This is a genomic window from Fructobacillus sp. EFB-N1 (assembly GCF_001038455.1).
GTDB lineage: Bacteria > Bacillota > Bacilli > Lactobacillales > Lactobacillaceae > Fructobacillus > Fructobacillus cardui.
On the sequence record NZ_LDUY01000012.1, the window covers coordinates 1 to 57,671 of the forward strand.

The following is a 57,671-nucleotide window of genomic DNA, read 5'->3' on the forward strand; positions in this document are numbered from 1 at the left end:
ACCAGACGCCACTAGAAGTTTTTCGGAGTTGTTCGAATTAAACTTGTAATCTGCCTAATGAAAATAATGTGATTTTTATCTTTTGGAAAGGCGGATGCAGCTATGTACCACCGTGATGGACGATATTTTGAATTAAGTTGGCGGCAGGTTTACTTTTATTTTTTGCTCTCACTAACGCTCGATGCCCTTGGAAATGGGCTTTCCGTGGCAACAAACCTCGGTTCTGCTCCGTGGACTGCCGGTGCAGCCAACTTGGCCCACGTTACCGGGGTACCGATTTCGATTTACCTGGCAGCAACGACCGTTTTGGTTGCCGTTGCAAATATCTTTTTGGCCAAAAAGTTTGTTTTCAAGCGTTTCCTCGGCAATATCACCTTCGGCCTTCTTTTTTCCTTTTTAGCCGGCTTTTTCAATACTATTTTTGTTCAGATGGGTGTTCAGACAGTTTCACTGTGGCTCCGCATCCCACTCGATCTTTTTGGTGTTGCCGTCGTTGGAGTCGCCATTTCGGTTTACCAGCGGGTTAACTTCATCCTTCATCCGATTGATGATATGACCAACATCCTACGCTTCTCCTACTTCCGTGGTTCCGCTCCCAAAGCACAAATTTCCAACTTTATTTTTGCCATTGGTATTTCACTAGCTTGTTGGGCCTATTCGGGTAGTATCGTTTCCATTAACATCGGAACGGCCGTTTCCTTCTTCTTGCAGGGACAAATTATCGCCTGGTCCGACAACCTAGTCTTCCCTCACCTTGTCCACGGCAATATGGATTTAACCCACAAGGATATCCCAGTCCAAAACAAGGATTAAAAATCAGTTTCAAACACAAAAAGGCACCCACGTTCGAAATCGAACGCGAGTGCCTTTTCAGTTTACTGGCAAAAAACATCATAAAAAGTTGCTTTACACCGTGAGCCAATCCCGCTTTCGAATTGGGATCAACCTGATTTTTTATGGTTTTGTTTGAATAGAATCAGCTTGCGCCGTTTGTTTCCTCTGTGACGGAAAGAATTGTTGACCAATTTGAGTTACAATGCGGTTATTCAAAACCAAATAAGTTAGAACCAACTGGATTGGGAAGAAAATCAATTGCTTTGGCAACCGTGCTGACAACATGGCCGAAAAGACCGACCATGAATGTTGTGGTGAATACATGACCATCAAGGCGAAGGTATTCACTAAAAAGTTAACCACAAAGGTAATCAGCAAAACGGCCACCAGGATTTTACCCCAGTGAACGGTCTTTGTCAGCGGCTGTTGGTAGAAGAACCCGCCATAAATAATTCCAGCTAACACAACGCCAAAGGCCATAATTGGCGACCAGGCGCCATGGGCAACAAAAAAGGTCACATTAACGAAGTCGAGTAAGACCATCACCAGCATCGTCCAGATTGGACCGAAGAACCGCCCCATCAGAGACGATGCCAAAAAGACAAAGGAAATCTTGATGGTTGGTGTCAGCATGACCGAAAACTTACCGATAACCAACGACAGGGCCATTAAGACCGCTAGCAAAACGAGCTGCTGGATCGACAAAGAAGACAGCCCCCATTTCTTGAAAACTGTGTGCTTGTTCATATTCTTGAACCTCCTAAAGGAGCGTTCACCGGGTTGGTGAATGCGAAACCCGTACCGCACATAAATGTTTCGTCAGTGGCTCACATTCCGTTTCCACTGCACTTAACGCACGGGTTCCTACCCCATATTTATTTTTTGCCAACTATCGTTTCGTTCAAAGATATTTAAATTTAAATAAAACGAACATTTGACGGTATCTATTATATCACGTTCGTTTATTTCAAGCCAAAGAAAAACGCCACCATCGCGATGGCGGCATTTTTACTTACATCTTTGCTTCTAATTGAACGTCTGGATACTTATCCTTAAACCAGTTCAATGCAAAATTATTTTCAAATAAGAAGACGGGACGGTCGTAGCGATCCTTGACTAGCAAGTTCCGCGATGAAGCCATCTTTTCGTCCACTTGGTCTGGGTTAATCCAGCGGGCAACCTTTGAACCAATCGGCTCAAATTGAATTTCAACGTTATATTCATTTTCCATTCGGAACTTGAATACTTCGAATTGCAACTGTCCAACAGCACCAAGAATATACTCGCTTGAGTTCCATGACTTGTACAGCTGAATGGTTCCTTCTTGGACCAGTTGGGTAATGCCCTTGTGATATGACTTTTGCTTCATCACATCCTTGGCAATGACCTTGTTAAAGTACTCAGGGGTAAAGGTTGGCAAATCAGGGAAACGCACAGCCTTCTTACCAGAGAAAATCGTATCACCGATTTGGAAGTTCCCGGTATCATAGACACCGATAATATCGCCTGGAACGGCTCCCTGAACGTTTTCACGCTCTTCCGCCATGAACTGGGTCACATTGGCCAAACGAAGCTTCTTGCCCATTCTTTCCAGCATAACGTCCATGCCTCGTTCAAAGACACCAGATACAATTCGCACAAAGGCAATCCGGTCACGGTGACGAGGATCCATGTTAGCCTGAATCTTAAAGACAAAACCAGTAAATTCAGGATTGTCTGGTTCAATCACCTGGTTATCAACTGTTGTTACCGGCGCGGGCATTGGCGCGTAAGTCAGGTATTCCCGCAAAAATTCGGTCACACCGAAGTTGGCTAAGGCGGAGCCAAAGAAGACCGGCGTTAACTTACCCGTAGCAACGGCCTCTTCGTCAAATTGGTTCCCAGCATCTTCCAACAATTCGACTTCATCCAATCCCTCTTGGCGAACTTCTGGATGGTCGGCTGCATTTTTAAAGGGAATCATTTCCTTTTGCTTCAAGTCATAGATTCCCTGCAAAATCTGTCCAGAGCCAATTGGCCAGTTCATTGGGTATGCTTGGATCCCAAGGATACTTTCCAATTCGTCCACCAAATCCAATGGCGACCGGGCATCACGATCAATCTTGTTAAAGAAGGTAAAGACGGGAATGCCACGTTTTGAAACGATTTCAAACAGCTTCTTAGTTTGCGGCTCAATTCCCTTGGCAGCATCAACAACCATGACAACCGAATCAACGGCCATCAGTGTTCGATAGGTGTCTTCCGAAAAATCTTCGTGCCCCGGCGTATCCAAAATGTTAATGCGCTTGCCTTCATAGTCAAACTGCAGGACAGAAGAGGTAACAGAAATACCACGCTGTTGCTCAATGGCCATCCAGTCCGATGAAGCCATCTTCTTGGCCCCACGACCCTTGACCGTTCCGGCTTCACGAATAACGCCACCATGGAGGAGTAATTGTTCCGTTAAGGTTGTTTTTCCCGCATCGGGATGGGAAATAATGGCGAATGTCCGCCGATTTTCTAATTCTTGTTCAAAGTTTTCCATAATAAACTTATTTTACATGAAAAAAGCGCTCAGGGCTAGGGCTGAGCGCAGAAACATCTGCTTTCAGTTCATCCTGAAACGCTTTTTTAATTTAAACTATTTAGGTTAGAAAATAGTAGGTACGTAAAGTGGTCTGATTTACTTTTGTTCTGCCTTGTATTGCTCAGCTTCCGCTGGTGTTGCCAAGACAAAGTGACCAGGTTCAACCTCAACCATCTTCCGTTCCTGTCCATCCTTTTCGAAGCTGGCATCGTATGGCTTAATCACACGCTGCTTTTCAACGATTGGGTCAGGTTCAGGCACAGCCGAAAGTAAGCTCTTGGTATATGGGTGCAATGGATGGTTATAAACTTCATCTGCAGTGCCCAATTCAACCAACTTTCCCCAGTGCATCACACCAATTCGGTCAGAGATGTACTTGACCATGGCCAAATCGTGGGCAATAAAGAGGTAAGTCAATTTGTTTTGCTTTTGCAAATCAGCCAACAAGTTGACAACCTGAGCCTGAACAGAAACGTCCAAAGCTGAGATGGGTTCATCGGCAATGATAAACTTTGGCTGAACAGCCAACGCACGGGCAATTCCGATTCGTTGCTTCTGTCCACCAGAGAATTCGTGTGGGTATCGTGAGGCGTGGTCCTTGTTCAAGCCAACCAGCTTCAACAATTCCAATACCTTCGCTTCGCGTTCGGCACGCTTCTTGCTGTAACCAACCTGGTCAAGACCTTCGCCAATGATATCTTCAACCCGCAAACGGCCGTTCAATGAGGCCTGTGGGTCCTGGAAAATCATTTGCGCTTGCTTACGAAAGTCCTTCATTCCCTGCTTTTTCAACTGGCCCAAATCTTGACCATCAAAAGTAATGGTTCCTGAATCTTGGTCATACAGCTTCAGAATCGTCCGACCAATGGTCGTCTTTCCTGAACCTGACTCCCCCACCAAACCAAAGGTTTCTCCTTCATAAATATCAAAGGAAATCTCATCAATTGCCTTAGTGGCGTTGCTCTTACCAGCGTTAAAAGTCAGGTTCAAGTCCTTAATTTCAACTAATTTCTTTGCATCTGGATTTTGCATTACTTGGCCCCCTCATTTTCTAAGGTCTGCCAAAATGCTTGGCGACGCTGAATCTCAAGTGGTGGTGTTACCTTTGGTGCCCGATCATCTAAGAGCCATGTGGCTGCAAAATGAGTTGGTGACACTTCAAAGAGTGGTGGCTGCTTTTCATGATCGATTGCCAAACCATAGACGTTTCGATCCGCAAAAGCATCACCCTTTGGTGGGTAAAGCAAGTCAGTTGGCGTACCAGGAATGGCTTGCAAGGTACCGGACTCTGTCTTTGTTGATGGCATTGACCCCAACAACCCCCATGTATATGGGTGTTGTGGATTATAGAAGACTTCGTTCACCAGACCGGTTTCAACAATCTTACCGGCATACATAACAGCCACTCGATCGGCGATTCCAGCTACGACACCCAAATCGTGGGTGATAAAGATAATCGCCGTGTTGTTCTTCTTTTGCAACTTCTTCAAGACCTGCAATATTTGGGCCTGAATCGTCACATCCAAAGCAGTCGTTGGTTCATCGGCAATCAAAACCTTTGGATCAGCGGCCAATGCAATGGCAATAACGGCACGCTGACGCATACCACCAGACCATTGGTGAGGATAATCATTGATATGTTCCTCAGCGTTTGGAATCCCAACATCCTTCATTAGTTGCAAGGCCTTCGCTAGTGCTTCGGCCTTTTCAACTTCGTGATGCTTCATGATTGGTTCCGCAATTTGGTTACCAATCTTCATCGTTGGGTCTAATGATGTCATCGGATCCTGGAAGACCATGGCGACTTCAGAGCCACGATAACCTTCCCATTCTTTTTCAGACAACTTGGCCAAATTCTTACCGTTGTAGAGAATTTGACTTTCTTCACCTAATTCAGCGTTTCCGGCATTTAGACCGAGGAGGGTCTTTGTCGTCACTGATTTACCAGAACCAGATTCCCCAACAATGGCCAGGGTTTCGCCAGCATTTAAGTCAAAATCAACGCCTCGAATCGCCTGGATTTTTCCAGCATAGGTGTTAAAGTCCACGCGGAGGTCTTTTACTTGTAAAATTGGTGCTACCATGAAGGCCTCCTTATTCATCCGCCATCTTTGGATCAAAGGCATCACGCAAGCCATCACCCAAGAGGATGAAGGCCAAGGATACCAAGACCAAGACGATTGATGGAATCAAAATTTGATATGGGTAGTATTGCAACATGTTCTGTCCATCAGTAATCAACGTTCCCAGTGAGGCAGTTGGTGCCTTGACACCCAAGTTGATGGCTGACAAAACAGCTTCGAACATAATAGCTGCTGGAATCGTCATCATGATTTGCACGATGATTGTTCCAGACATGTTTGGTACCAAGTGCTTCAAGGCAATCTTTGGACCCGATTCGCCCAAGGTCTTGGCAGCCAAGACGAAGTCACGTTCTTTGTAAGTCAGAGTTAAGTTACGAACCTGACGAGCCATTCCGGTCCAACTAGTCAAAGCGATGGCCAAAATAATTGACCAAATACTTGAACCAAAGAGCATCGCCAAGAGGGTCACAACAACTAAGTTTGGAATGGCTGAAATCACTTCAATGACACGTTGCATGGTAGTATCAACCCAACCACCAAGCCAACCAGATACCAGACCATAACTAACACCAATCAAAAGGTCAATGGCAGTCGCGACAATGGCAATAAAGAGCGAAATTCTCAAACCAACTGTCACACGCTTAGCTACTGAACGACCAAGGTTATCTGTTCCCAAAAGGTAGTTTTGATCAACACCATTCTTTTCATAAACATCCGTGGCATCAACTGACCCAGGGGTTGTCGTCTTCCCATCCCAGCCGGGAATTGGTAAACCAGATTTTGGTGGCAAGTTCTTATATTTAGAACCAGCATTAGTATTAAAGTCGTTAGCAGAATTTTGACTAACTACCGGCACTGAAATCAAAGCATAGAGCATGACCAAGACCAAGAAAATTAAACTAACAACTGCTAATTTATTCTTACGAAGACGGCACCAAACGCTTTGCCAAGTTGACAAGGCAGGCTTCACGATGTTTTCGCTGGCCGACTTATCTTCAATCCCAACGAGGGAAAATTCATTTTGTACTTCTTCCATGTTCTCCCCCTACTTCAACCGAACTCGTGGATCAACAATTGCCGTCAAAATATCGGTAATCAAGATACAAATCATCAACATCGCAGCATAAACGATAGTGGTTCCCATAATAACCGGATAATCCTTTGTTGGAATTGAAGAAACGAACTGTTGCCCAATTCCCGGAATTGAAAAGATGTTTTCAACCAAAGTTGACCCAGTCAATAGGTTGGCAACCATCGGACCGATTAACGTTAAAATCGGAATCATTGAATTTCGGTAAGCGTGCTTACGGATTAACTGTGTTCCAGTCAAACCCTTTGCCCGGGCTAGTTGGATATAATCCGAATGCAAAACATCAATCATTTCAGAACGGACAAATCGTGTAGTCGTTGCTGCGGGACCAACGGCCAAAGCCAACGTTGGCAGAATTGTTTCGGAGAAGCTATCGCCCCAACCAGAAACTGGCAACCATCCAAGGTCGTAGCCGAAGACGTAAAGCAAAACGATGGCCAAGATGAAGGAAGGAACCGAGATTCCCAAAGTGGAAATAATTCCCAAGAAACCATCCATCTTCTTATTTTGGTTTTTAGCGGAAACCGCCCCGAACCAAAGGCCAAGCAAGATTCCAACAACCAAGGCTTGTAAACCAAGTTGCGCGGAAACTGGTAACCGTTGACCAATCAACATTGAAACTGATTGGTTCTGGTACTGATAGGACGTTCCAAGATCACCATGCAACAAATTGATTAGGTAATCAAAGTACTGAACAACGACAGGCTTATCCAACCCATATGTTTCGTTCAATTGAGCAATTGCCGACGCCGACAAGTGCGGATTATTGTAGGGCGTTCCTGGCAAAATCTGCATTAAGAAGAAAGTGGCCGTGACCACAATCCATAATGTGACTACCAGGATTAACACTCGTTTTAAAATGTATTTGGCCATGAAAATGACTCTCCTAATGCTTTGAAAAGTGACTAATAAATGATGAAAACTAAATTCGAGGAGCTGTTTTAGAAAAACACCATTCACACCAAAGGCAGGCCACTCGGGAAACTATCCACGTAATCCTCGGACGCCTCTCTCTATGACCTGCCTAGTACTATTCACCACTGTGGTAAATAGAATAAAATTTTATTGAATTTTACTTCCGATAAGCGTTCGTCAAATCGAGCGTCAAACCGGCTGGGCTTGTAACAACACCCTTAACATTGGAACGGGTCAAGTATGCACCCTTCCATGAGTAAAGTGGGTTGATGTTAGCACTGTTCTTCAAAGCTGCTTCAGCTGCCTTCCAGTCAGCGTCACGTGCAGATGGATTGTTAGCATCTGTGCTTTCAGCCTTTGTCACAGCGTCGATGTAGTCTTGGTTCTTGAACTGACCATTGTTCATACCAGTATCAGTTGCCTTGAACATGTCGTAGAAGGTTGAACCGTCTTGGTAATCACCGTTCCAGTTTGAAACAACGATATCGAAGTTACCATTTTGTGAATCTTGCAAGCGTTGCTTGAATGGGACAATCTTTTCAGTAACAGAAATTTGGTCACCGAACGTTGATTCCCAAGCCTGCTTCAAGTAATCAACTGTATTCTTTGAAACTGGAACGTCAGCATCGGTTTCAAGAGTAACGTTCATCTTACCCTTGTTAACTTCCTTGATTCCTTCTGCAAAGAGTTGCTTTGCCTTGTCCTTGTCATAAGAATAACCAGGAGCAACATAAGTTGACAAATCTTCACCATTAGCAGCCTTAACCAAGTTATTTGAAACGAGACTCTTAGCAGCATCACGAGATCCACCAGTTGCTTGGGAAGCCAATTCCTTACGGTTGGTTGCCAAGTTCAAAGCTTCGCGAATCTTTTCATTTTGCAAGTAAGGGTTCTTTGCTTGGTTGTACTCCAAGTAAGTTGAAGCAGCAACAGAAACTGTCTTCATATCCTTATTGTTCTTGTTAGCAGCGTACATTTCAGGCGAACCGGTAATAGAAGCGCGGTCAAGCTTACCTTCCTTGTACAACTTAATGGCTGTTTCAGGATTCTTGATAACTTGCCAGTTAATCGTCTTTGTCTTGACGTTCTTGGCGTTCCAATAGTCATCGTTCTTAACAATCTTGAACTTATTGTTCGTTCCGTTCCAGCCTTCCAACTTGTAAGGACCAGAATAAATTTGGTTTGCAGCAGTTGTTCCATACTTAGAACCCTTTTCCTTCACGAAGGATTCCTTCTGCGGTGCAAACTGAGTAAAGCTCAAAAGATACTTAAATTGCGGCATTGGCTTTTCCAAAGTGAAAGTCAAAGTATTGCCATCTGCTTTAACACCTAAATCAGAAACTGGCTTCTTGCCAGCAACGATGTCATCAGCATTCTTCACACCTGATGTCAGATATGAATACTGTGAGGCAGTCTTTGGATCAGCGATTCGCTGCCAAGTATAAACAAAGTCCTTAGCAGTCAAAGCAGAACCATCAGACCATTTCAAACCTGAACGTAACTGAACGGTATAAGTCAAACCGTCTGATGAGACGCTGTATGACTTAGCCAAATCAGGAGCTGGATCCCCCTTTGAGTTCACACGCAACAAGTTTGATTCCGTGTTTCCCAAAATCGTGTTTGAATACTGATCAGTACTCTTTGAAATATCCAACGTTTGAATTTCAGCTCCTAAACCGTAATTCAATGCTGATTTATCGTCTGAGGGACTTGTGCCCCACCAGCCAGCAGCTCGAGATCCCCCAACTGCGGCCAAAACAACGACTGCCGCAACAGTCCATTTCTGCCATCGTTTCATGATGCTTCCTCCTCGGTACAACTTAATGTTTGTTTAATCTTATCAGACAAACACACCGTTTTCAAATAATTTTTTAATAAAAACGATAATTTCGTTGCTTCGAGGCTTAGTTTACCGCTCAAAATGCTCATTTTGACGGGATTTGTTATTTTTCCTAACATCAAAAAAGGATGATTTTGTTAACAAAATCATCCTTTTGGTCTTTATTATTCACTTTTAACCGACTTATTCCGGATTTTCCTTGTAAGACAAAGCAGCCACGTTTAATGTTTGATCCGCTAAATCCTTCGTAAAGGAAACCTCGTGGGAAACAATAATGGCATTACCTGGGAACGCCTTAATCGCCTTATACAAAGCTTGTTTCGTTTCTTCATCCAAGTGGTTCGTTGGTTCATCAAGAATCAAGAAGTTCGAAGGCTTCATTTCCATAATAGCGAGCTTAACCTTCGTCTGTTCCCCTCCGGAAAGCTGGAACAACGGCTTTTGCGCATTTTCAGCATTAATGCCGGCTCCTGCTAATCGTTGTCGCAATTCCTTTGGCAAAATCGTTGGGAATAAGTCCTGCATCGCCTGTAATGGCGTTTGCTGGTCGTTATCCCAGTCCAAGTCCTGGTCAAAGTAATTAACTACGGCTGATGGTGAAAATTCCACCTGACCGCCAAGAGAGGGAATTTCGCCCAAAATTGACTTAATCAACGTCGACTTTCCTGCCCCGTTGAAACCAGCAAAGACAATCTTCTTTTCCGTTGTCAACGAGAATGACACGGGTTCCAAAATTGCCTGTTCATACCCAACTGACAAATCAGTCACCGTCAAAGCGGCCGCCGACTGGGAATTGACGTATGGGAAGTTAAACTTAGCCTTCAGGTTTTCTGAAGGTGGATCAACCTTATCCATCCGGGCCAGCATCTTTTCACGAGACTTCGCCTGCTTTGAAGTTGAAGCTCGGGCCTTGTTCTTGGCGATAAACTTCTCAGCCTTGGCAATCTCAACTTGTTGCTTTTCGTACTGACGCATCTGCTGCTCAGAACGTTCTTCCTTTTGGCGCATCGCCTTTTGGAAAGAACCACGATACTTAGTAATCTTACCAAAAGAAACATCAGCAATCGCGTTCGTCACCTTATCCAAGAAATCAAAATCGTGCGAAATAATCATGGCTGCGCCTTCAAAGCCCTGCAAAAAGCCTTCCAACCATTCGATATGCGAAACATCCAAATAGTTGGTGGGCTCATCAAGGATAATGACATCGTCATTTTCTAAGAGCAACTTGGCCAAGATAACCTTAGCACGCTGACCACCAGACATATGTTCCAGTTCGCGGTCACGACCGATGGCTTCCAAGCCCAAACCGGAAATAACTCGTTCGATTTCCGTATCAACGTCGTAAAAACCAGCAGCATCCAGTTCCTCTTGCAAGCGTCCTGCTCGCTCAAGTAGCTTATCATCGGCAGTAGCGGCGTACTTTTCGTACAATTCCGTTGCGCGATCCTGCTTATCATAGAGGTCCTTGTAAGCTGTATGCAAGAAATCAACCAGAGTCATCCCCTCTGGAATTTCTGCGTACTGGTCCAAGTAGCCAATTTTCAGGTTTTTCGCCCAATCAATTCGACCTGATAGCGGCAAGACTTGCCCCGTCAAAATTCGAATCAAAGTTGACTTACCAGCCCCGTTTTGACCGACAATCCCCATGTGTTCACCGGCTTGCAATTCCAAGTCAGCATCGTCATATAATGTTTTTTCTGCGTAGGCCATCGAGAGCCCACTTACTTCTAATAATGCCATAGGATTTAGTTTACCACACTTTGTCATTGCGAGCATGGCCAAGGCCCCCTCTTTGGGCTATACTGGATAAAAGAACGTGACAAATCATTGTTCCTTGTTATTATAACGCGAACCTATTTCTTGGAGAATCAAAGTAGATGAAAGCTCGTAAACTTAACCATAAAGAAATCCCCGCACAAGACCCCAACCGTGCCTTTCGTTTTTGGCGCGACGTCTTCGACCTCCCTCAAAGTGGCGCTCAAACTGACCGTATCTTAGTTGTTGATCACGACGACCTTACTTTTGTTCAGGGCCAACCGCGAGCTGATTTTGAACTCTTAGTACGTGATCACCTCCCTGAATTAAAAAAACACTTAGCCAATAATTTCGTTGCCATCGAAAAGGAAAAAGAACGTTTTAACAATAAAGTCGCAGTCACAGTCAAGGACTCCGAGGGTAATACCGTGGTGATTGAAGCCAACGCCTGATGTCACATCAACGAACTCACTAAAAAAATTATTGACCATATCCATTTATTTTTGCCAAAAAGCTTGCTCAACTGCCACAACCGTGATATACTATTTTTTGTTGTTTAAGACAACTCCATGGTTAGTTAGCTCAGTTGGTAGAGCAACGGACTCTTAATCCGTGGGTCCAGGGTTCGAGCCCCTGACTGACCACTACAGTAATCCTTGAGGAATTCCTCAAGGATTTTTTTGTGTTTTAAAGATTGTTTACTTAGCCTGATTGTTTAAATCAAGCATCAAAAAAAGCTAATGACGCCATCTCTGGTTTCATTAGCTTTTTAACTGCTTATACCTGTCGGTAAACATAGTATGCCAGGCTACCGCCATTGGCGTTTGCTGTGTAATTATAGGCTGCGTCATAATTCCATTCTTGAACAGCCGTACCCGTTTGACCACCCGTTACGTAGTTAACGGAAATAGCGCGGGCATTTGGATCGTTTGAGACAATAATTTGAACATGACCAGCAGATCCACCTGAGGCACCTTGCTGACCCCAAATAACGATATCACCACGTTGTGCATCCCATGGTGTGTTTGTTGAAATCAGTTGATAACCATTCTGTTCCAAATAACCGTGCAAAGAGTCCGTATTGTACAAGTAAGCGGGCTTTGATGCACCAGCCTCATACAAGGCTTCTGTAATCGCACCAGAACAATCCGCCGTGCCATCGGCACCATTACGCGATCCCGTCATGGAATAAGTCAACTTTCCCTGATGGTCATAGAACCAATTAATCACCTGATCCGTGTTGACCTTATTCGTAGTAGCAGTCGGCTGCACTGCTACACTTGTTGAAGCTGGGGCCTGTGACGTTACTTCTTGAGAAACCGGTGCCTCTGAAACGACAGCCTGTGAGGCAGGTGCTTGGGATGCCACTGCTTGTGAAGCGGGCTCTTGAGAAGCAGCAGCCTGCGATGTAGCTACTTCAGAATTAGTAGCCTGTGAAGTGGCCGCCTGAGAGGTAACTGCTTCTGAATTGGCTGCTTGCGAAGTACCGGCCTGTGAACTAGGTGACTGTGAAGATGTAGCTTGCGCCTGACTCAAAGACTGCGTCTGTGAGTACAAATCGGCTGACTGTGAACCAGCTACTTGAGTGGCATTTTGCTCCATCGCATAGGTCTTATCAGTATTTGCCTGTTGTGCACCAGCACTCGAACCAGAAAGGGACGGTACTTGACTAGCTTGACTTTGGTTGACATTTGCCGTCATTGACTGAGCTGTGGCCTGCGAACTAGTCACCGACAAAGATTGACTCTGAGCAACCGATTGGGCAGCGGCCGTCGTTGCTGCCTGGCTACCCGTTTGACTTCCCTGGCTAATCGCTTGTGAAATGGCCTGTGAATCGGCTGCCACCTGAACAGAATCAGTCGTTGGTGCGCCCTTTTGCATCAACACCAAATTCGGCTGACTCGTTTGACTCTGACTTACCTGCACAGCTCCAGCAGACAGCAAGACACCAGTATTTTTAAGTTTTTGAATCACTTGAGCCTGGTCACCCAAGCGATATCCTGAAATCAACAGCCCTTGGTCATCCAAGCCCAACTGCTGGGCTGCTTGTTCCGTGCTAAGACCATAAGCCTGGGCAATCACACCCAAGGTGTCCCCCCACTGTGTCGCATAGCCATGAATATTTTGTCCTTGACCTTGCTTGGCAATGGCAGCCTTTACCTGGTCAAGCGAATTTGCTTGCCATTGACTGTGTTGGTCAACTTGGGATTGTGCCTGCCCCTGAACTTGATCAGCACTAGCTGTTTGATTTTGATTCAACACGGTCGCCCCAAAAACAGCCCCCGTTGCTGCTAATGTCGTCGCACCGGCTGTAAACATTAATCGGTGCCTAGGGTGATTATCTTGATTATTGTGCATCATGGTTGGTTACCTCCGCTTTCTTAATTGCAATATTTTGAACGTAGCAAACTAAACCGAACGTAATCATTTCGTCCATCTTTTCGATAGTTTTAAAATCAGACTGGATAGCTGACTCCAAAAAATTTAGTTATCCCCAAAGAAAAAAATTAACCCGACTACGTCATAAACCCTCTCCGCTTCTATTTTACAGCATTAGCCTCGAAATTGTTACAGTAGCAGGTCAAAAAAGGCAACCTTGTCAAAATCAAGCAAAAAATTTTGTTTTTGATAACCAAATCGGCAACAGACAAAAAAGCTTCCGCCTCTGTCTTAGTAGCGAAAACTTTCCTTTACAAATTCATTGAAGATGAATGACCAGGACCACCTCGGTCGGGGTCAATGGCAGCAATCGCTGCGTTCACCGCCGCCGGTGCTTGACCAAAGCCAGTGGCAATTAAATCAACATGATTCGGATAAGATGAAGCATCTCCAATGGCAAAGAGAGCCGGTTGCTTCGTTTCCATCTGGTCAGTCACAACGATGCCAGCTGAATCCCAATCAAGGTCAACTTGCCAACCGGTATCGGCTTGTCCCTTTGTTAAGAACCCATACTGAACGAGCAGGTTATCCACAACTAACTCTTCTTGCTGATTTTTATCCTTAACGTGTTGCAGAGCCAATTCTAATCGGCCATCGGCCGTTTTTTGAGCGCTTTTAACCTTTTTGGGTGTTTTTTTAATTACCTTAGTTTTCTCTAAAGCCAATACAGCCTGCTCCAAAGCTCGGAATTGGTCCCGGCGATGAATCAAATAAGTCCTCTTAGCAATCGAATCTAGTTGCTCCGCTAAATCAACTGCCGAGTCACCACCACCAAGAACTGCGACCTCCTGATTTTGATATAGTGAGAGGTCTGGGGCAAAATAAGACAGGCCATGCCCTTCCAGTTCAGCCTCGTTGTCAATTTGCAACCGGCGGGGCTCAAAAGCACCTTTCCCAGTGGCTAAAATCACTGAACGGCCAGTCACGCCTGTTTGCCCGTCATTAATAGCGATTTGCCAGTTATCACCAACACGGACAATATCTGTTACTTTGGCTTCCGTCTGGACATCGACCGGAAACTTAGCCAACTGTTTTTTGAGGCGGTCAATCAATTCGCGACCAGAAACCCCTGGTAACCCCGCAACGTCCCAAATTTTTTTATCGGGATAAAGCGTTTGCACCTGGCCGCCAAGGTCCGTCAACGCTTCTAATAAAAGCACCTTGGTATTGCGCAAGCCAGCATAGAAGGCAGCAAAGAGGCCTACCGGACCACCACCAACAATAATAATATCGTACGTTTTTTCCATTTTGACTCGCTTTCTTCGTGTTTTACCTAACAATTTTGCTATAATAAAGTGTACCCAAACTAAAGGAGAATGCGCAATGTCTCGCAAAAAAATGATTTTAGATCTCGACACTGGTATCGATGATGCCTTGGCCCTGGCTTACGCCATCGGTCATGATGACATAGACTTGATTGGGATTATTGCCACCTATGGCAATGCCCTGACCAATGTCACGGCCAAGAATTCACTTGACCTCTTAGACCTCTTAGGCGCCCATGACGTTCCCGTTTTCATTGGTGAATCACATTCATCAACCACCTCTGATTTCACCGTTATGCCAATCTCACAGGCCATTCACGGCCAAAACGGTATCGGCGATGTTGAAGTGGCGGCCTCAACGCGGTCCGTTGACAGCCAAAATGGTATCGACTTCTTGATTGAAGCCGCTCACCAGTACAAAGACGAACTGATTTACCTGCCAACTGGTCCCTTAACGAACCTGGCCAAGGCCCTTGAAAAGGACCCAAGCATCGCTAAGTTAATCGGTCAAACGACTTTAATGGGTGGTGCCTTGACGGTTCCTGGAAACGTGACGCCATTTACGGAAGCCAACATTCACCAAGACCCCGAAGCCGCCGACTATGTGTTTAAAAATCAGGAAAACCTGACCATGGTTGGCCTCGATGTTACCCTGCGGACGCTTTTGACAAAGAAGCATACGCAAGAATGGCGTGACCTTGGCACAACCGCCGGTCAAAACTATGCCGACATCATGGACTACTACATTGATGCTTATTATAACTTAGATATCGACAAAAAAGGAGCTGCTCTCCACGACCCATTGGCCGTTGCAGTTGCCGTCGACCCAAGCTATGTCACCACTTTGGACTTAAACATGCAGGTCACTTACGACCAAGAATCAGGCGACTACGGCCGCACAATTGGCGACAAGGCCAAGCTTTTGGAACCAACGATTTCAAAGGCTGCCGTCCTAGTTGATCAAGACCGTTTTGTCTCCGATTTTCAGCAGATGATGCTCAAGGTGCTTGCCTAACATTCTCTTACTAAACAAAAAGACTTAACCAGTGACAAGCTTAGCAGCTACTTGGTTAAGTCTTTTTTGCTGTGATTTTAACTGGTTCAGGTTTTTTGGGGCATGAGCCGCGCTTAGTCTAGCCACCTCACCTGATTTTTTAATCCTTGTCAGCAGCCAATTCTGCTAATTTCTGGTCAACTAAGGCCAAAACCTTTTCCTGAGCCGCAGCATCCTCAACAAAGTTCAGTTCATCACCGTTAATCTGGAGCTTTGGTGAGCGGTCGTACTGATCAAACCAAGCATCGTAGCGGGCGTTCAAGTCCGCATAGTATTGGTACAAGTCCGGGTCCTGCTCTATTTGCTCATATGGACGGCCACGCTTCTTAATGCGAGCCAACATGGTGTCCAAAGAAACACGAACATGGATTAGTAAGTCCGGTGTCTTGGTCTTGTTTTCCTCTGAAACTTCTTCTAAAACGTTGTTGACCAAATCCTTATAAATGTCGACTTCGGTCTGTGTTGCCCGGCCCAAATCAGCATTGAGCTGGAAAAGTAAGGCATCTTCAAAAATTGACCGATCCAAGACCGCATTCTTTTCTTTTTGCGCTTCGTGAATCTGGTCCAAACGGGTATTCAAAAAGTAAATTTGGAGCAAGAAACTGTATTTCTTGGGGTCCTGGTAAAAGAGTGGCAAAATTGGGTTATTATCCACACTCTCATAGTAGGCCTGACCACCCAAATGCTTTGCTAAAATCTCTGTTAAACTGGTCTTTCCAGCACCAATTGTCCCGGCTAATACAATCATATGTTCATTGTTCTCCTCATTTATCGCTTTTTTAAGTATAGCAAAATCCCAACGGCAATTCTGCCTTCGTCGTCAACTTTTAACATAAAAAAATCGATAAACGCCAGACATCTTAAGACTGCAAAGTCTGATTTAACTTAAGGGTAACTGTCTTCTTCTCAGTACCACGGTAGTAAGTCAGCGTTGTCTTATCGCCGACCTTATGCGTGTACAATTGTTCACGCAAATCAGCCTGGTTGGCAACTGTCTTACCATCAATACCAACAATCACGTCATACTTCTTCAGACCCGCCTTATCTGCTGGTGAACCGCTGTTGACCTTGTAGAGGACCACACCACCGTTAACGGTGTTTGGAATCTTCAGCGTTGACTGCTGCTCGTTAACGGGCACCTGCGACAGGTTAATCATCTGAATTCCCAGTGCCGGCCTTGTCACCTTACCGTCCTTTACCAGCTTATTGACGACATCAACAACCTGGTCCGAAGGAATCGCAAAACCAATTCCTTCAACCGCTGTGCCGTTTGATGACGATGACAGCTTCATCGAGTTAATTCCAACAACCTGTCCCGCTAAGTTAATCAAAGGGCCACCGGAGTTTCCGGGATTAATAGCGGCATCGGTTTGAATAACCGTTGAACCACCATAATTTTGGCCGGTATCATCATCCGCTTGAACCAAACGCTTCGTGGCCGAAATAATCCCTTCCGTTACAGAGGAAGCATATTGTGATCCCAATGGTGACCCAATCGCCAATACCTGTTGACCAACGGAAATTTTAGCAGAATCGCCAAAGGAAGCCGTTGAAATCATCGAAGAGTCAGTAATCTTCAAAACGGCCAAATCAGTTAAGGAGTCCTTACCGACCAACTCCGCCGTCACCGTCTTATTATCGTTGGTGATCACCTGAAGCTTATCAGCACCGTCAATCACGTGGTTATTGGTCACGATAAAGGCAGAACCTTCAGCCTTTTTATAGACAAAGCCAGACCCTTCCGATGATTCATTATAAGTGTTACCGCTCTTTTTAAAGTTAATTACTGAAACAACAGAGTTAGCTACCTTGTTGTAAGCAGTGGTGGCCGTATTCTTAGAAGTCATCGTTTTTGTTGTTGTCGCCTTAGTCCGAACCGGACTATGCGTCACTTGGTAATTTTGATAAATCTCTTGTCCAGCTAAAACAGCTCCACCACCAATTACACCGGCTAAGGCTCCAGCCAAAATTAAATTCGTTAGGTTCTTTTGCATGGTCGTCTCCAAAATTTGTTAACACCACTATACTTGAGTGAAATTAAGCAGAAATTAAGGTCACGAAAGACTTAATCTTCATCCCACTGTTTTCCAGTCGATAACAAGTCATCTTGAACGTAGTTAAGGGTCATCTTAAAGGTTGACCCTTCATTTTCTTTTGATTCGACCCAGATGTGACCACCAAACTTTTCAACCACTTCCTTAGAAATCGCCAATCCCAGTCCAGTCCCTCCTTGGGCTCGCGACCGTGATTTATCAACACGGAAGAAACGGTTAAAGACCTTTTTTTGGTCAACAGCAGGGATTCCCAGGCCTTGATCTTGAATACTAATCAGCACCTTATCTCTTGATTTTTCCAATGAGACCGTAATGGTGCCACCATCGGGTGAGTACTTAATCGCATTATTCATCAGATTATCAATGACTTGGGTCATCTTATCATGGTCAATATCAACCCAGAATTCTTGATCGGTTGGGATATGACGAACAATCTTAATCTTTCGATCCGAATTTAAGTCCTTTGACGGTGACAACAGAATCATATCAAAACGGTCCAAAATAAAGTTCAACATGGTATTTAGTTGAACCAACTCGGTCTTAACTTCCATCGTCCCCTGGTCCATCCGTGACAACTCAAGCAAATCAGATACCATCCGCGACATCCGGTCCGTTTCGTTTTGAATCACCGTCAAAAATTCGCCAAGAATTTTAGGATCTTCCTTAGCGCCTTCCTGCAAAGACTCGACGTAGGACGCTACAGTGGTCAACGGTGTTCGCAGTTCGTGAGAAACGTTGGAAACAAAGTCACGGCGGTCCTGATCAATCTTCTTCTGTTCCGTGATATCATGCAAAATCAGAACCATGGCATTAATCAAGCCAGAAGGATTTTTAATCAAAGAGACCCGAACTTCAATAATCCGTTGACCGACATCAACCGTCATCGCTCGTTGTTGCTTAATCAAGTCTCGAACACTTTGGTATTCAGGGAGGTCCAACAGGTCAAAGACCTGCTGACCCAGTGCTGCTTGTTCGCTGACACCAAGCAACTTGGTTGCTGCCCGATTAATAATCGTCAGTTGGCCATTCGCATTCGTCAGCAAAACCCCATCAGCCATATGATGAAGAATAGAATGGAGGCGGTTACGTTCATTGCTAATGATTTCGGTTGATTCCGCAATCCGGTTTGATAACGTATTGACCGAATGGGCCAATTGCGAAATCTCATCCGAACCAGAAATCGTGTTAACCATCGAATAATCACCAGCCGCAATCCGGGCTGTCTGCTTATTGATGATTTCAATTGGGCGCGTCAACGTCCGAGATAGAATAAAGGCCAAATAAACTGAAGCCACAAGTGTTAGCAAGCCGGCCAATAAAAACAAGAACAAGATTTGGCGAGCATTGGCGTAAACCTTCTCTAGGCTAGCATAAACTACCACAATCCCAACAGGCTTCTCGCCTGCTTTACTTGGAGTATTAGTACCGTTAGCATACAGCTGACGAGTTACCACCGCCTGTTGGCCGTTGCCTTGGTCGCGGTCCTGGGTACGAATTTTAAGGTATGAATTCCCACCAGCTAAGGCACTTTCACTATTAGAATCAATTTTTTTGGGCAATAGCGACTTCTTTGTCGACTGGCTGGAAACTAAATTGCCGGATTTATCATAGACTAAGACGTTTTCGACAAGGTTTGAATCAAAGTCCCTGACCGATGTATCCACTTTAGCCTGGTTAACCTTACCAGTTTCAGTGTCCAGTCCTTCAACAATTTTCTTGGTCACATAGGTTGGCATTGTCAACTCTGCTTCACTGGCAATGAGGTCATGCTGCTCGATTTGATGGACAAAGAAAACTCCAAACGACTCTAAAATAACAATTAAAAAAAGGACAAAGACAAACGTTATCCGGAATCGAATCGATTGTAAGAGTTTAACAATGACTTTCATAATTCCTGACAACGAGTGCCCGTCCTTTCATAGTTTTTATTTATTTGGGTTCTTACCTGATGAGAGGTAATAACCAACACCACGACGCGTTCCTAACCAAACAGGATGTGATGGTACATCTTCAATTTTCTCACGCAAACGACGAACTGTCACATCGACCGCACGAACATCGCCGAAATAATCGTAACCCCAAACCTGACGAAGTAGGTTTTCACGGTTCATGACTTGGCCGATATGTTGGGCCATGTATGAGAGCAATTCAAACTCACGGTGCGTCAATTCAAGGTCAACACCGTCTTTGGTGACCATATAGGTCTTTGTATGGATAATCAAGTTACCAAGTTGAATGTCTTCTTGGTTAACCGCTGGGTCATCTGACCGACTTGGCGTGTGACGATTACGCAAGTTCGCCTTCACTCGGGCAACTAATTCACGGTTCGAGAATGGCTTAGTGATGTAGTCATCAGCCCCCATTTCCAAACCAATAACCTTATCAATTTCAGAGTCCTTAGCCGTCACCATAATAACTGGTGTCTTATCCTTAGCCCGAATTTGACGCAAAACTTCAATTCCTTCAACTTCAGGAAGCATTTGATCTAACAATACCAAATCAGGATTTTCTGACTTGTACAATTCCAATGCCTCGGCTCCGTCACCAGCCGTTACGACCTCGTAACCTTCTTTTACCAAGTTAAACTTGATGATATCCGAAATTGGCTTTTCATCATCAACCACTAAAATTTTATACATACGCGTCTCCAATTAAAACATTTTTCATTCGTTATTGTAACATAAAAAATTGGCCTTTCAGCCAATTTACGAATAATCCTCACAAAAAAGACTATTTTTAGCACTCTGGCCAAAAACAGTCTCTCAATAGTTACTTTATCTTTCCTGTAAACGCCTTAGTCTTCTTGTGAACTACGACGGCGGAAGCGGTGCTTAAACATTGGACTAATCGCTTCGTTCAATGAAACACGGCGAATAGCTTCACCAATCAACTCACCAACAGAAACAATTTCCAGCTTGTCAAACTTCTTTGAGTCTGGCAAGTTAATGGAATCGGTCACAATCACCTTAGTGAAAACGGAATTTTGCAAACGTTCCAAAGCTGGTCCTGAGAAGACAGCGTGTGATGCGGCCACGTAAACTTCCGTAGCACCGTGCTCCAACACTAATTGAGCACCCTGCGTAATCGTTCCGGCTGTATCAATCATGTCATCGACCATGATGGCCGTTTTACCAGCAACATCACCAACAATTGAGCCAACCTCTGCCACGTTTGGCTTCGGACGACGCTTGTCAATCACGGCAACCGGCGCTTCCAAACCAAGCATGTTGTTCAAATTGCGGGCACGTGTCATTCCACCGTGATCAGGTGAAACAACAACGGCGTTTTCCTTGTCGGCAATACCAGTTTCAATCAAGTAATCGGCCAACAATGGAGCTCCCTGCAAGTGATCCATTGGTAGGTCAAAAAACCCTTGAATTTGAGCAGCGTGCAAGTCCAGAGCCATCACGCGAGTGGCTCCTGCTCGTTCAATCATATTAGCAACCAACTTGGCTGTAATTGGTTCACGTGAGCGAGCCTTCCGGTCCTGACGAGCATAACCGTAATAAGGCAAAACCACGTTGATTTGGTCGGCTGATGCCCGCTTCAAGGCATCAATCATAATCAACAATTCCATCAGGTTATCGTTAACCGGTTGGGATGTTGATTGAATCACAAAGACATCTGCGCCACGGACAGATTCTTCAATGTTAATTTGCACTTCACCATCAGCAAAGCGCTTCACCGAGATGTCACTTAATGGCACACCGACTTCAGCAGCAATTTTTTCTGCTAAGGGGTGGTTCGATGAGAGAGAAAAGAGTTTTAGGTTTGACTTAGTCATTTTTGCTACTCCAGATTAAAGAACAACGATTTCTTATATATTATAACAATAAAATCAGGACAACTGGGCAAAAAAAGCGACTGATTTTATCATCGTCGCTTGTAATCTTAAGTTACTAATCTATTGCTACCAATTAATCGGCTAAAATAAAGCGCTCGATGGCTTTTGCGACACCATCATGGTTGTTATCAGTCGTCTCCTGGTTAGCAATAGCCTTAATTGATGGCACCGCATTTCCCATGGCGACTCCAATTCCGGCAGCTTCAATCATCGTATGATCGTTTTCCTGGTCACCAATCGCCATTGTTTCTGACTGGTCGATGCCCAATTCCTTGGCCAAGGCCAACAGCGCCTGGCCCTTAGAAGCAGCCGTATTCATAAATTCAAGGTTATTTGGGGTTGAACGAACCACATTGGCCTCTTGCTTCAGCTCTGCCGGTACCTTTGCCTGAATGCTATCCATAAAGGCCTCGTCACCAATAGCAATTGCCTTGACAAAGGAGGTTTCCTTCAACTCTGAAACTTCGTCCTTAATGGTCAATGGGAGACTGACCACAAAGTTCTCCTGACTAGCAAAGACATTCACATTCGTCATCACCGTATAAGCGTCAGAGTCTGACTCAACCTGAATATAGGTGTTATTATCCGCTGCAAATTGCTGTGCCTTCAAAAAAGTGGTCCATGGCAAGGCAGCACGGTGGAGAGTCTTTTGACCATCCGTTGTTTGGACCAAGCCGCCATTGTGGGTAATCACATAATGGTCTTCGCCCAAGAGATCTAATTCATTCAAAATCTTCTTAACGCCTGTCTCTGGTCGCCCAGTGGTAATCACCACATGAACACCCTGTGCCGTCGCTTTTTGGATAGCACTTTTTACCGCCGGTGTAATCTCGCGATTATCGTTATAAAGCGTGCCGTCAATATCAATCGAAACAAGTTTAATTGCTTGCATAAAATTAGCCCCTTTTCAAGATTATGTCAATTATAGCAAAGTTTAGTTAGGCTTTGCCGATAAATGAGTATAAAAAAAGAACCGCCGAGGCGATTCTTTCAAGTGTTAATAGCTTACTTCAAAGCAGACCATTGCCACTTAGTGAATTCTTCGATATCGCGACCTTCTTCACGGGTCACCTTCATGTGCTTTGCCAAGATGTCATCCATCTTAGTGATGAATGTATCGGCAGCAGCTTGATCAACTGCACCACGGTCTGCAAGGACAGCAACAGCTTCCTTAGCTTGGTGGAAACGATCAAGGTGTGAGTAAACACGCATGTCGTAAGTAGTTGTGATGTCACCATCTTCACGGTATCCGTGAACAAAGACGTCACCGCGGAACTTACGCTCGAAGAAGAATGATTCAACCAAGTCTTCGTATCCGTGGAATCCGAAGATAACTGGTGTATCAGCTTGGAAGAACTTGTTGAATTCGTCATCTGACAATTCACGTTCGTCGTTTCCAGCTGATTCTGACTTTTTCTGCAAACGAAGCAATTCAACAACGTTTACATAGCGGAACTTAACTTCAGGGAATTCCTGGTTAACCAACCACAATGCGGCCAAAGTTTCGATTGTTGGTTCTGTACCAGCAGAAGCAAATGTGATGTCCACATCAGCTGATGGTGCAGTAGATGCCCAATCGATAACCTTCAAACCTTCAGTAGCCAACACTTCAGCTTCAGCAGCTGAGAACCACTGTTGACGTGGTTGCTTTGAGATAACCATGTGGTTAACCTTTGAGTGTTCGCTGAAGGCACGTTCCATCACTGCCAAAGTTGAGTTACCATCGGCTGGCAAGTATTGACGGATGAAGTTTGACTTCTTTTCGGCCAAGTGAGTCAACATACCAGGATCCTGGTGAGTGTAACCGTTGTGGTCCTGCTGGAAAGCAGTTGAAGTAGAAATCAAGTTCAATGATGGGTAGTCATTACGCCATGCTTGTTCTGAAGCGTGACGCAACCACTTGAAGTGCTGAGTAATCATTGAGTCAACAACGCGCAAGAATGATTCGTATGAAGCGAAGATTCCAACACGACCAGTCAAAGTATAACCTTCAAGCCAACCTTCAGCTTGGTGCTCTGACAATTGAGCATCCAAGATACGGCCTTCTGGAGCTTCGTATTGGTCGTTAGGGTTCTTAACTTCTTCCATCCATTGACGGTTAGTAGTATCAAACAATGACCACAAACGGTTTGACATCGTTTCATCAGGACCAAAGACACGGAATGACTTAGGGTTCATTTGCATTACCTTTTCAAGGTAGTTTGACAAAGTGAACATGTCCATGTTGCGGTTACCATCTGGCAAGATAGTTCCACGGTTGTCTGCGTTGATGTCGTTTACGTAATCGCGCCAGTCTGGCAAGTCAAGATCCTTAAGATCTTCACCGCGCTTACGACCACCGTTAGCGATTGGGTTAGCTGACATACGCTTGTCGCCCTTAGGAGCGATAGCCTTCAATTCATCCTTCAATGAACCATCAGCGTTAAACAATTCTTCAGGCTTGTATGAGTTCATCCATTCTTCGAATTGTGGCAATGTGTCCAACTTTCCTTGTGCCAAAGGCAATGGAACTTGGTGGGCACGGAATGAATCTTCGATTGGCATTCCAGCTTGGTCGTGGGTAGGTCCACCCCAACCCTTTGGCAAGCGAGCAATAATCACTGGCCATGCAGGAATTGTACCATCTTCATACTTACCGTTTTCACGAGCATCCTTTTGGATAGCTTGGATGTCTTCAATAGCAGTATCGAAGATATCAGCAGCCTTTTCATGGTAAGCCATGTAGTCATGGATGTCATCGTTTTCGATGAAACGAGCTGAGTAACCAAGACCTGCAAAGAAGTCCTTGATTTCTTCATCTGACATACGTGAAAAGACAGTTGGGTTTGAGATCTTAAATCCGTTCAAATCCAAGATTGGCAAAACAGCACCATCGTTCTTGGCATTCAAGAACTTGATTGAGTGCCATGAAGTCATTGATGGGCCAGTTTCGGCTTCACCATCACCAACAACGGCAAAAGCGATTTGGTCAGGGTTGTCCAGAACAGCACCGAATGCATGTGACAATGAGTAACCCAATTCTCCACCTTCATGCAATGAACCTGGAGTTTGGGCAGTCATGTGTGAACCAATTCCACCTGGGAATGAGAAGCGCTTGAACAAAGTTGACATACCCTTCAAGTCTTGAGTAACTTCTGGGTAATCAGCAGTATATTCACCATCAAGGTAAGCGTTCGTAACCATGACTTGGCCACCGTGACCAGGGCCACCGATGTAGAACATGTTCAAGTCATACTTGTTGATCAAACGGTTAGCATGAGCATACAAGAATGTTTGACCTGAGATAGTTCCCCAGTGTCCGATTGGCTTAACCTTAACATCTTCAGCTTGAATAGGCGTCTTAGTTACTGAGAACAATGGGTTTGACTTCAAAAAAATCATCCCAGCTGACAAATAGTTGGTTGCACGCCACCACTTATCAACAAGTTCCAAGTACTCTTTTGAGTTGTAATCAACCATGTAAATAGTACTCCTTTTTCTTTCAACGAAGCCCGCTTCTGCAAACTCCGGATATATATTTACAAGTCCTATTATATCGAGAGTATTCCATTCATTCAAGAAAAAAAGCCCTTTGGGCCTAACTTTTTCGTTTTTGGTTGCATTTCTTTATTAATTGGGCCGGCCCAATTAAGCTTTATTAAACACATTCCATAAAATTGTTTACTAAATCAGTTTCCTTATTCCGAACCAAGCGAGACGAAAGCATTATAACGTAGGTATTTGTAGTGCAAGCGCATATTAGAATATTCCAACGGTGTCCCATCATCCATGAAGAAAATCCCTTCCATGATACCCACAGGTTCAGTTGCTTTGAGCTTTAACAGCTTCTGTTCTTCGGCATTGGATGGCTCGGTCATGATGGTCATAAATGACCTTGTCACTGTCTTGGACTTGCGTTTTTCAACATATTCGTAAATGGATTTGGTCACCGTTTCCCGATTAAGCCCCGGCAATAAAGAAATCGGCACGTAACCATACTCAATCATGAATGGCACGCCATCCAATTTACGGAGGCGTTTAATTTCATAAACGAAATCCCCATCGTTTAAAAATAATGCTGATTGCTGCTCTGGCGTCGCCTGAATCACCCGGAAGTCCAGGAGCTCAATGCTGGGTGCCTGACCATTAATCCGAAAAGAATCCGAAACGCCCAAGTTTGATCCCTCATGTTGAAAGATTGCCTGATTTTTCAGGTATAAGGGGTTCACAAAAGTTCCAGACCCACGCTTCTTAAAGATAATCCCCTGCTGGACCAAGACATTGAGGGCCCGTTTGATGGAAGAACGTGAAACCTGGTAATCTGCCGCTAATGTTCGCTCATCTGGTAATTTGAGGTCTTCGTACTGACCCTGATAAATTTTTTGTTTGATATCGGCTTGCACCGTTACATAAATTGCTTCTGACATAATATCTATTGTAGCATAATTGGTCCGACCACTTTTTAAAATTGGTTCTAACTGCTTTTTCTCTGATTTTTTTCTTGTGCTAAAATAGAGTCATGGCAAAGAAGAAAAAAGATAAAAAAACATTACCCGAACAAGTCCTCGACAAGCACGGCGTGTCCTATGAGCCACTTGAACTAAACGCATTGGACTTAAGTGAAGAAGAGATTGCGACTAAGATGAATGAATTGGGCATTCAACAATCCGACATCTTTAAGACGCTGGCCGTCAAAGGTGACAAAACCGGTCCTTTGATTGCGGTTGTTCCCCTCACCAAACGCCTAGATATGAAGAAATTGGCTGCGGTTTCTGGGAACAAAAAGACCCATATGTTGCCACTCAAGGAACTAGTGGCTACCACCGGCTATGTTCACGGTGCCAACAACCCCGTTGGTATTTGGCAGAACCACGGCTTTCCCATCTACTTCGCCAAGGAAGCAGAGACAGCTGATTACTTCCTGGTTTCGGCCGGTGAACTCGGTCGCTCCGATAAGTTAAATCCCAAAGAGTTGGCGGCGATGATTAACGCCCCCTTCGCCGATTTAACCGAAACGGAATCATAAAACAATTTTCAACAACAAGCAAAAGGCAGCACATCTATTTTGAATGTGCTGCCTTTTGCTTTTATTTGATTATTTACCAGCCTTGCGACATATCAGGAATTGGGCCAAAGCCCGATTGCTCCTGACGATAAGTACCGGCCATGTTCGAGAATTTAAAAGTTGGCTTGTTAAACATCAACTCCGCCTTCCCTCTAGCCCCGGCACGGTTCTTTTCAACAAGGACTTCAATTGGGACAACCGTTTCCTCTTCGACTTGGTTGCCACCCTCATCATCGTCCTCACCTGCTCGGTTGGGATGGTAGTCATCCCGGTACAAAAAGGCCACGATATCAGCATCCTGCTCAATCGAACCGGATTCACGCAAATCCGAAAGAATTGGCCGTTGGTCTTGACGCTGCTCAACGCCACGCGAAAGCTGAGCCAAGGCAATAATCGGCGTATGCAATTCCTTCGCCAACTTTTTAATCGAACGAGAAACTTCAGAAACGGCCTGCTGGCGACTTTCACTATTGGCAGACTCAATCAAACCCAAGTAGTCAATCATCACCAACCCTAGTGGATGGGGATTTTCATCCCGTTCTTCTTCTGGCATGCGCCCCACAACCTCGCGCTCTAATTTACGCAACTTGGCCGAAATTTGCGCCATCCGAATTCCTGGCGTGTCATCCATATAAATCTGCATGTTCGCCAACGATTGAACGGCTAAGGTTAATGCAGCCCAATCCTCTTCTTGCATATCACCAGTGGTCAATTTATTAGAATCAATTCCACCTTCTGCAGCGACTAATCGAGTTACCAAATCAACAGCACCCATTTCCAAAGAGAAAATCACAACAGGCTTCTTCTCAGTTTTGGCTGCGTTTTTGGCAATGTTCAAGACGAAAGCCGTCTTTCCAACGGCCGGACGGGCACCAATGACAATCATTTGGTCTTCACGAAAACCGTGTGTTAACTCATCTAATTGGTCATAGCCCGAGGCGATGCCGATGACCTTACTATCGCTTTCGCTGGCTGCCTGCAAATTTTCTTGGAATTCATTCAAAACGTCCTTAATCCGGCGCAAATCATCATCGCCCTGAATTTGGGCCAAACGGTCGAGCTGACGGCCGAGGTCCTCGAGTAATTCACTCGATGGTTCGGACCCGTCATAGGCCAACGTCATCGATTCTGTTAACGTTTGAATCAATCGCCGCAAAATCGCTTTTTCATGGACGATTTGTGCATAAAATTTTAAGTTTGAAGCAGATGCTGAAGCCTGTGAAATTTCAACCAAGTAGTTGACCCCGCCAACATTTTCCAACTGGCCCATGGCATTCAACTTGTCTTGCAGGGTCAACATATCAACAGGTCGTTCTTCTTCAACCAGCAGTTGCATGGCTTTAAAAATTTCTTGGTGCTTTTGCCGATAAAAATCGCTTGGGTCAAGGACGGCTTCCGCCGCGACAACGGCTGCCTCTGATTGAACATCAAAGAAAATAGCACCCAAAACGGCACGTTCTGCCGCTTCATCATTGGGTGCTTGTCGATATTCATTGCCCATTACTGAAACATCAGCCATTTTAGCCCTCGCTAACGTGCACTCGGAGGTCGGCCATCACATCGCGGTGCAACTTAACAGGAACTGTGGTGAAGCCCATTGCGTGAATTGGCTGATTTAAGAGTAGCTTCCGCTTATCGATTTTGACCTTGTATTGGTCAGACAAAGCAGCCACGATTTGCTTCGTTGAAACAGCTCCAAAGAGACGACCATCCGTACCGGCCTTTCCCTTGATTTCGATCACTGTCTTTTCGTTTTCTAGCTTTTCCTTCAACTGCTTGGCTTCAGCCAATTCTTCAGCCGCCAACTTCTCTTCGGCCTTCTGCCGACCCTTGACTGCCCCGAGGTTTTTCCCAGTTGCTGGTTCTGCTTTTTTATTCTTGATTAAGAAGTTGTTGGCGTAACCATCCGGAACGTCCTTCACTTCGCCCTTCTTACCACGACCCTTAACATCTTCCAAAAATACAACTTTCATCTTTGCCTCCTTTTGGGCTTGTTCATCACGAGCCAAATACTTTGTTTTATCTTACTGATTTTATGACAACATTGTCAAAAGTTTTATTCAGCTTCTTCCGCTTCTTGACTGGCAATTGCTTGCAAAAGCTGGTCAGCAGCCTCGTCTGTCGTCACGTCAGACATTTGCGTGGCCGCATTGGACAAATGGCCGCCACCACCAAGGTCTTCCATAATTGTTTGCACGTTGAAATCGCCGTTTGACCGGGCTGAAATCCCAACCCGACCGTCATCACGCTTTGTGAGCACAAAGGAAGCCTTGACGCCCTCAACCTGAAGCAGTTCATCGGCTGCCTGGGCCGCAATCACGCTTTGGTAGACGGTATCGTTATCGCCAACCGCAATCGCTGAATGATTGTTAATCTCAGCTAAGTGAATCAATTCTGCTCGGGCCTTAAAGTCCGAGAACTTTTCCTTTAAGAAGGACTGGAGTAACTCATTATCGGCGCCATTGGCCCGCAAATACGAAGCCGCATCAAAGGTTCTTGATCCCGTCCGCAAAACAAAGTTTTTCGTATCAACTTGAATCCCGCCAAGCATGGCAGTGGCTTCGAGTCCGGTAATTGGTGCACCCTTTTGGTTCTGGTACTGCAACAATTCCGTTACCAACTCTGACGTTGATGAAGCATATGGTTCGATATAAGTCAGCATTGGCTTATCCGGCAGGCCATTTTCAGCCAAACGGTGGTGATCAATAACCACAACCCGATCCTTCAAGTCCTTCAACAAATCAGGTGCGCCATCCAAGGCCTCCTTGGCATGGTCAACCAAAATCAGCAATGACTTCTCCGTTGCTAAATCAAGCGCCTCTTTTTCGCTAATAATCGAAGCACCGAGGTCAACACCAGGCTCCCCCTCGCCCATCTGATCTGCTCGGACGGTCGCCAAGAGCGATTGGATATCTGAAAAAATTTCGTCCTCATTAACAACCACAAAGGCCTTCTTGCCCCGTGTTTGGCTAAAGCGCCATAGACCCATTGCCGAACCAACGGCATCCATATCTGGCCTCTGATGGCCGACCACAAAGACTTGGTCGGATTGATCCATCAATTCGGCAATGGTTTGTGAAATCACCCGGGCCCGGACACGCGTCCGCTTTTCCATCGGATTCGTTGTTCCACCATAGAAGCGGGCTGGCATGTCTTCTGCCTTCACAACCACTTGATCACCACCACGACCCAATGCCAAGTCCAAGTTTGTTTGCGCTAATTGAACCAAAGAATTGATGTCTTGTTCCCCATAGGCGATTCCCATCGAAAGCGTCAGGGGTGAATTCTGCTGGGCCGTTGCTTCACGGACAGTCTTAACCACCGAGAATTTCTCGTCTTCGGCCTTAGCCAAGTCACGTTGGTAACCCATCAAGAGGTAAGTTACTGGTGACAAACGGCGGACGTACAAATGGTACTTTTTAGCCCAATCCGTCAACTGTCCAGTCACATAAGTCCGCAACTTCGACGTCTCAGAATCAGGCATTCCTTCTGTCACTTCTTCATAGTTATCAACCGAAACCAATCCGGTGACCAGCCTGTGATCAGCTAAGTCGCGGTTTAAGGCTTCATTTTGGCTCACATCTAAGAGGTAAATAACGCCCAACTGTTCCTGATAAGCCATGTCAAAGGATCGGTCAAGCCAGGAGAAACGGTTAACCTTATCATCAGCATAATTTTTCACAGCAAAGGCTAGATCCCCATCTGCCTCCGACAGGCTTTCGCCAATTAAATCTTGGTCAGCCAATAAGTTTTGGAGGTAGGGATTCACCCAGACAATCCGGTCCCCTTTACCCAAAAGAATAATCCCCATCGGCATTTCTAAAATGGCCTCTTGTTGGCCTAATTTAACGCGGTAGGTCAACTCCTCTAAGTAGGACTCATTTGATTGACCTGCCTGGATTAATCCTTTGAGCATGGTAGCAAAAAAAGCCACCAAGAGCACAAACCAAACTAACCCTAAGATCCAACTAGTCAAAAGTGCCAAAATCAAAGAAACAAAGGCCACAATAAACATGCCAATCGTTCCTGTCATAAAGGTTTTATTTTGTTGAAAGCGGGACAACACCCGCAGCTTCGAAAATGTTTTCATGAAGGCCTCAACTATTCTTTGCTTACATACTTACCTAACATTTTACCATACGAACAAAAGACTGTTGAAAAGTAAGCTAACCAGCTAACCAAAAGAAAAAAGTCAGACCGACTCTGGCATATACCGCAAAAGTGATAATCCTTTTTGAGCATACGACCATCAAAGGGCTGACTTTTAGAACAAAAAAACCAAGACAATTGTCTTGGTTTTCCTTGCACATTAGTCTTCAGTGACGAATGGCAACAAGGCCATGATACGAGCACGCTTGATAGCGGCCGTAACCTTGCGTTGGTTCTTTGCTGAAGTTCCAGTCACACGACGTGGCAAAATCTTACCGCGTTCTGAGATGAAACGTTCCAACAATTCTGTATCCTTGTAATCCACGTATTCGATGTGGTTGGCTGCAATAAAGTCAACCTTACGACGACGGCGTGGTCCACCTTGTGGGCGACGACGTTGTGGACGTGCGTTTTGTTCAGGCATAATCTGTCTCCTTTCAAATGAGATGTAAAGTTAAAATGGTAGGTCATCATCAGAAATATCAATTTCTGAATTATTGTTGGCCGCAAAGGGATTTGCCCCCTGCTGGTTACCACTTTGTTGGTTGTTATTTTGATTTGCGGATGCAAATGGATCAGCGTTACCAAAGTCCTGGCTATTGCCAGAGAAGTCTTGGCCTTGACCAGACCCATTTTGGGCCCGACGGCGTTCACTTTCAGCCTTTGATTCAAGTAGTGAGAAGTTATCAACGACAACTTCTGTTACATAAACACGTTGCCCGGCATTATTTTCATAATTACGCGTTTGCAACCGACCTTCGATTGCCACCAAAGCCCCTTTACCAGTAAAGTTGGCAAAGTTTTCAGCTGATTTTCGCCAGATAACGGCGTTGATAAAATCAGCTTCACGGTCTCCATTGGCATTGGTAAAGTTCCGATTCACGGCAAGTGAAAAGGAGCCAACCGCTACACCAGATTGGGTATAGCGCAATTCCACGTCACGGGTTAACCGTCCAATTAAAACAACTCGATTAATCATCTTTTAGGTCCTTTCCCGGTGGAATTGTGTCTTATTCAGCGTCGCGCTTGACGATCATTTGACGCAAGATGTCAGATGAAATCTTAGCCAAACGGTCAAATTCAGTTACTGCTTCGTCTGATGCAGCGTTGAAGTTGACGACATGGTAAGTACCTTCACGGTAACCAGCGATTTCGTAAGCGAAACGACGGTTAGACCAGTCAGCTGACTTGATAATTTCCGCACCGTTGTCAGCCAAGATCTTGTCAAAGCGTTCAACGAGCGCCTTTTTTGCATCTGCTTCCATGTCAGGGCGAATAATGTATGTTAATTCGTATGCTGTAGCCATGTATTTTTCCTCCTTTTGGTCTCTGGCAGCCAAACGGCTGCAAGGAGTGCGTGCATTCTTTGCACTCACATCCATTTACTATACTAAATCAGGTGCCTTTTTGCAAGCACAACATCGTTTTCCACCGTTAGCTAATTAGACGAAAGGAGTCGGCCATTTCTGACCGACTCCTGATTTTTATATCGAGTAAATAACTTATTTGGCTACTTCGTCTTGGGAAGCCTGACGCAATCCGATTCCGGTCAAAGCCGAAAGCAATGAAAAGACAGGTGAGAACAAGGCTAAGAAGGTAAAGGGCACGAAGGACAAGACTGGCACGTGAAGCGTCTGGCTTGCAAAGGCCCCGGCAACACCCCATGGGACCAGGTAGTTAGCAATCGCTCCCGAATCTTCCATAGCCCGCGACAACGCTAATGGTGACAAACCAAAGCGCTTATAGTCTTCCTTAAAAATTTGTCCAGGCAACATCACTGAAAGATACTGTTCACCCACTAAGAAGTTCGTAGCAATCCCCGTCAACAAGGTTGCAAAGACGATGGACTTCTGACTCTTCAGGTACGAAACAATTGGGTTCATCACTGCTCGTAAAATACCAAGGTTTGATAAGAGACCACCCAAGGCCAAAGCCAACATGATCAACATGATGGTTTCCATCATTGCCGTCATCCCGCCACGGTCCAACAAGGCGACCAGCGTCGCATTCGTTGATGACGTCTTGTAACCGTTAACCACCAAGTTCGCCCAGGCCTTCAAAGAGTGTCCGGACAACAAGTAATAAGCCGTGTTGACTACCACATTAATCAACAATGATGGAATGGCCGGAATCTTAGCCAAGGCCGAAATTAGAATCAAGGCAATTGGCACGATCGCCCACCAGGTTGGCTGAATCAACTGCGTGACCGCTGCCGTCTTGACGCTAACCCCACCTGTATGGTGGGCCGAAAAGCCAAAGACAAAGGCTAAAATCAGCGTAACTACCATGGCCGGCAAGGTTGTCCACATCAAATTTTTCAAGTGAGCAAAGAGATCAGTACCAGAAACGGCGGCCGCCAAGTTAGTCGAGTCTGCCAATGGTGAGCTCTTATCCCCGAAGATAGCACCGGAAATAATCATCCCCGCTACCAAGGCTGGGTTAAAGCCAAGGGTTGTTCCAACACCCATCAAGGCCACCCCGACCGTTGACATCGTCGTAAAGGCAGAACCAATCATCGTTCCAACCAACGCAGAGGTTAACAGCGCCGTTGGCAAGAACCAAGCTGGGTTAATCAGCTTAAAGCCCAACCAAATCATGGTTGGAATCACACCCGTCCCCAACCAAAGGGCAATCATTGAGCCAATCAGCAAGAACAAGAACAAAGGCGCAATCCCGGCCTCAATTCCCTTAATCAAGGCCGCCTGCGCGTCCTGAAAAGTGACACCCGCGAGACGCATCACCAAGATAATCCAAGCAATGGCGACCAACAAGGGTGCAATTGGCGCAAGACCAAGGCCAATAATGCCCCCAGCCAAAATAAAAATGACACCGGCCAGAAGGCCAACTGCCAATTTACGGTTTACTTCACGTTGCATAAAAAACTATTCCTTCTTTTTTCGGGCCACAATCAACAGACCCACATTTGCCACAATCATGGCGATAAATACGGAGAAGAACAGCGGGTTAAACCAACCATGGTCCAACATAATACCTCCATAAAGAGGCCCAACCATTCGTCCAAGTGAAATCATAATGCTGACAAAGCCTTGTGCCTGACCGGAAACTTCCTTCGGCGTTAACTGGGCAACCCAGGCTGGCACCTGTGGTGAAGCTAGCATTTCACCCAAAGTCAGTAGCTCAAAGACCAAAACGATTTGCCAGAATTGGTTCACGAACAGCATTAAAATAAATGATGAGGCAAAGACAAAGCCACCCATAATTACTGAGAGGCGATACGGATGCTTGTTTGCCCAAGTTGAAATTATCTTTTGAAAAAGGATAATTGTCAAGCCATTTAAGACCCAGAGGTCTGCATAATGACGTGTTGAAATCCCAATCGAGCGCAGATGCGGGGCCATAACGGTCTCCCACAACATATAAGAAAGATAAATAACAAAGAGGAAGGCTGCCAAAAACCAGAGTAACGGTGACATCTCAAACTTGGCGGGTTCCTTAACCGCTTGCTGATTACGCGTTAAGATTGGTTCTGCATGATCTTCGTGACTGATTTCTTCAGCCTGATCATCATCCATGACTGGCGCAATGTCCGTATTGACATTAAAAATGCTGACCGCAATCCCTGTCAAAATCAGAAAAAGCGTCGCTGCCAAAAGCATTAACCACTGGAAACCGTAGTCAAAAAGATAACCAACGGCTAAGGTCCCAATTACCACCCCAACATTGAGGACGATGTACATATTATTAAAAATAATTCGTGTGTTCTTGCCGGTGACAGTCGTTGCATAAGCATTAAGCAACGTGTTAACCGAACCAATCCCAAAGGAAGCTGTCATCATCAAAAAGGCAAAGACCGGCCAGCCATTATAGAAGAACAAGGTCACCAAGGAGAAGAAGGCAATTAAGCTGGCCCCAATCAATGTTGGATACGGTCGCCAACGGTCAAATAGCTTACCAGCAATGTAGGCTCCTAAAATATTCATCAGGGAAGAAAACAAAATGACAACACCCGCCATCGTCAAATCTTGTCCCAAAGAAACGGTCATGTGGAGGGTTGTGACGGGCCAAATCATGGCATTACCAGTATTGGCGAATAAATTGGCTGTTAAGAGCCAGCGTTCTGATAATTTTTTGCTTTGAATGACTTGCATAATCCCTCCTTATTATTACATTAGTATAACATGAATGTCCTTTCATACCCGCCTATTTGCCTTTTTTCCCTCAAAAATGTAAGTGCTTACTTTTTTATTTAGAAAAAATATGTAAGTGCTTACTTCTTTTTGGCTCTAAGGGTGAGAGTTTTTTCAATTCTGACCTTTTTGTGATTTTTTTGCTCATTTCCGTTATAATAATAGCGAACGCAAAATAGATAAAGGGGACTCTTATGGTTGCAGAACTTAATACTTTAGTAACTTTCTTCGGCGCAACTGGTGATTTAGCCAAGCGCTTGCTTTACCCATCAGTCTTTAACTTATATAAAAAGGGCTACTTGGCAGAACACTTCGCCGTGGTTGGGACCGCTCGTCAGGACTTGACAGACGCTGAATTCCAAGACATGGTCAAGGAATCAATCTCAGCTGGTCAAGACGAAAAGCAGGTTGCTGATTTTATCGCCCACTTTTCTTACCGTGCATCTGACGTAACCGACGCTGCTGGCTACGTTGGTCTCAAGAAGGAAATCGAAAACGCCTCTAAAAAGTTTGGTGTTGTCGGCAACCGCATCTTCTACATGTCTGTTGCCCCTCGTTTCTTCGGAACAATTGCAAAGTTCTTGAAGTCTGAAGGTCTTTTGGCCGACAAGGGCTACAACCGCATTATGATTGAAAAGCCTTTCGGTACTTCTTATGCGACAGCCGAGCAACTCCAAAACGAATTAACAGAAGCCTTCAATGAAGAGCAGGTTTACCGCATCGACCACTTCTTAGGCAAGGAAATGGTCTTGAACATTGCGCCATTGCGCTTTGGTAACCCCCTGATTAACAATGCTTGGAACAAGGACTACATCAAGAACGTTCAAGTTACTTTGGCCGAAACATTGGGCGTTGAAGAACGCGCTGGTTACTACGATACTGCCGGTGCCCTTTTGGACATGATCCAAAACCACACAATGCAAATTATCGGTTGGTTGGCCATGGAAGAACCAAAGGACTTCTCCGACGTTGCCATCCGTGACGCCAAGAACGCCGCCTTCTCTGCCCTTGAAATTTATGACGAAGCCGGGGTCAACCGCTACTTCGTTCGCGGACAATATGGTGCCGGCAAGACTGCTGGTCATATCGCCTACAACCAAGAACCAGACGTTCCAGCAGATTCAAAGACAAACACTTATATCGCTGGTGAATTGCACTTCAACACCCCTCGTTGGGAAGGTGTGCCATTCTACGTCCGTTCAGGAAAGCGTATGACTAAGAAGACAACTCGCATTGACGTTGTCTTCAAGGCTGGCGCCTTCTCATTTGGCTCTGCTCAAGAACCACAAGAAACTGTGCTTTCAATCGTGGTTTCACCAGACGAACAAATTACTTGGTCATTGAACGCCAAGGAAGTTTCTGATAACTTCAACACTCAAATGATTAAGTTGAACTGGGCACCAACAGCCGAACAAAAGGCTGTTACGCCAGCACCTTACGAACGGATGCTCCACGATGCCATGGACGGCAACGGATCAAACTTTGCTGACTGGCACGGTGTTGCCACTGCCTGGAAGTTTACCGACGCCATCTCAGATGTCTACGCTGCCGACAAGGCACCGCTTGAAATCTATGAATCTGACACCATGGGTCCACAAGCCGCTGATGACCTTTTGGCCAAGAACGGCGATGCCTGGGTTTTCCGTGGCGAATAAGCTTTTCAAATTAAGAAGGTCCACTTCAGTGGGCTTTTTTTCTTTCACAAAAATTTGTTCACAAAAAAGCACTGACCTAAAGGCCAGTGCTTTTTGCTAACTCAAAACTTTTTCCATTAAAATGTCACGCTGGGCATCCGTTCCCAGCTGGAACACATGGTCGGAAAAGGGCGTAAAGCCAATTTTTTGGTAAAAAGCGAGTGCGTTTTGATTGTGTTCCCAAACGCCCAACCACACCCGACTCTTGCCAAGAACATTCGCCTGGTCAAAGGCCTGGTTCAGCAACTGCCGGCCCAAGCCAAGACGTTGAAAGGCAGCCAAGAGATAAATCCGTTCGACTTCAAGTGAACCGTCGCCCTCCTCTTCTGATTGGGCTGAGCCCCAATTGACCTTTAGATAGCCTGCCAGTTCATCATCATGAAAGACAAAATAGAACTGACTGTTTGGATTCTCCACTTCGGCCAATAGTTTATCGGTAGCATAAGCGGTATCCAAGTATTCGTTTAAATCAGCCGCTGAATTATCATCAGCAAAAGTCTCCGCAAACGTCCGACGGCTAATGTCCTGCAAAGCGGCAATATCAGCCGCCGTCACTTCTTTCATCTTTGCCATAGGCCCATTTCCCTCTTGCTGCACCCGAAAGGCTGGGTCCGATAATGCTTCTGTTTCGCGTTGGAATTCAGCCAAAAAGTTTTCCATAAAGGCAGACCGCCGCTGACCTTCTTCTTGTCCGGCCGGCGTATTCAATTGATCCGCTAATTTCAATAACTTTTCATAAAAATGGTTAACAGAAGTAGTTTGGTGGTGACGGTATTGGTCCTTCGTTTGCAGTTGCACTGGTTTAATCGCTGGGTCGTACAGTGGATGGCCCTTTTGTCCACCATAAGCAAATGTCCGAGCAATCCCAATTGCGCCCAACGCTTCCAAGCGGTCAGCATCTTGGACATACTGCCCTAATAAGGGAAGATCATAATGTTTTTTCAAGTTAGCGGAATAGGAAAGATGGGTAATTGTTTCGGCCACCAGCGCCTGGCCAATCGGTGCAATCCCCGACTGACGAAGCAAATCGTCAACTAAAATTTGCTGAGCGGCAACGTCAGCCACCACCTTATCGTCGATGGTGTCGTGAAGCAAGGCCGCTGCCTCCAGGATTACCTGGTCCTGTTTACTGATCTGACCATGATCTTCCTCATAAAGCGAGACTGCCAACCGGGCCACTTGCTTGGCGTGCAAAAAATCATGCCCAGAAGTGTCGCCCTTCAATGTTTCTCTTGCAAAGTTTCGAATCCCCGTTAAATCAATCGCCACTAGATATCCCTTCTATTCAAAAACGCCCCTTCGTTCGAATATTTAATCGGAGCAAAAACTCTTCAAATGTCCAACCGTAGAGGTAGCAAAAAGACAATAAGAGGGTCAAATCAGGACTGACCTTCCCCGCCTCATACTTAGAAACCGCACTTTGACAAATGTTCAACGCATCCGCCACCTGAACCTGTGTCAAATGGGCTTCCTTGCGTCCAACTTTGAGTTCGTGCGCAACCTTCTTTTGGAGCCAATAGCGAAAAGAAAGGTCTCTTAAAACCTTTTTCAGATCACCAGACGGTCCCCAGTTGAAATTTGTGACCATATTACGTCCTCCAATGAATGAAGAGCGTAATCAAAAAATTCCTATACTAAATTCTTGCCTCTATTGTAACGAAAAACGACCGAATTTGCACCATAGATTATCGCGCCAAGAAAACGCCGGTTCTTTGCTAATTAAAAGGCCCCGAATACTGATTTTTCAGCAATTCGGAGCACTTTTTAATAAGATTAATTTTTATAGGTAAATACCAGAAATGGGTAATCCAAGAGCCACCAAGTAAACGGCCCAACCAAAGATTAAATAACCAACCATTTCGACCGCTAATTCGTAAACAGAACGATGCCAGAAAAACGGAATCGTCTTAAAAGCTGGTAAAAAAAGAATATCAACCACGATCCAAAGAACGAAGCCAAACATCGTGCCCAGCCCATAGGTCAACCGACCATCAAAGTTAGCAGCCAAAACAAAGAAGATGGCCACCAACATCGAATAAACATAATAAACACTTAAGGAAATGACCGGGATCCTCTGATTACCAGCAACGATCAAGCTTTTTTGTGCCTCTTTTTTAGTCAAACCGAGTTGCTGTAAGAAAATCTCAATCGGCCCATTTTGGGTGGCCATTTGGCTGCGAGGAGGCAGGGTTTTCGTCCAACCGAATCGGACCATGCCGCCAAACAAACCGGCCAGGGCACCAACCCAAGCTGCATTAAAAATGGTGTTGAACATAGAACTGTTTCTCCTCAAATAATTCTTTTTAATCATAACACTTTGCCCTTAGAAAAAGCAGTGTTATAATGCAGAAAAAGACGATAGGAGTCACATTTATGCAGATTCAAGTGACAACAGAAGATGGCTACTTGCCAGACGCTTATAGCAAGTTTGCCAACGATAGCGAAAAATCAGGTCGCTACCCCATTCAATCATTTCCCTTTGAGGTGACAGACCTCCCCGCTGGCACCAAGTACCTGTCCTGGGCTTTCATTGATTTTGATTCAATTCCCGTGATGGGTTTTCCCTGGATTCATTGGCTAGCTGCCAACTACCCGGTGACTCAAGACACGGTCTCAATACCAGCGAACTTAGCCCAACTCGCTGCTAATCATGAAACAGACGTTATCAATGACGGCTTCGTCCAGGGGGAAAATTCCTCTTATTCTCGCTATATTCAAGAAAAAGATTCCAAACTCAAACAGACTTATATCGGTCCCGTACCACCAGACCATGACCACCGTTACACCCTGATGGTGATTGCTTGCAAAGAGAAATTACCCGTGAAAGCCGGATTTTTCTTAAACGAACTTCATCACTTAAAGCAAGACAATCCAGCCATCATTTTGGCTGATACAAGCGTTGATATCTTGGCCAAAGCCTAGTAGTTTTCACCAATAAGCCAACGACTGACCGAAAACGACGCTTGTTGATATCTTGGCCACAGCTTAACGAGCATCACCGTAAAAACACTTTTTAAAAGTTTAAGTTTCACATTTTTTGTCTAAGAAATGCTTAAGCTTGTCCTGGTCATTTTTTTCTTTGGTATACTTAACCCTTGGATGACACTTGCAAATCCTGATTTTTTCAGGAGTACTCGGTAAAACTTTTTCTCATAAAGCTGTCAATCAACTACTGCGTTTTTTGACAACCCGGAAACAAGTTCTATATCCTGGTATTTAAGATACAAACGGAGGATTGTCTGTTGAAAATTAAACGCGAAAATATGAAAGATTACTATACTTTCTCCTCGACTGCCGAACTAACACTGTTCTTGGGCATCGAGCGTGAAACGCTCTTTCAACGAGCTAAGATGCGCGGGATTGATTTAAACGGCACGTATACCGAAGAAGAATTAACGGCGTTAAAGCCCGCCAAAAAGTCTGCTCTTGCTGATTTAAGCATCGATAGCGAAGCTGAAATCGAAATCTTAAAAATGCGTCTGGAAATGTTGGAGTCTCAGCTTGGCTATAAGGACCGACAACTCGATGATCGCAAACAGCACATCGATACCTTAAAGTCGACCTTGGAAAAGGCTGAACAGAACCTGGAAAAAACGCAAACAACCGTTGACCAACAACAACATATTCAAATGGCAACCCTGTCACAGTTAGACAAGGTTACCTCTCGTGTCCAACGAATTGAAATGGAAGACGAGCAAAAAAAGCACTGGTGGTCTCGTAGCAAAAAAGACAAGAACAACCAGAGCAAGTAAAAATCTAGACCTAAAAGGCCAGTCGCCGATATGCTATCGGTGACTGGCCTTTTTTGCTTGATTTGTACTTCTTGTATTAAAATGGATAACTTTTCCACTGACTAAAAATCTTTTATTTTCTAAGGCTTTCTAAAAGATACTAATAATCGCTCTATAAACAATATCGATTAAAATAAAGAACAATAACAAGCCGGACGTATCGAACAAATAATTGGTCCAATTATACTGATGTGAATGAATAAAATCAATCAAACCGACTATTAAAAACTTATAAAAGACAATGATCAAAAAAATCGATACATATTGTTTCAATTTAGTTTTCAATACGTACTCCACTTTACTTTATTTTATTCCACCCTGTCCAGGTACTTTTTCGCCAGCTTCGTCATTGCTTTTTCCCAATCGCCGTTTGCCTCATCAAAATAGCGGTCCAAAAGGCGCTTTTGCTCTAGGTTAATTTGATCATTAAGGGCAAGCCCTGCTGGGGTTAACTGCAAATATTTGACGCGCTTATCCACCGTCGACCGGTGTTCCGTCACCAGGCCTTTATCCATTAAATCGCGGATGGCAACATTGGCAGCTTGCTTGGAGATGCCAATGAGGACCAAAATTTTCTTGATACTGACGTCCTCTAATGAAGAAATAATAAAGAGCATCCGGTGTTGGTTCTTGGTTAAATCGTATTGCGCAAGGTCAACCAGTGAAGCAAATTCCTGATAAGCAAAGAAGATTGTTGGTAATTTTTGATCGATTTCCAAAGGAAACCCTCCTTTTTAGGTCAATTAGGTTGACATAATTAAAAATAGGGTCTATAGTTCTTGTTATAGGTAAACTTAATTGACCTAAAAGAAAGGAAGAACTTTTATGACTGAATATACTATATCAGATTATCTCTTGGATGTAATCAAAACCATGGGTGGCGACGAGATTCTCGGTGTCCCCGGTGATTACAACCTCCAATTCCTGGACCATATCACCCATCGTAACGATATGAAATGGGTCGGCAATGCCAACGAATTGAATGCCTCTTACATGGCTGACGGCTATGCTCGTGAAAAGGGATTTGCGACCTTTGTGACAACCTTCGGTGTTGGTGAATTAAGCGCCATCAACGGTTTGTCCGGAAGCATTGCTGAACACGTTCCTGTTTTGGAAATTGTTGGTGCTCCAACAAACGGTGTACAACGCGCTGGTAAATTAGTTCATCACACCTTTGGTGACAGCAACTTCGACCGCTTCATCAAGGCTCACGAAACATTGGGTATCAAGACAACCGTCTTGGATGAAGACAATGCCATTGACCAAATCAACGAAACGTTGACTTACATTGCTAATGAAAAGAAACCTGCTTACCTTGTTTTGCCAAGTGACTTGGTCAACGCTCCCGTTAACCCTGCCGTAAAGGAAGGTATTAGCGCTTTGTTCACCACCACAAAGCAAGAAGCTCCTGCTTCAATCGCAGCAATCAAGCAGGCCACAGCCAAGGCTAGTCACCCTGTGATTGTTGTTGGACACGAAATCGATCGCTTTAACTTGGGCCAAGCTGTTCAAGACTTCTCATTAAATAACAACATCCCCATTGTTGATCTTGGCCTTGGTAAGGCAGCCGTTGATGAAAGCTTTACCAACTTCGTTGGTACTTATAACGGAACAATTTCTAACGAATCGATTAACCATTTCGTTGCCGATGCAGATGTTGTCTTTGTCTTGGGTGCTAAGTTGACCGACTCTGTTACTGGTGGCTTCACGCAGGAATTCGATGAGAGCCAAACGATCACGCTCTCCACACGCCGTGGCACAATCTTTGGTCAATCTTTGCCAGCAGACTTTGACTTTGTTGCCACTATCCAAGGCTTGGCCACAACTGATTTGAACTTGTCCTTGCCTGCCGTACAAAAGCCAGCAGAACCCGCTGCCTTGCAAGCTAGCGACCAACCTTTGACTCAAGCCTTCTATGACCGGGCCTTGCAAGACTTCATCACTGGCAACAAGACTTTGATTGCTGAACAAGGAACCTCTTTTTTCGGTTTGGCAAGCCAAAACTTGGCCAGCGGTGCTAAGTTCTTCGGTCAACCATTGTGGGGCTCAATTGGCTACGCCTTCCCAGCCGCAATTGGTGCTCAATTGGCCAACCCTGACCGCCGTGCCGTTTTGACTACCGGTGAAGGTTCACTACAATTGACTATCCAAGACTTTGGTTTGGCTTTGAAGGAACGCTTGAACCCTGTTTTGTTCATCATTGAAAACACCGGCTACACGGTTGAGCGTGTTATCCACGGTATGGACGAACCTTATAACGATGTACCAAAGTACCGTTATGACTTGATTGCTCCTGCTTTTGGTGCCAGCGACGACCAATACGACTTCATCGAAGTTTCAACTGAAGCAGAATTGATCGCTGCCATGAAGAAGGCCGACCAAGAAACTGACAAGATGGTCATCGTTCAAGCCAACATGGGTATGAAGGATGCACCTGCTCAGTTGATTGAAACTGGTATCCGCTTCGAAGCCCAAAACCATTAATATTTATTCTCCTCACCATTTCCTTTTCTGCTTACAGCTTATATAAAATCAGCCCCCCTTTGCCTCGGCAAAGGGGGTGCTTTTTGAGTGTTAGAGATACGGGCATCCCAAATTGGAGCCAGTCGCCAGCACTTAAGCAGCAATGCGGGCACAAAAAAGCCGTCCAGCAGGTTTTCCTGATTCGCAGCCCCGAAATTTATTGGTTCCAATTTCGGCGTTGTTCGTCTCATCCTGCCAAACGGCTGATTATTTTTTAATTAGTAGCAAAGAAGTGATTACGTTCTTTTTCAACGTTCTTCTTAACGGTGTTACTATACCAGAATGGCACAATCACCCGACCGACAACGTGCTCCTTGGAAACAAAACCAAAGTAACGACTATCGTTTGAAACAGCACGGTGATCACCCAAAACGAAGTAGGCGTCCTTAGGCACAACCGTCTTGCCTTGGTCTGATTTCTTCCACATTCCTGTTGAAGAAAGCGTGCCAAGCGACCAAGTCGAACCGAAACTAGCTTCCGTTCCAGTCTGTTGTTCATCTGACGAAATAAAGGACTCGTTAACCTTTTTATTGTTAACGTACAGGTCGCCATTGCGGTATTCGACCGTATCACCTGGGATACCAATCACACGCTTAACATAGTCCTTGTTGCCAGCCTGGATTCGCGGATCTTCCTTCCGAGCATCAAACACAATAACATCCCCGCGCTTGGCCTCATGGGTCTTAGTCACCAAAACCTTTTGCTCATCTAACAAGTTTGGCGCCATCGAATCACCATTGATGGTGACGACGTTCACCAAAAAAGTGGTTATGACCAAGTAAACTGCAATACCAAAAGCAATTGGAGCAATCCAATTCCAAAGAAAGCTCAAAAATTTTTTCATATTCATTTCCTTAATTGATTTTACTATTATGTAGTCCTGAACTAAAAATCAGGAGCGCACCGTATTAATCGTTATATGATAGATTTTATCACTTGTTCGCCCTTTTGTATCGAAATGATAGATACCGTGCGCCAAATGCAGGTCTTTTAAGTCCGAATCCATGTACAAATCAGGAACGATATCCGTCGGATTAGGGCCAGGAAAGGCCTTCTGCCAGTCAATAATCAGGTTGTTCTCAAAGGAAAAGGCCAGGACCCGGTAGTCCAACACGGGTGGTTGAGTGGCTTCAACCCCAGAATCAACCTCTTCTTGGACCGAGACCCAGTAATCCTTCCTGGTTAGGTTCATTTCAGCAATTTTCAACGCTAAGATCCTCCTTCCTTACTTCCGTCGTTTTGTTACTTAGTCTTTGGTAGTTGGGCCAAAATCGCATCCTCAAATGGAATGGATGGCAATGCACCAGGTTGGGCCACCGTCAAAGACGCCGCCGCCACGCCGTACTTGATAGCCCCTTCGATATTGGCAAAGGATGGCACCAGGCGTGACAAGAGGGATCCAATAAAGGTGTCACCGGCTGCCGTGGTATCGATAGCGGTCGTCTTAATCGCGTTGACCATCACTTCCTTGCCGTCGGCTGATTTGTAAAAGGCCCCCTTATCGCCAAGAGTAATCAACACGTGCTTAACACCCGCCTTGAAGAAGAAGTCTGCATTTTGAATCAAAGACTCGCGGTCCGTAACCGGAATGTTGGTTAACAACTCCGCCTCATGTTCGTTTGGAATCACCAAATCACTTTCCGCCAACAATTCCTTGGGGAAATTTTCTTGGTCGGGCACTGGTGCCGGGTTCAAAACTGTCACAGCCCCGGCTGCGTGCGCATCCTTAAAGGCTGACAGCACTGTTTCCAATGGAATTTCCAACTGGGCCAAGCAAAAGGCTGCATCCTCAAAGGCGGCCCGTTGGTCCCAAACATCCTTGGCTAAGAGCTGACCGTTGGCCCCCTCATAAACATAAATAATATTATCACCAGTGGCCTTAGACACCGTAATATAGGCCTGGCCTGTTTCGGCATCCTGGGATTCTAAAACATAGTCAAGGTTCAACCCATCCTCTTGGACTCGTCCAGCTAAATCAAAGCCAGCACCAACCTTGGTAATAAAGTTGGCTTGACCACCAGCGCGGGCCACCGCCACCGCTTGGTTGAGGCCCTTGCCTCCCATGACTTCTTCTTGGTGCTGGGGCGTTGAGAGCGTTTCCCCGCTATTGGCTAGCCGGGGCACCCGGGTGACCTTATCCAAATTAGTTGAACCGATAATTGTTGTCTTCTTGACCATGACGAAATCCTTTCGCAGCCGTCAGTTACTTCACTTTCCTTCTACTATTTTACAAGAAAAGAGCCCGTTTTTCTGCCTGCATTGCAGACTTTTCCCAATAAAAGGGTACACCCATTAAGTCGTCTTTTGTTGTCCTTGATAAATCAGCTTCGTAAACCGTTCTGATTTTGGATCATAGTGCGCCTGATAAGCATCGACAATCGTACTCTTCGTGCTTTCACCAGACTTCATCACGGTACTTTTAACCTCAATTGTCATATCGCCAGCCTTGTTCCCCTTCTGAAAGGCCTGCGATCCCTCATAAGTTGACTGAAGCTTGGTTGAATTAATCTGGCTCTGACTGTCATCATCCGGCATTACCTTATTAATCACTTTGGCATTGGTCACATCATTTTTAATAATATTTTGCTTGTTATTGGCGTATTCCTCATCGTTGGACCACTGGTAAAGATTTTTCATCAAGTCGTCCGCCTTCGTTCCCGCCGTTTTTGCCTGGCTTTGACTGAGTTTGACGCTCGGCTGCTTCTCCTGGCTGTTCCCAAAGACATGGGGCAAGACCGCCAAAGCGATAATCTCAACCACCGCTAGGATGGCTAAGATTAGGTAAATCATTTTTGCTTTTTTACTCACTGAATTCTCCTCAAATTAGCCAAAATCAGTTTGGCTAACCTTTATCTAGATTCTTCTACCATACTAACATGGTCGGCTTAGCAAGGCCATGGCTGCTCACGGGAGCAAACAAGGTCGACCGCCCAGCTGATTTTTCAGGCGAAAAGGGCAAAATGCGTGAAAGTAACAATTGGTTTAAGGGCCATTTCTGCTATAATAAAAGTAATGACTATTCCTTGCCGGTTGTTGGAGGATCAAACGTGAATGATGACAAAGTAAAAGCGGCCCAAATGGCCGTCGAGTTGATTCCCAACCAGGCGATTGTTGGCCTGGGTTCGGGATCAACGGCCTCAATCTTTATTGATTTATTGGCCAAAAAAGCCCATGAAGAACAAATGGACATTACCTGCGTAGCCACATCCGTCCAAACTTCTCAACTCGCCCTTGGTTTCGGTTTAAAAGTTGTTGATATCGATGCCGTCGACCGCATCGATGTGACCGTTGATGGGGCTGACGAAGTCGATGGCAACTTGAACGGGATTAAGGGTGGTGGTGCCGCTCTTCTTTTCGAGAAGATTGTGGCCACGAACTCAACCAAAAATATCTGGGTTGTGGACTCTTCCAAGCAGCACCTACGCTTGGGGTCTTACCGTCTTCCTGTGGAAGTGGTGAAGTTTGGTGTCCACCATGTGTTTAACTACCTTAAAACTCGTGATTTAAAGCCCGTTTATCGGCAGCAAGAGGATGGCAATTACCTGACGACTGATTCTGGTAATTACATCATTGACGTTGATATCACTGGTCAAGAGGATTTGCCCCAGTTGGCCCAGGACCTTAAGGCCTTGACCGGTGTCGTGGAACACGGTCTTTTTATCGATATTTGTGATGTCTTGTTGGTTGGTAACACCGGCCAAGCAATCTACAAAGATCAATTAACCCACTCATAATTTCAAACAGAAAGTCCGGCAAATTTGCCGGACTTTTTTGTCTCTTTTTGAAGGTAAAATCAGCTTTGAAGACCGCATCAAATTGCCTTGAATTGCTGATTTAAAAGGCCTATCATATAATTTATATTGACTCTGTTTTAAAAAGTTCATGAGAAGGATAAAGGCCATGACAACCCCCACAACACAAGCTGCCATCGAAGACACCATTCACCCCGAACGCCTCCACCACCACATGGCGATTCGCTGGGAAAAGGTAATTGAAAATGATCAAGTGCCAGCTCGTCAAGCGTCTTTGCGGGTACGGGCTTCAATTGTAGGTCGAGTTGGTCTTTTACTTCTTTCCTCTGGAACAGGTGCCTGGCGGGTCCGCGATGCCATGAACATCGTGGCCAGAGCGCTCCAAATGACTTGCTCGGCCGACATTGGTTTTACCTCCCTCACAGTCACCTGCTTTGACGGGGTGGAATCGTTTACCGAAAGCCTCTCGCTTGCCAGCTCGGGGGTTAATACCGACAAGTTGACTCAGCTCCAAGACTTTGTCCAACGCTTTGCCAGTGACTATGCCGACCAAAAGCCGGCCCTTATCCACCAGCGACTTGATGCAATTAAAAAAGAACCCGGCAACTACCAACCTTATCAATCTGGTTTAGCCGCTGGCCTGGCCTGTGCTGGCTTTATCTTTTTGCTTGGTGGCGGTTTGATTGAAATGATCTGCTGCTTTGTTGGCGCTGGATTAGGACAATTTACCCGTAAGCTCCTGGGAAAACGTCACTGGACCTCCGTCGCTACCACGGCGCTGGGCGTGGCCATCGCCTGCCTAGCTTACTTTCTATCCTTACGATTTTGGGGGCTCTTTTTAACCAATACCTCAGCCCATGAAGCCGGCTATATTGGCGCCATGCTCTTTGTCATCCCCGGCTTCCCCTATATCACGAGTATCCTCGATATCACGAAGAACGATATGCGGTCTGGATTGGAGCGTTTAACCTTTGCCCTGACGACGATTATCACGGCAACCTTTATTGGTTGGCTCCTAGCCCTCAGCTTTGGCTTCAAACCACAAAATTTCTTGCCACAAGGACTATCACTCTACCCACTAATTGCATTGCGCTTAATGGCCTCCTTTGCCGGTGTTTACGGCTTCTCGATGATGTTTAATTCTAAGCAGAAGATGGCCATCACCGCCGGCCTGATTGGCGCCGTTGCCAACACCACCCGGTTAGAGTTGGTGGACCTTGTCCACTGTCCACCAGCAGCGGCTGCCTTTATCGGTGCCTTGCTAGCCGGCCTATTGGCCTCCGTGGTAAACCGGAAATTGCGGTACCCTCGGATCACCCTAACCGTGCCATCCATCGTGATTATGGTCCCAGGACTCTACATCTATCGCGGCGTTTATAACCTCGGACTCAACAACGTGGGGACAGGTGCTGAATGGCTAACCAAAGCCCTCTTAATCATGCTCTTTCTGCCCTTCGGCCTTTTCGTAGCCCGGTTTATCCTGGATAAAAGATGGCGAATGGTGGATTAACACTTTTACTATAGCCATTGAAGAGCACAAAGGACTGACGCTGATAAAATATCAGGGCTAGTCCTTTTACTTTGTTTTAAATGTTTAATGTGGCATCACAAATTCAATCTTTATCAACCATACTTTGAAAATGTTTGACCAATTCCTAGTACACGGCCATTCTTGTAGTCCTGATACCCTTGCTCGATTTCATCATACAAAGATTGGATAATTTTATCCCGACGCTTATATTTTTCGTCGACCAAATCAGTAGGTACCTCACCGTGAGCAACCATCTTTTCCAAAACCGAATTTAAAATTGTCGCCATATCAAGGTGTTCGAAAGCCGCAATCTTTTGGGCCTTAGCGAGCAATTCATCATTTGTAAGAAAACTAAACTGCTGATTTTTTATTAACATCATCATTTCCTTTCTTGTGGATACTCAGGTATATTGGCATATCTATTATGTACTGTTTTTTAGTTAATCATGCGATTCACGGCAGGTATGTGAACCACGATTTCATTACTAAACAAATCAAAGGTATTCTTAAAAAATTACATCACTGATTTTACTTCAGTTTCTCTACTTCCACCTCGTTTGTTATATTTTTAATTGAAAAATCAGCTAATGTTGATATAGTGACTATTAAAAACGGCAACACTTTGCTTATACAGAAGAACTAAAATGGATATTTAGGAAAGACTATTTACTAAGGCGGAAGTATTGTATAACCATCATAATGTGTCACCATTTATTTATGCCCAGCATGTTGTGACAGCAATAGAAGCAGATGACGGAAACATCTACACAGGATTTTGTTTTGAGGCCACGGCCGGCGTTTTTCATCTTTGTGCAGAACGTGCTGCTGCATTTCGTATGTTCCAACACAGTGGACAAACAAAAACAAAAAAAATCATCACCTTCAGGGACAGTGCACCAGCAAATGGTAATAGCATGCCTTGTGGCGACTGCTTAGATTTCTTACTACAATTGAATAGTAAAAATAAAGCAACGCGCTTTATGATGGCCTTTAAAACTAGAGAAACTGTTGCCTTATCTGAACTGTTACCAAAGTGGCGGGGAGAAGACCGACTTGATGACATTCAATAGCAAAAGCCACTAACTTCAACCGAATTCAAAAAGACCAACTCAGAGTTGGTCTTTTGTTTATGCACACACAGTTAACGTTGAGAATGTTTATGAATGAAATTAAATAGTTTCTCGGTACGCTTTTGCCATGTATAACGCATGTCAAATTGATATTGCCGATCTAATCGTTTTAATCGAGTAACTACGTAACTTACGATAAGACTACCAACGACAACTGGAATGAATCCCCAAATCGTCAGTCGAATAACATCTGTTGCTTCAAGAAATAAAATAATTACAAAACATAAATCTGCTAACAATAATCTACGATAAATTGGTTTAAAAAATCCTTGAACATCTTTCTTCGTAAAACTATCTTTCATTTTTCCATCTTCCCTTAATAGCTCATCAAGCGATAAATCTAAAATATCGGATAGACAAATTAACAAATTAAAATCAGGATAATTTTTTCCATTTTCCCAGTGAGAAATTGTTTGCCTAGTCACAAACAGAAGGTTAGATAACGTCTGCTGTGACATTCCTTTTTGTTTTCGTACTTGCTTTAAATGTTCCCCAAACTCCATCACCCTCCCCCTTTCAATTACTGCTAATAACCTATGATTATTATGAGTTAAAAAAGCAAATAATAAAAGCAAGTACTTCTTACCCTTTCCTGGAACTACTTATTTTCAAGAAAAAACCCGCCCTTCTCAACGCTGAGAAGGGCGGGTTTTCTTACCGAAAGATATCTTATTTAAAGAGCATTGTCGCAACGGTATTCACGACAGGCACAACCACCACAAAGAGAATGGTTGATGTGGTGACGACGTTCGTGGCGTACTTCACGTCGCCATTAGCCTCATTGGCCAAAATTGGCAGAACAGCCAAAGCCGGCGTAGCAGCTTGCACTGCCAAAGTCTGAGCTTCAAGGTGTGGTAAATGGCCCAAGAAGCCGCCGGCAAAGACCAACAGTGTCAACATAACTGTCGGTGCAAAGATAAAGCGCCCAACTAAGGCAACAACCGTGTCCTTGTCAAAGTGAATGCTTTTTAAGCCAGCATCCGCTAGGACAATCCCAATGTAAATCAGGGACAATGGCGTGACCAAGTTACCAACGTAAGTCAGTGTTGACGTTGCAAAATCAGGAACTGGAATGGCCAGGAGTAAGAAGGCCAAGGCCACCAGGAACCCAATCAATGGAGCGGGCAAAAGTTTCTTCCAATTGAAAGCCCTTTGTCCTTTATCTGGGTTATCATTGGCAATAATCAAAGCACCAATGGCCCAGGTCGAAACCGTATTCATTACATAATAAACCAGGAAGTAAGATAAGGCCTGGTTACCAAAGAGGGCCACATTTAAGGGCAAGCCAATAAAGATGGTATTGGCATTAACGACAACGTTAATAAAGGTCCCTTTGCGGCCAGGACGGACCTTGAAGACATAAGCCAAAATGTAGGCAACTAAGTAGCTAATGGCAAATGAGAGGAAGGCGTAAACCAACCCTCCAGACAAGGACACTAATTTATCACGTGTCAAAAACTTTAAGACCGACACAAAAATCGATGCCGGTAAGGCGATATTGGTAATCAAACGGGAAATATTCCCGGAAAAACCGTCAGCAAACCAACCCCACTGGCGCAAAATAAAACCAAGGGCAATCATCAAGATGATTGTCACAACACTTTCAATCGAATTCAAAAATGCCATAAAAACTCCCTTCTACGGGTGGCGCCTGATTATCACAGCCCCATCCACTTCTCAGCGCTGATGTGGTCACTGATTTTCCATGAACTTCACTATTTTTAAAAAATTGTACATAAAAAAGGACTTTACGCCCTTTTCCATGTGTTGTTGCTTTGCTTTGTTTTTTTGTAAGTTAAATCTTAGTACTTAGGTTCCCACTTCAAGTCTTCGATGGCCTTCTTCACGTCGGCGATCTCTTCCTTCGTGATCTTCTGGTCAACAGCTGACTGAGCAGTGGCGATAGCAACTGTCTCTGAGAAGACAGTCAACTTTGAAACTGGTGGCAAAACGGCTGCCCCTGGCTTTGATGCATCAACAATACCACCCAATGAGTGAGCAGCGGCTGAAATCATTTCATCATTCAAAACCTTTGCAGTTGAGGCGATTGTTCCAAGACCAAGTCCTGGGTAAACCAAGGCGTTGTTAGCTTGACCGATTTCGTAAGTAACACCCTTGTATTCGATTGGGTCAACTGGAATTCCAGTCGCAATCAAGGCCTTACCATCAGTCCATTCAAGCAAGTCTTCAGCCTTTGCTTCAGCCAATTTCGTTGGGTTTGACAATGGGAAGATAACTGGACGCTCAGTGTGAGCAGCCATTTCTTGTACAATTTCCTTGGTAAAGGCACCTGGTTGAGTTGAAGTTCCAACCATGATTGTTGGGTGAATTTCCTTCACAACAGCTGCCAAGTTTGTCAAATCAGCAGCGTTTGCGAATTCTGAACGTGAGCGGGCGAATGGCTTTTGTTCAGGAGTCAAATCATCCATGTCGTCGAAGAGCAAACCTTGCTTGTCCACCATGTAGATGTGCTTGCGAGCTTCTTCTTCAGACAAACCTTCTTGCAACATTTCTTCGAACATCCGGTTGGCGATACCTGCACCGGCTGAACCTGCACCGAATGTCAAGTAAGTCTGGTCAGACAACTTTTCACCAGTGATAGTCATGGCACCCAAAGCAGCTGCCAAAGTGATGATTCCAGTTCCTTGGATGTCATCGTTAAATGTTGTAATCTTGTCCTTATACTTGTCCAAGATAACAGCGGCGTTTGAACGGCCAAAGTCTTCCCAGTGCAAGTACAAGTTAGGGAACAAGTTTTCAGCAGCTTCAACAAAGCTGTCAACAAATTCCGTATACTTTTCGCCGCGAACACGTTCGTGACGGTTACCCAAGTACATGTCGTTGTCCAACAATGATTGGTTGTTTGTTCCGTTATCCAAGACAACAGGCAAAACGTTTTCAGGGTTAACACCGGCAGCCGCCGTATAAACCATCAACTTACCAACGGCGATATCAACACCGTTCGTTCCCCAATCACCGATACCCAAGATTCCTTCGGCATCTGTGACAACAATCAACTTGATGTCACGACCATTGGCACCAGCCTTCAAGGCTGATTCCATAACGTCTGGTTCGTCGATTGACAAGTAAACAGCGTTTTGTGGATCAACAAACAATTCTGAGTAGTTTTCAATCGTGTCAGCAATCACTGGATCATAAACGATCGGCATAAACTCAACCACGTGTTGTCCGAACAAGTAGTAAAACAATGTGTGGTTTGTGTTGAAGATTTCCATCAAGAACAAGCGCTTTTCCAAATCAGAAGGCTTTGATTGGTATTGTGCGTATGCTTGTGCTGATTGTTCTTCCAAAGTTTGCACGCGGGGAGGCAAAAGACCGGCAACGCCGAGTTCCTTACGTTCTTCCATCGTGAACCCTGTTCCCTTGTTCAAGAAGGGATTATTTAAAATCTCAATTGGTGTCATGAGATAGGCTCCTTTTTTCTTTGTTTTCTAACCCGAATCAAAGTTCGAATTACTTAACGCTGTTATTCTATAACCCCAGGAAAATTATAGTCAAACAGGTGGCATACCCACACTTTTCCCTATAGTTCATGAAGGGGGGTTGACAGATTTTGCTATAATAGGAGGTAGGCTTGAATGTTAAGAACTGAATTTGGAGAAAACCTTGCGCATAACTGATTTACAATACTATTTAGCCCTCGCAACCTACCGAAACTTTTCTCAGGTTTCTGAAAAATTCGAGATTTCCCAGCCAACGGTGTCGCTTGCGATGCAGCGGTTGGAAAAAGAGCTTGGCGCCAAGCTCATTTTGCGACAGGCAGCGCATAAAAACGTGACACTGACCCACGCCGGCGAAGTTTTGCGACAACATGCTACCTTGATTGTGGAACAGTACCAGGTTGCCCAAACGGAGATCAAACGCGACAGTGAAGAATCACTTTTGATTGGTTTGCCACCCATTATTCAAGTTGCTTACTTTCCAGCCATTGCAACGGTCTTATCTGACGATTCACTCGCCCATTTGAAAACAGTTGAAGTCGGGGCCCAAGAGGCCATCGACCAGTTAAAAAATGGTGAGCTCGACGCTTCCTTTGTCGGCTATCTCGATGACATCGATCAAAGCGAATTCAATTTAATCGCCTTTGACGAGCAGCCCTTTGCTATTTTGGCTGCCGACGACTACCCCTTGGTTCAAAAAGGGTCCGTGTCATTTGAAGACATCAAAGACGAAAGATTCATCCTATTGAAAGGTAACTTCGTTCATACCCAGGCTTTCGACCAGTTGGCCCGAGCCGCCCATTTTCATGCCAACGTTTTGTTTAATTCCTCGGAACCCTACGGAATTCTAAGCCTGATTCGACAAAATCGTGGGATTGGCTTTATGGTCCACCACCCAGCGTTAACTTTCCCGGGTGTGACCGCATTGCCAATCACAGATGACGACCAGCCCATGTTTAAGGTCGGCTTTGCTTACCGAAAAGACATTGTCTTAACGGATGCGCAACAGCAGATTTTTGATGAGCTCTTGGCCGCCACCAAAATTGGACGGCCGGATCACAGAACACCCCCACTGGAGGAATGATGATGCAAAAGAAGAAAACAACCATCGTGGTCACAATCTTAGTACTGATTTTGGCTGTCGTTGGTGGATTAGTTGCTTGGCAAAGCAACAGTCAAAAAGATGACAAAAAATCTGACAAGTTAACCATTGTCGCTTCAACAAACGTCTATGCCGAATTGGCCAAGACGGTTGCAGGCGACCATGCTGATGTTTCAGCGATTATTACCAAGCAGTCCGTTTCACCGGAAGATTATGAGCCAACCAACGCAGTTGCTAAAAAGGTTGCCAAGGCGGACATCGCCTTTGGAAATGGTTTAGGCTACGATGCTTGGTTACAGAAATTAGCTAAAACATCGAAGTCAACGCAAGTGCTCTATGTTGGTAACGATATTTTGAACAAAAAGTCTGGTTCAAATCCCCACTTGTGGAATGATCCAGAAAACATGATTAAGGCCGCTCAAGGTTTGGCTGATACACTCAGCAAGAAAGATCCAAAGCACAAGGCTGATTATCAAGCCAATGCACAGGACTACGCCACAAAGCTTAAGCCAGTGACCGACAAGATTGCCGAATTGAAATCAGCAGTCGCCGGTAAGGAAGTCATGGAAACCGAGCCAGTTTACGAATACATGTTGGACGCCTTGGGTGCCAACGTGGTCGGCACTGATTTTGCCGAAGCGATTGAAGAAGGAAATGACCCTTCACCAGCCGTCTTGACGGACATCCAAAACAAGATCAAGAGCCACGAACTCGCCTTCTTGGTTTACAACACGCAAACCACAGGCGGCACTGTTGATAAGATCGTCAAGTTGGCCAAGGACAACAACATCCCAATCGTTAAGGTGACGGAAACTTCACCAGAAAAGACTTCTTACGTTGACTGGAAGCTCAGTGAATTGAAGCAAGTCCAAGAAATTGTTGCTAAGTAAAAATCAGCAAATAAAAAGAGCGAAGGACGAAATCCTTCACTCTGATGAACACCGAACAAAGCTGTTCGGTGTTTTTTTATTTGCCTAAATGAGCGCAGACCCTGTAGCTAGCGGTTATTCTGAAATCATTGGCAACACTTACCGTGTTACCAGTAGCTCTTGTCCCCGGCTGATTTCCTTGAGGACGTTGGCAACGGCCGTGCCACCAAGCGACGTCCGACGATTAACGGCGGCCTTGGAAGTCAACTCTTCATAGACATCTTCTTCGATATGGCTGTCGGCGGCCTGGAGATCTACCAACGACATTTCATTGAGTGTTTGCCCCGTTTGGATGCCCTTCAAAACTAACTCACCGACAACCGCATGCGCTTGACGGAAAGGCACACCCTTCGTGGCCAAGTAGTCAGCCAATTCGGTGGCGTTCGAGAAGTCATCCTTCGTGGCAGCTTCCATCCGGTCAGCGTGGACCGTCATCGTTGATAACATCCCCGTAAAGACCTTCACGGAGGCCAAAATGGTGTCCATTACCTCGAATGTGGCTGCCTTATCTTCCTGCATATCCTTGTTGTAAGCCAATGGCAAGCCCTTCATAACCGTCAACAATCCCATCAAGCTCCCAAAGACGTGGCCGGTCTTGCCTCGCACGAGTTCGGCAAAGTCCGCATTCTTCTTTTGGGGCATAATCGATGATCCGGTTGAGAAGTTGTCTGAAAGTTCAATGTAATTGAACTCGTAGGTCCCCCATAAAATCAGTTCCTCCGCCATCCGGGACAAATGCACCATCAAAATCGAGGCATTCGAGAGAAACTCGAGGGCAAAATCCCGATCCGAAACGGCATCCAAACTATTGTGATAGATGGCATCGAAGTCCAATTCGTCAGCGACCAGTTGACGGTCAATTGGGAAGGTCGTGCCCGCCAAGGCAGCAGCGCCCAATGGCAGCATATTCGTATGCTTTTCGTTAAATTCGAACCGTTCAAAGTCACGCTGGAACATTTCGAAGTAGGCCAAAAGGTAGTGACCATAGCTAATGGGCTGGGCGTGTTGCATGTGCGTATAGCCCGGCATAATCACATCAGCGTGCTTCTTGGCTAAGTCAAGGAGAGTCTGCTGTAATTCCGTGATAGCTTCCTTGACTGCTGGTAAGCGGTGCTTCACCCACAAATGAAAGTCCGTCGCCACCTGGTCATTCCGTGATCGACCCGTATGCAGTTTGCCCGCCACTGGACCAATTTTTTTCGTCAACAAGGACTCAATATTCAAGTGGATATCCTCATTTGCAACCGAAAATTCCACCTTGCCAGTGCCCAAATCAGCCTGAATGTCGTGCAGGCCGGCACTGATTTGCTCAGCTTCTTCAACTGAAATAATGCCTTGCTGGCCTAACATTTTCACGTGGGCCAATGAGCCCTCCGGGTCTTCTTCTGCCAACCGGTAATCAAAGCCGATTGAGGCGCCAAATTCATCGACCCATTCTGCTGCTTTGCCGGTAAACCGGCCACCCCATAATTTATCGGACATTTGATTCTCTCCTATTTCTTTTGTTCTGAATGGACGTGGTTGACTTGCTCAAAGACCATGCTTGGCAATGACCACAACTTAATGAATCCACCAGCAGCGACTTGATCAAAGCTATCAGCCGCTGTATATGTGGCTAAGTTTTTGTTGTACAGTGAGTTTTCCTCAGACTTCCGTGCAACGGCAACGGCTTGTCCCTTGTACAACTTCATCTTGACTGTCCCGTTCACAACCTGTTGTGTCTGGTCCATGAAGGCCTGTAAGGCATCAAAGAGTGGCGTAATCCACAAAGCATTGTAAATCAGGTCCGTCACCTTCTGTTCCAACAAAGGCTTGTAGTGCGCAACGTCACGCTCCAACGTCAAGTCTTCCAAGTCCTTGTGAGCAGCCATAATCACAGCTGCGGCTGGTGCTTCATAAACTTCACGAGACTTAATGCCAACCAAACGATTTTCAATCTTATCAATTCGGCCAATGCCATTGGCACCGGCAATCTGATTTAGCTTGACAATCAACTGAGCCAAGGTCATCTTTTCACCATCAAGTGCAACTGGCAAGCCTTCTTCAAAGGTCAAGTCCAAGAATATTGCTTCCTCCGGTGCATCTTCTGGTGCAACCGTCATGCCCCAAGCATCATCGGGTGCCATGTTCCAAGGATCTTCGAGAATGCCGGCTTCATTAGCACGGCCCCACAAGTTGGCATCAATTGAGTATGGTGATTGCTTACCAATTGGCACTGGAACGTTGTGGTCCTTAGCGTAATCGATTTCTTCTTCACGCGACCAGTGGAAGTCACGAATTGGGGCCTCGATAGCCAAATCAGGATCCAAGGCGTGGATGGCAGCTTCGAAACGAACCTGATCGTTTCCCTTACCAGTGGAACCGTGGGCAATAGCATCTGCCCCGTTTTCATGAGCAATCTCAACTAATTTCTTAATAATCAATGGCCGTGAAAGAGCTGAAACCAAAGGATAAGCGCCTTCATACAAGGCGTTGGCCTTGATCACTGGTGCCACGTATTCGCTGGCGAATTCTTCCTTACCATCAACAACGATTGACTGGGCTGCACCAACTTGGAGGCCCTTCTTTTGGATTTCATCCAAATCCTTACCACCTTGACCAACGTCCAAGACAACGGCGATCACTTCATAACCCTTATCAATCAGCCATGGAATGGCCACAGATGTATCTAATCCAC

General features: G+C 45.2%; 54 protein-coding genes, 1 tRNA gene and 1 riboswitch (1 of these 56 running past the window's edge). Of the genes, 14 read left to right on the top strand and 41 right to left on the bottom strand.

Going from position 1 to position 57,671, the window contains the following annotated elements; translation table 11 throughout:
* The first annotated feature begins 102 nt into the window (after positions 1 to 102).
* Positions 103 to 813 carry a membrane protein gene (locus FEFB_RS03635; protein WP_047974895.1) on the top strand — a complete coding sequence of 237 codons (711 nt, stop codon included), beginning with the start codon at positions 103 to 105 and terminating at the stop codon, positions 811 to 813.
* A 141-nt stretch (positions 814 to 954) separates the two neighbouring features.
* On the opposite strand, the gene FEFB_RS03640 is transcribed toward FEFB_RS03635, so the two are convergent.
* The 8 genes from FEFB_RS03640 to FEFB_RS03675 all read right to left on the bottom strand — a co-directional run bounded on the left by FEFB_RS03640 (position 955) and on the right by FEFB_RS03675 (position 11,069).
* Entirely contained in the window at positions 955 to 1,581 is a 627-nt protein-coding gene (locus FEFB_RS03640; RefSeq protein WP_047974896.1) for a folate family ECF transporter S component, read from the bottom strand.
* A gap of 32 nt (positions 1,582 to 1,613) precedes the next feature.
* Positions 1,614 to 1,708, bottom strand: a riboswitch (THF riboswitch).
* A gap of 138 nt (positions 1,709 to 1,846) precedes the next feature.
* Positions 1,847 to 3,358, bottom strand: coding sequence for a peptide chain release factor 3 (locus FEFB_RS03645; RefSeq protein ID WP_047974897.1), 1,512 nt, complete (start codon positions 3,356 to 3,358; stop codon positions 1,847 to 1,849).
* A gap of 138 nt (positions 3,359 to 3,496) precedes the next feature.
* Positions 3,497 to 4,432, bottom strand: a complete 936-nt coding sequence (locus FEFB_RS03650; protein WP_047974898.1) for an ABC transporter ATP-binding protein — start codon at positions 4,430 to 4,432, stop codon at positions 3,497 to 3,499.
* Complete coding sequence (locus FEFB_RS03655) at positions 4,432 to 5,484, bottom strand: ABC transporter ATP-binding protein (RefSeq protein WP_047974899.1); 1,053 nt, start codon at positions 5,482 to 5,484, stop codon at positions 4,432 to 4,434. Before FEFB_RS03655 ends, FEFB_RS03650 begins: the two co-directional genes overlap by 1 nt.
* A 10-nt stretch (positions 5,485 to 5,494) precedes the next feature.
* Positions 5,495 to 6,520: an ABC transporter permease gene (locus tag FEFB_RS03660; protein ID WP_047974900.1), complete on the bottom strand. Its 1,026-nt coding sequence runs from the start codon at positions 6,518 to 6,520 to the stop codon at positions 5,495 to 5,497.
* 9 nt (positions 6,521 to 6,529) lie between these two features.
* On the bottom strand, positions 6,530 to 7,447 hold the full coding sequence (locus FEFB_RS03665; protein ID WP_047974901.1) for an ABC transporter permease: 918 nt from the start codon (positions 7,445 to 7,447) through the stop codon (positions 6,530 to 6,532).
* A gap of 199 nt (positions 7,448 to 7,646) precedes the next feature.
* Entirely contained in the window at positions 7,647 to 9,287 is a 1,641-nt protein-coding gene (locus tag FEFB_RS03670; protein ID WP_047974902.1) for a peptide ABC transporter substrate-binding protein, read from the bottom strand.
* A gap of 225 nt (positions 9,288 to 9,512) precedes the next feature.
* Complete coding sequence (locus FEFB_RS03675) at positions 9,513 to 11,069, bottom strand: ABC-F family ATP-binding cassette domain-containing protein (RefSeq protein ID WP_047974944.1); 1,557 nt, start codon at positions 11,067 to 11,069, stop codon at positions 9,513 to 9,515.
* Positions 11,070 to 11,206: 137 nt separating this feature from the next.
* Here FEFB_RS03675 and FEFB_RS03680 point away from each other — a divergent pair, with 137 nt between their 5' ends.
* Positions 11,207 to 11,536 carry a lactoylglutathione lyase gene (locus tag FEFB_RS03680; protein ID WP_047974903.1) on the top strand — a complete coding sequence of 110 codons (330 nt, stop codon included), beginning with the start codon at positions 11,207 to 11,209 and terminating at the stop codon, positions 11,534 to 11,536.
* Positions 11,537 to 11,655: 119 nt separating this feature from the next.
* Positions 11,656 to 11,728, top strand: a tRNA-Lys gene (locus FEFB_RS03685).
* Positions 11,729 to 11,861: 133 nt separating this feature from the next.
* Here the strand turns inward: FEFB_RS03685 and FEFB_RS09160 are convergent.
* The 3 genes from FEFB_RS09160 to FEFB_RS03695 all read right to left on the bottom strand — a co-directional run bounded on the left by FEFB_RS09160 (position 11,862) and on the right by FEFB_RS03695 (position 14,770).
* Positions 11,862 to 12,356 (bottom strand): peptidoglycan amidohydrolase family protein, encoded by a 495-nt coding sequence (locus tag FEFB_RS09160; RefSeq protein ID WP_369795904.1) that lies wholly within the window; start codon positions 12,354 to 12,356, stop codon positions 11,862 to 11,864.
* A complete protein-coding gene (locus FEFB_RS09165; RefSeq protein WP_369795905.1) occupies positions 12,331 to 12,492 on the bottom strand; it encodes a pentapeptide repeat-containing protein in 162 nt (53 codons plus the stop codon). Before FEFB_RS09165 ends, FEFB_RS09160 begins: the two co-directional genes overlap by 26 nt.
* Positions 12,493 to 13,774: 1,282 nt before the next feature.
* The gene (locus FEFB_RS03695) at positions 13,775 to 14,770 is read right to left on the bottom strand and encodes an NAD(P)/FAD-dependent oxidoreductase (RefSeq protein ID WP_047974904.1); all 996 of its coding nucleotides are present in this window, start codon (positions 14,768 to 14,770) and stop codon (positions 13,775 to 13,777) included.
* A 76-nt stretch (positions 14,771 to 14,846) separates the two neighbouring features.
* Here FEFB_RS03695 and FEFB_RS03700 point away from each other — a divergent pair, with 76 nt between their 5' ends.
* Positions 14,847 to 15,803 (top strand): nucleoside hydrolase, encoded by a 957-nt coding sequence (locus FEFB_RS03700; RefSeq protein WP_047974905.1) that lies wholly within the window; start codon positions 14,847 to 14,849, stop codon positions 15,801 to 15,803.
* Positions 15,804 to 15,942: 139 nt separating this feature from the next.
* On the opposite strand, the gene FEFB_RS03705 is transcribed toward FEFB_RS03700, so the two are convergent.
* From FEFB_RS03705 to FEFB_RS03740, 8 genes are all read right to left on the bottom strand, one after another.
* Positions 15,943 to 16,590 carry a deoxynucleoside kinase gene (locus FEFB_RS03705; protein WP_047974906.1) on the bottom strand — a complete coding sequence of 216 codons (648 nt, stop codon included), beginning with the start codon at positions 16,588 to 16,590 and terminating at the stop codon, positions 15,943 to 15,945.
* 112 nt (positions 16,591 to 16,702) lie between these two features.
* The gene (locus FEFB_RS03710) at positions 16,703 to 17,836 is read right to left on the bottom strand and encodes a S1C family serine protease (RefSeq protein WP_047974907.1); all 1,134 of its coding nucleotides are present in this window, start codon (positions 17,834 to 17,836) and stop codon (positions 16,703 to 16,705) included.
* A 71-nt stretch (positions 17,837 to 17,907) separates the two neighbouring features.
* Positions 17,908 to 19,785, bottom strand: coding sequence for an ATP-binding protein (locus FEFB_RS03715; protein WP_047974908.1), 1,878 nt, complete (start codon positions 19,783 to 19,785; stop codon positions 17,908 to 17,910).
* A 36-nt stretch (positions 19,786 to 19,821) separates the two neighbouring features.
* Positions 19,822 to 20,535, bottom strand: coding sequence for a response regulator YycF (gene yycF / locus FEFB_RS03720; protein ID WP_047974909.1), 714 nt, complete (start codon positions 20,533 to 20,535; stop codon positions 19,822 to 19,824).
* A gap of 155 nt (positions 20,536 to 20,690) precedes the next feature.
* Entirely contained in the window at positions 20,691 to 21,680 is a 990-nt protein-coding gene (locus tag FEFB_RS03725) for a ribose-phosphate diphosphokinase (protein ID WP_047974910.1), read from the bottom strand.
* Positions 21,681 to 21,813: 133 nt separating this feature from the next.
* Positions 21,814 to 22,632 carry a Cof-type HAD-IIB family hydrolase gene (locus FEFB_RS03730; protein WP_047974911.1) on the bottom strand — a complete coding sequence of 273 codons (819 nt, stop codon included), beginning with the start codon at positions 22,630 to 22,632 and terminating at the stop codon, positions 21,814 to 21,816.
* Positions 22,633 to 22,745: 113 nt separating this feature from the next.
* Positions 22,746 to 25,199, bottom strand: a complete 2,454-nt coding sequence (locus FEFB_RS03735) for a phosphoketolase (protein ID WP_047974912.1) — start codon at positions 25,197 to 25,199, stop codon at positions 22,746 to 22,748.
* A 218-nt stretch (positions 25,200 to 25,417) separates the two neighbouring features.
* Positions 25,418 to 26,146: a GntR family transcriptional regulator gene (locus FEFB_RS03740; RefSeq protein WP_047974913.1), complete on the bottom strand. Its 729-nt coding sequence runs from the start codon at positions 26,144 to 26,146 to the stop codon at positions 25,418 to 25,420.
* Between the two features lie 92 nt (positions 26,147 to 26,238).
* Between FEFB_RS03740 and FEFB_RS03745 the strand changes: the two genes are divergently transcribed.
* A complete protein-coding gene (locus FEFB_RS03745; protein ID WP_047974914.1) occupies positions 26,239 to 26,745 on the top strand; it encodes an aminoacyl-tRNA deacylase in 507 nt (168 codons plus the stop codon).
* A gap of 73 nt (positions 26,746 to 26,818) precedes the next feature.
* Here FEFB_RS03745 and dnaB read toward each other — a convergent pair whose 3' ends face one another.
* The 8 genes from dnaB to FEFB_RS03785 form a co-directional block, all read right to left on the bottom strand.
* Positions 26,819 to 28,303, bottom strand: a complete 1,485-nt coding sequence (gene dnaB / locus FEFB_RS03750; protein ID WP_152666231.1) for a replicative DNA helicase — start codon at positions 28,301 to 28,303, stop codon at positions 26,819 to 26,821.
* A 1-nt stretch (position 28,304) separates the two neighbouring features.
* Positions 28,305 to 28,757, bottom strand: a complete 453-nt coding sequence (gene rplI, locus FEFB_RS03755; protein WP_047974915.1) for a 50S ribosomal protein L9 — start codon at positions 28,755 to 28,757, stop codon at positions 28,305 to 28,307.
* A gap of 83 nt (positions 28,758 to 28,840) precedes the next feature.
* Entirely contained in the window at positions 28,841 to 30,874 is a 2,034-nt protein-coding gene (locus FEFB_RS03760; RefSeq protein WP_047974916.1) for a DHH family phosphoesterase, read from the bottom strand.
* 219 nt (positions 30,875 to 31,093) lie between these two features.
* Positions 31,094 to 31,357: a 30S ribosomal protein S18 gene (gene rpsR / locus FEFB_RS03765; RefSeq protein WP_047974917.1), complete on the bottom strand. Its 264-nt coding sequence runs from the start codon at positions 31,355 to 31,357 to the stop codon at positions 31,094 to 31,096.
* Between the two features lie 30 nt (positions 31,358 to 31,387).
* On the bottom strand, positions 31,388 to 31,912 hold the full coding sequence (gene ssb / locus FEFB_RS03770) for a single-stranded DNA-binding protein (RefSeq protein WP_047974918.1): 525 nt from the start codon (positions 31,910 to 31,912) through the stop codon (positions 31,388 to 31,390).
* A 31-nt stretch (positions 31,913 to 31,943) separates the two neighbouring features.
* The gene (gene rpsF, locus FEFB_RS03775) at positions 31,944 to 32,240 is read right to left on the bottom strand and encodes a 30S ribosomal protein S6 (RefSeq protein WP_047974919.1); all 297 of its coding nucleotides are present in this window, start codon (positions 32,238 to 32,240) and stop codon (positions 31,944 to 31,946) included.
* A 195-nt stretch (positions 32,241 to 32,435) separates the two neighbouring features.
* On the bottom strand, positions 32,436 to 33,809 hold the full coding sequence (locus FEFB_RS03780; protein WP_047974920.1) for a Na+/H+ antiporter NhaC family protein: 1,374 nt from the start codon (positions 33,807 to 33,809) through the stop codon (positions 32,436 to 32,438).
* Between the two features lie 6 nt (positions 33,810 to 33,815).
* Positions 33,816 to 35,042 carry an MFS transporter gene (locus FEFB_RS03785; RefSeq protein ID WP_047974921.1) on the bottom strand — a complete coding sequence of 409 codons (1,227 nt, stop codon included), beginning with the start codon at positions 35,040 to 35,042 and terminating at the stop codon, positions 33,816 to 33,818.
* 233 nt (positions 35,043 to 35,275) lie between these two features.
* On the opposite strand from FEFB_RS03785, the gene zwf reads away from it, so the two are divergent.
* On the top strand, positions 35,276 to 36,736 hold the full coding sequence (zwf, locus tag FEFB_RS03790; RefSeq protein ID WP_047974922.1) for a glucose-6-phosphate dehydrogenase: 1,461 nt from the start codon (positions 35,276 to 35,278) through the stop codon (positions 36,734 to 36,736).
* A 96-nt stretch (positions 36,737 to 36,832) separates the two neighbouring features.
* On the opposite strand, the gene FEFB_RS09170 is transcribed toward zwf, so the two are convergent.
* The 3 genes from FEFB_RS09170 to FEFB_RS03810 form a co-directional block, all read right to left on the bottom strand.
* The gene (locus tag FEFB_RS09170; RefSeq protein WP_369795901.1) at positions 36,833 to 38,044 is read right to left on the bottom strand and encodes a GNAT family N-acetyltransferase; all 1,212 of its coding nucleotides are present in this window, start codon (positions 38,042 to 38,044) and stop codon (positions 36,833 to 36,835) included.
* A gap of 16 nt (positions 38,045 to 38,060) precedes the next feature.
* A complete protein-coding gene (locus FEFB_RS03805) occupies positions 38,061 to 38,363 on the bottom strand; it encodes a helix-turn-helix transcriptional regulator (protein ID WP_047974923.1) in 303 nt (100 codons plus the stop codon).
* Positions 38,364 to 38,555: 192 nt separating this feature from the next.
* Positions 38,556 to 39,050: a DUF1440 domain-containing protein gene (locus FEFB_RS03810; RefSeq protein ID WP_047974924.1), complete on the bottom strand. Its 495-nt coding sequence runs from the start codon at positions 39,048 to 39,050 to the stop codon at positions 38,556 to 38,558.
* A 98-nt stretch (positions 39,051 to 39,148) separates the two neighbouring features.
* On the opposite strand from FEFB_RS03810, the gene FEFB_RS03815 reads away from it, so the two are divergent.
* Positions 39,149 to 39,697 (top strand): YbhB/YbcL family Raf kinase inhibitor-like protein, encoded by a 549-nt coding sequence (locus FEFB_RS03815; protein ID WP_047974925.1) that lies wholly within the window; start codon positions 39,149 to 39,151, stop codon positions 39,695 to 39,697.
* Between the two features lie 320 nt (positions 39,698 to 40,017).
* On the top strand, positions 40,018 to 40,527 hold the full coding sequence (locus FEFB_RS03820; protein WP_152666232.1) for a hypothetical protein: 510 nt from the start codon (positions 40,018 to 40,020) through the stop codon (positions 40,525 to 40,527).
* 347 nt (positions 40,528 to 40,874) lie between these two features.
* Here the strand turns inward: FEFB_RS03820 and FEFB_RS03830 are convergent, their stop codons facing one another.
* Positions 40,875 to 41,285 (bottom strand): MarR family winged helix-turn-helix transcriptional regulator, encoded by a 411-nt coding sequence (locus FEFB_RS03830; RefSeq protein WP_047974928.1) that lies wholly within the window; start codon positions 41,283 to 41,285, stop codon positions 40,875 to 40,877.
* A gap of 106 nt (positions 41,286 to 41,391) precedes the next feature.
* Here FEFB_RS03830 and FEFB_RS03835 point away from each other — a divergent pair, with 106 nt between their 5' ends.
* On the top strand, positions 41,392 to 43,050 hold the full coding sequence (locus tag FEFB_RS03835) for an alpha-keto acid decarboxylase family protein (protein WP_047974929.1): 1,659 nt from the start codon (positions 41,392 to 41,394) through the stop codon (positions 43,048 to 43,050).
* Between the two features lie 253 nt (positions 43,051 to 43,303).
* On the opposite strand, the gene lepB is transcribed toward FEFB_RS03835, so the two are convergent.
* The 4 genes from lepB to FEFB_RS03855 all read right to left on the bottom strand — a co-directional run bounded on the left by lepB (position 43,304) and on the right by FEFB_RS03855 (position 45,897).
* Entirely contained in the window at positions 43,304 to 43,933 is a 630-nt protein-coding gene (gene lepB / locus FEFB_RS03840) for a signal peptidase I (protein WP_047974930.1), read from the bottom strand.
* Positions 43,934 to 43,981: 48 nt separating this feature from the next.
* A complete protein-coding gene (locus tag FEFB_RS03845; protein WP_047974931.1) occupies positions 43,982 to 44,296 on the bottom strand; it encodes a hypothetical protein in 315 nt (104 codons plus the stop codon).
* A 35-nt stretch (positions 44,297 to 44,331) separates the two neighbouring features.
* Complete coding sequence (locus FEFB_RS03850; RefSeq protein WP_047974932.1) at positions 44,332 to 45,267, bottom strand: ribokinase; 936 nt, start codon at positions 45,265 to 45,267, stop codon at positions 44,332 to 44,334.
* Positions 45,268 to 45,381: 114 nt separating this feature from the next.
* On the bottom strand, positions 45,382 to 45,897 hold the full coding sequence (locus FEFB_RS03855) for a hypothetical protein (RefSeq protein WP_047974933.1): 516 nt from the start codon (positions 45,895 to 45,897) through the stop codon (positions 45,382 to 45,384).
* 152 nt (positions 45,898 to 46,049) lie between these two features.
* On the opposite strand from FEFB_RS03855, the gene rpiA reads away from it, so the two are divergent.
* Together rpiA and FEFB_RS03865 are read left to right on the top strand one after the other, a co-directional pair.
* Positions 46,050 to 46,823, top strand: a complete 774-nt coding sequence (rpiA, locus tag FEFB_RS03860) for a ribose-5-phosphate isomerase RpiA (protein WP_338346077.1) — start codon at positions 46,050 to 46,052, stop codon at positions 46,821 to 46,823.
* Positions 46,824 to 46,989: 166 nt separating this feature from the next.
* Positions 46,990 to 48,351, top strand: a complete 1,362-nt coding sequence (locus FEFB_RS03865) for a threonine/serine exporter ThrE family protein (RefSeq protein WP_047974934.1) — start codon at positions 46,990 to 46,992, stop codon at positions 48,349 to 48,351.
* 113 nt (positions 48,352 to 48,464) lie between these two features.
* Here the strand turns inward: FEFB_RS03865 and FEFB_RS03870 are convergent, their stop codons facing one another.
* Positions 48,465 to 48,755 carry a hypothetical protein gene (locus tag FEFB_RS03870; protein WP_047974935.1) on the bottom strand — a complete coding sequence of 97 codons (291 nt, stop codon included), beginning with the start codon at positions 48,753 to 48,755 and terminating at the stop codon, positions 48,465 to 48,467.
* Positions 48,756 to 49,055: 300 nt separating this feature from the next.
* Between FEFB_RS03870 and FEFB_RS03875 the strand changes: the two genes are divergently transcribed.
* Positions 49,056 to 49,442, top strand: coding sequence for a cytidine deaminase (locus FEFB_RS03875; protein WP_235271957.1), 387 nt, complete (start codon positions 49,056 to 49,058; stop codon positions 49,440 to 49,442).
* A gap of 71 nt (positions 49,443 to 49,513) precedes the next feature.
* On the opposite strand, the gene FEFB_RS08265 is transcribed toward FEFB_RS03875, so the two are convergent.
* The 3 genes from FEFB_RS08265 to FEFB_RS03890 form a co-directional block, all read right to left on the bottom strand.
* Positions 49,514 to 50,005 carry a helix-turn-helix domain-containing protein gene (locus tag FEFB_RS08265; RefSeq protein ID WP_053068945.1) on the bottom strand — a complete coding sequence of 164 codons (492 nt, stop codon included), beginning with the start codon at positions 50,003 to 50,005 and terminating at the stop codon, positions 49,514 to 49,516.
* Between the two features lie 166 nt (positions 50,006 to 50,171).
* Entirely contained in the window at positions 50,172 to 51,128 is a 957-nt protein-coding gene (locus tag FEFB_RS03885; protein WP_047974936.1) for an AEC family transporter, read from the bottom strand.
* A 176-nt stretch (positions 51,129 to 51,304) separates the two neighbouring features.
* Positions 51,305 to 52,927 (bottom strand): malolactic enzyme, encoded by a 1,623-nt coding sequence (locus FEFB_RS03890; RefSeq protein ID WP_047974937.1) that lies wholly within the window; start codon positions 52,925 to 52,927, stop codon positions 51,305 to 51,307.
* 202 nt (positions 52,928 to 53,129) lie between these two features.
* Here FEFB_RS03890 and FEFB_RS03895 point away from each other — a divergent pair, with 202 nt between their 5' ends.
* Both FEFB_RS03895 and FEFB_RS03900 read left to right on the top strand, forming a co-directional pair.
* Positions 53,130 to 54,047 (top strand): LysR family transcriptional regulator, encoded by a 918-nt coding sequence (locus FEFB_RS03895; RefSeq protein WP_047974938.1) that lies wholly within the window; start codon positions 53,130 to 53,132, stop codon positions 54,045 to 54,047.
* Positions 54,048 to 54,049: 2 nt separating this feature from the next.
* Entirely contained in the window at positions 54,050 to 54,955 is a 906-nt protein-coding gene (locus tag FEFB_RS03900; RefSeq protein WP_047974939.1) for a metal ABC transporter solute-binding protein, Zn/Mn family, read from the top strand.
* A gap of 138 nt (positions 54,956 to 55,093) precedes the next feature.
* Here the strand turns inward: FEFB_RS03900 and argH are convergent, their stop codons facing one another.
* Together argH and FEFB_RS03910 are read right to left on the bottom strand one after the other, a co-directional pair.
* Positions 55,094 to 56,476, bottom strand: coding sequence for an argininosuccinate lyase (gene argH, locus FEFB_RS03905; RefSeq protein WP_047974940.1), 1,383 nt, complete (start codon positions 56,474 to 56,476; stop codon positions 55,094 to 55,096).
* 11 nt (positions 56,477 to 56,487) lie between these two features.
* On the bottom strand, positions 56,488 to 57,671 hold the 3' portion of the coding sequence (locus FEFB_RS03910; protein ID WP_047974941.1) for an argininosuccinate synthase. 31 nt of this gene lie beyond the right edge of the window; only the last 1,184 of its 1,215 coding nucleotides appear in the window; its start codon lies beyond the right edge, outside the window — the gene reads right to left on this strand; the stop codon is at positions 56,488 to 56,490.

Bases quoted from the DNA above. Each gene is read 5' to 3' on its own strand.
- FEFB_RS03635 (WP_047974895.1), top strand. From the start codon at position 103: ATGTACCACCGTGATGGACGATATTTTGAATTAAGTTGGCGGCAGGTT.
- FEFB_RS03640 (WP_047974896.1), bottom strand. From the start codon at position 1,581: ATGAACAAGCACACAGTTTTCAAGAAATGGGGGCTGTCTTCTTTGTCG.
- FEFB_RS03645 (WP_047974897.1), bottom strand. From the start codon at position 3,358: ATGGAAAACTTTGAACAAGAATTAGAAAATCGGCGGACATTCGCCATT.
- FEFB_RS03650 (WP_047974898.1), bottom strand. From the start codon at position 4,432: ATGCAAAATCCAGATGCAAAGAAATTAGTTGAAATTAAGGACTTGAAC.
- FEFB_RS03655 (WP_047974899.1), bottom strand. From the start codon at position 5,484: ATGGTAGCACCAATTTTACAAGTAAAAGACCTCCGCGTGGACTTTAAC.
- FEFB_RS03660 (WP_047974900.1), bottom strand. From the start codon at position 6,520: ATGGAAGAAGTACAAAATGAATTTTCCCTCGTTGGGATTGAAGATAAG.
- FEFB_RS03665 (WP_047974901.1), bottom strand. From the start codon at position 7,447: ATGGCCAAATACATTTTAAAACGAGTGTTAATCCTGGTAGTCACATTA.
- FEFB_RS03670 (WP_047974902.1), bottom strand. From the start codon at position 9,287: ATGAAACGATGGCAGAAATGGACTGTTGCGGCAGTCGTTGTTTTGGCC.
- FEFB_RS03675 (WP_047974944.1), bottom strand. From the start codon at position 11,069: ATGGCATTATTAGAAGTAAGTGGGCTCTCGATGGCCTACGCAGAAAAA.
- FEFB_RS03680 (WP_047974903.1), top strand. From the start codon at position 11,207: ATGAAAGCTCGTAAACTTAACCATAAAGAAATCCCCGCACAAGACCCC.
- FEFB_RS03695 (WP_047974904.1), bottom strand. From the start codon at position 14,770: ATGGAAAAAACGTACGATATTATTATTGTTGGTGGTGGTCCGGTAGGC.
- FEFB_RS03700 (WP_047974905.1), top strand. From the start codon at position 14,847: ATGTCTCGCAAAAAAATGATTTTAGATCTCGACACTGGTATCGATGAT.
- FEFB_RS03705 (WP_047974906.1), bottom strand. From the start codon at position 16,590: ATGATTGTATTAGCCGGGACAATTGGTGCTGGAAAGACCAGTTTAACA.
- FEFB_RS03710 (WP_047974907.1), bottom strand. From the start codon at position 17,836: ATGCAAAAGAACCTAACGAATTTAATTTTGGCTGGAGCCTTAGCCGGT.
- FEFB_RS03715 (WP_047974908.1), bottom strand. From the start codon at position 19,785: ATGAAAGTCATTGTTAAACTCTTACAATCGATTCGATTCCGGATAACG.
- yycF (WP_047974909.1), bottom strand. From the start codon at position 20,535: ATGTATAAAATTTTAGTGGTTGATGATGAAAAGCCAATTTCGGATATC.
- FEFB_RS03725 (WP_047974910.1), bottom strand. From the start codon at position 21,680: ATGACTAAGTCAAACCTAAAACTCTTTTCTCTCTCATCGAACCACCCC.
- FEFB_RS03730 (WP_047974911.1), bottom strand. From the start codon at position 22,632: ATGCAAGCAATTAAACTTGTTTCGATTGATATTGACGGCACGCTTTAT.
- FEFB_RS03735 (WP_047974912.1), bottom strand. From the start codon at position 25,199: ATGGTTGATTACAACTCAAAAGAGTACTTGGAACTTGTTGATAAGTGG.
- FEFB_RS03740 (WP_047974913.1), bottom strand. From the start codon at position 26,146: ATGTCAGAAGCAATTTATGTAACGGTGCAAGCCGATATCAAACAAAAA.
- FEFB_RS03745 (WP_047974914.1), top strand. From the start codon at position 26,239: ATGGCAAAGAAGAAAAAAGATAAAAAAACATTACCCGAACAAGTCCTC.
- dnaB (WP_152666231.1), bottom strand. From the start codon at position 28,303: ATGGCTGATGTTTCAGTAATGGGCAATGAATATCGACAAGCACCCAAT.
- rplI (WP_047974915.1), bottom strand. From the start codon at position 28,757: ATGAAAGTTGTATTTTTGGAAGATGTTAAGGGTCGTGGTAAGAAGGGC.
- FEFB_RS03760 (WP_047974916.1), bottom strand. From the start codon at position 30,874: ATGAAAACATTTTCGAAGCTGCGGGTGTTGTCCCGCTTTCAACAAAAT.
- rpsR (WP_047974917.1), bottom strand. From the start codon at position 31,357: ATGCCTGAACAAAACGCACGTCCACAACGTCGTCGCCCACAAGGTGGA.
- ssb (WP_047974918.1), bottom strand. From the start codon at position 31,912: ATGATTAATCGAGTTGTTTTAATTGGACGGTTAACCCGTGACGTGGAA.
- rpsF (WP_047974919.1), bottom strand. From the start codon at position 32,240: ATGGCTACAGCATACGAATTAACATACATTATTCGCCCTGACATGGAA.
- FEFB_RS03780 (WP_047974920.1), bottom strand. From the start codon at position 33,809: ATGCAACGTGAAGTAAACCGTAAATTGGCAGTTGGCCTTCTGGCCGGT.
- FEFB_RS03785 (WP_047974921.1), bottom strand. From the start codon at position 35,042: ATGCAAGTCATTCAAAGCAAAAAATTATCAGAACGCTGGCTCTTAACA.
- zwf (WP_047974922.1), top strand. From the start codon at position 35,276: ATGGTTGCAGAACTTAATACTTTAGTAACTTTCTTCGGCGCAACTGGT.
- FEFB_RS03805 (WP_047974923.1), bottom strand. From the start codon at position 38,363: ATGGTCACAAATTTCAACTGGGGACCGTCTGGTGATCTGAAAAAGGTT.
- FEFB_RS03810 (WP_047974924.1), bottom strand. From the start codon at position 39,050: ATGTTCAACACCATTTTTAATGCAGCTTGGGTTGGTGCCCTGGCCGGT.
- FEFB_RS03815 (WP_047974925.1), top strand. From the start codon at position 39,149: ATGCAGATTCAAGTGACAACAGAAGATGGCTACTTGCCAGACGCTTAT.
- FEFB_RS03835 (WP_047974929.1), top strand. From the start codon at position 41,392: ATGACTGAATATACTATATCAGATTATCTCTTGGATGTAATCAAAACC.
- lepB (WP_047974930.1), bottom strand. From the start codon at position 43,933: ATGAAAAAATTTTTGAGCTTTCTTTGGAATTGGATTGCTCCAATTGCT.
- FEFB_RS03850 (WP_047974932.1), bottom strand. From the start codon at position 45,267: ATGGTCAAGAAGACAACAATTATCGGTTCAACTAATTTGGATAAGGTC.
- rpiA (WP_338346077.1), top strand. From the start codon at position 46,050: ATGCGTGAAAGTAACAATTGGTTTAAGGGCCATTTCTGCTATAATAAA.
- FEFB_RS03865 (WP_047974934.1), top strand. From the start codon at position 46,990: ATGACAACCCCCACAACACAAGCTGCCATCGAAGACACCATTCACCCC.
- FEFB_RS03870 (WP_047974935.1), bottom strand. From the start codon at position 48,755: ATGATGATGTTAATAAAAAATCAGCAGTTTAGTTTTCTTACAAATGAT.
- FEFB_RS08265 (WP_053068945.1), bottom strand. From the start codon at position 50,005: ATGGAGTTTGGGGAACATTTAAAGCAAGTACGAAAACAAAAAGGAATG.
- FEFB_RS03885 (WP_047974936.1), bottom strand. From the start codon at position 51,128: ATGGCATTTTTGAATTCGATTGAAAGTGTTGTGACAATCATCTTGATG.
- FEFB_RS03890 (WP_047974937.1), bottom strand. From the start codon at position 52,927: ATGACACCAATTGAGATTTTAAATAATCCCTTCTTGAACAAGGGAACA.
- FEFB_RS03900 (WP_047974939.1), top strand. From the start codon at position 54,050: ATGCAAAAGAAGAAAACAACCATCGTGGTCACAATCTTAGTACTGATT.
- argH (WP_047974940.1), bottom strand. From the start codon at position 56,476: ATGTCCGATAAATTATGGGGTGGCCGGTTTACCGGCAAAGCAGCAGAA.